At 73.4% G+C, this 55371-nt stretch carries 52 protein-coding genes (2 of these 52 only partly in view); 29 read left to right on the top strand and 23 right to left on the bottom strand.

Annotated features, from left to right (window positions below; translation table 11 throughout):
* Nucleotides 1–529: the 5' portion of an oxygen-dependent coproporphyrinogen oxidase gene (gene hemF / locus ACLBX8_RS22850; protein WP_447699983.1), read on the bottom strand. It extends 404 nt beyond the left edge of the window; 529 of the gene's 933 nt are visible here — the first part of the coding sequence; the start codon lies at nt 527–529; its stop codon lies beyond the left edge, outside the window.
* Nucleotides 530–666: 137 nt separating this feature from the next.
* A complete protein-coding gene (locus ACLBX8_RS22845; protein WP_056526422.1) occupies nt 667–1080 on the bottom strand; it encodes a PaaI family thioesterase in 414 nt (137 codons plus the stop codon).
* 484 nt (nt 1081–1564) lie between these two features.
* On the opposite strand from ACLBX8_RS22845, the gene ACLBX8_RS22840 reads away from it, so the two are divergent.
* The 4 genes from ACLBX8_RS22840 to ACLBX8_RS22825 all read left to right on the top strand — a co-directional run bounded on the left by ACLBX8_RS22840 (nt 1565) and on the right by ACLBX8_RS22825 (nt 4822).
* The gene (locus tag ACLBX8_RS22840; RefSeq protein ID WP_091675820.1) at nt 1565–2074 is read left to right on the top strand and encodes a MucR family transcriptional regulator; all 510 of its coding nucleotides are present in this window, start codon (nt 1565–1567) and stop codon (nt 2072–2074) included.
* Between the two features lie 545 nt (nt 2075–2619).
* Entirely contained in the window at nt 2620–3081 is a 462-nt protein-coding gene (locus ACLBX8_RS22835; RefSeq protein ID WP_091675813.1) for a GNAT family N-acetyltransferase, read from the top strand.
* Nucleotides 3082–3150: 69 nt separating this feature from the next.
* The gene (locus tag ACLBX8_RS22830) at nt 3151–3507 is read left to right on the top strand and encodes a hypothetical protein (RefSeq protein WP_020091135.1); all 357 of its coding nucleotides are present in this window, start codon (nt 3151–3153) and stop codon (nt 3505–3507) included.
* Between the two features lie 184 nt (nt 3508–3691).
* The gene (locus ACLBX8_RS22825; RefSeq protein ID WP_020091136.1) at nt 3692–4822 is read left to right on the top strand and encodes a DUF2336 domain-containing protein; all 1131 of its coding nucleotides are present in this window, start codon (nt 3692–3694) and stop codon (nt 4820–4822) included.
* A gap of 11 nt (nt 4823–4833) precedes the next feature.
* Here ACLBX8_RS22825 and ACLBX8_RS22820 read toward each other — a convergent pair whose 3' ends face one another.
* Nucleotides 4834–5184 (bottom strand): hypothetical protein, encoded by a 351-nt coding sequence (locus ACLBX8_RS22820; protein WP_447699982.1) that lies wholly within the window; start codon nt 5182–5184, stop codon nt 4834–4836.
* A 252-nt stretch (nt 5185–5436) separates the two neighbouring features.
* On the opposite strand from ACLBX8_RS22820, the gene ACLBX8_RS22815 reads away from it, so the two are divergent.
* Nucleotides 5437–7329 carry a sensor histidine kinase gene (locus ACLBX8_RS22815; RefSeq protein ID WP_447699981.1) on the top strand — a complete coding sequence of 631 codons (1893 nt, stop codon included), beginning with the start codon at nt 5437–5439 and terminating at the stop codon, nt 7327–7329.
* Between the two features lie 26 nt (nt 7330–7355).
* On the top strand, nt 7356–8066 hold the full coding sequence (locus ACLBX8_RS22810; protein ID WP_447699988.1) for a peptidoglycan-binding domain-containing protein: 711 nt from the start codon (nt 7356–7358) through the stop codon (nt 8064–8066).
* Nucleotides 8067–8132: 66 nt separating this feature from the next.
* Here the strand turns inward: ACLBX8_RS22810 and ACLBX8_RS22805 are convergent, their stop codons facing one another.
* A complete protein-coding gene (locus ACLBX8_RS22805) occupies nt 8133–8423 on the bottom strand; it encodes a hypothetical protein (RefSeq protein ID WP_447699980.1) in 291 nt (96 codons plus the stop codon).
* Between the two features lie 326 nt (nt 8424–8749).
* On the opposite strand from ACLBX8_RS22805, the gene ACLBX8_RS22800 reads away from it, so the two are divergent.
* The gene (locus ACLBX8_RS22800; protein ID WP_020091141.1) at nt 8750–9088 is read left to right on the top strand and encodes a DUF1491 family protein; all 339 of its coding nucleotides are present in this window, start codon (nt 8750–8752) and stop codon (nt 9086–9088) included.
* A 141-nt stretch (nt 9089–9229) separates the two neighbouring features.
* On the opposite strand, the gene ACLBX8_RS22795 is transcribed toward ACLBX8_RS22800, so the two are convergent.
* From ACLBX8_RS22795 to ACLBX8_RS22775, 5 genes are all read right to left on the bottom strand, one after another.
* Nucleotides 9230–10279: a ketopantoate reductase family protein gene (locus ACLBX8_RS22795; RefSeq protein ID WP_091675797.1), complete on the bottom strand. Its 1050-nt coding sequence runs from the start codon at nt 10277–10279 to the stop codon at nt 9230–9232.
* Between the two features lie 279 nt (nt 10280–10558).
* A complete protein-coding gene (gene dgcA, locus ACLBX8_RS22790; RefSeq protein WP_447699979.1) occupies nt 10559–11542 on the bottom strand; it encodes an N-acetyl-D-Glu racemase DgcA in 984 nt (327 codons plus the stop codon).
* A gap of 163 nt (nt 11543–11705) precedes the next feature.
* Nucleotides 11706–12719, bottom strand: coding sequence for an N-acetyltransferase DgcN (gene dgcN / locus ACLBX8_RS22785; RefSeq protein ID WP_447699978.1), 1014 nt, complete (start codon nt 12717–12719; stop codon nt 11706–11708).
* Nucleotides 12720–12977: 258 nt separating this feature from the next.
* The gene (locus ACLBX8_RS22780) at nt 12978–13529 is read right to left on the bottom strand and encodes a GNAT family N-acetyltransferase (RefSeq protein WP_091928083.1); all 552 of its coding nucleotides are present in this window, start codon (nt 13527–13529) and stop codon (nt 12978–12980) included.
* Nucleotides 13530–13782: 253 nt separating this feature from the next.
* Nucleotides 13783–14949: a type III PLP-dependent enzyme gene (locus ACLBX8_RS22775; protein WP_020091146.1), complete on the bottom strand. Its 1167-nt coding sequence runs from the start codon at nt 14947–14949 to the stop codon at nt 13783–13785.
* A gap of 762 nt (nt 14950–15711) precedes the next feature.
* On the opposite strand from ACLBX8_RS22775, the gene ACLBX8_RS22770 reads away from it, so the two are divergent.
* The 7 genes from ACLBX8_RS22770 (at nt 15712) to ACLBX8_RS22740 (ending at nt 28164) form a co-directional block, all read left to right on the top strand.
* On the top strand, nt 15712–16218 hold the full coding sequence (locus ACLBX8_RS22770) for a GNAT family N-acetyltransferase (protein WP_447699977.1): 507 nt from the start codon (nt 15712–15714) through the stop codon (nt 16216–16218).
* Nucleotides 16219–16645: 427 nt separating this feature from the next.
* On the top strand, nt 16646–18745 hold the full coding sequence (locus ACLBX8_RS22765; RefSeq protein WP_447699976.1) for a methyl-accepting chemotaxis protein: 2100 nt from the start codon (nt 16646–16648) through the stop codon (nt 18743–18745).
* Between the two features lie 126 nt (nt 18746–18871).
* Nucleotides 18872–20314 carry a lipopolysaccharide biosynthesis protein gene (locus tag ACLBX8_RS22760; protein ID WP_447699975.1) on the top strand — a complete coding sequence of 481 codons (1443 nt, stop codon included), beginning with the start codon at nt 18872–18874 and terminating at the stop codon, nt 20312–20314.
* Nucleotides 20315–20443: 129 nt separating this feature from the next.
* Entirely contained in the window at nt 20444–21631 is a 1188-nt protein-coding gene (locus ACLBX8_RS22755) for an FAD-binding protein (protein WP_447699974.1), read from the top strand.
* A gap of 58 nt (nt 21632–21689) precedes the next feature.
* On the top strand, nt 21690–23030 hold the full coding sequence (gene glcF, locus ACLBX8_RS22750) for a glycolate oxidase subunit GlcF (protein WP_447699973.1): 1341 nt from the start codon (nt 21690–21692) through the stop codon (nt 23028–23030).
* Between the two features lie 590 nt (nt 23031–23620).
* Nucleotides 23621–26749 (top strand): Rne/Rng family ribonuclease, encoded by a 3129-nt coding sequence (locus tag ACLBX8_RS22745; RefSeq protein ID WP_447699972.1) that lies wholly within the window; start codon nt 23621–23623, stop codon nt 26747–26749.
* Nucleotides 26750–26919: 170 nt separating this feature from the next.
* Nucleotides 26920–28164, top strand: a complete 1245-nt coding sequence (locus tag ACLBX8_RS22740; RefSeq protein WP_100251517.1) for a methyl-accepting chemotaxis protein — start codon at nt 26920–26922, stop codon at nt 28162–28164.
* Between the two features lie 61 nt (nt 28165–28225).
* Here the strand turns inward: ACLBX8_RS22740 and ACLBX8_RS22735 are convergent, their stop codons facing one another.
* The 3 genes from ACLBX8_RS22735 to ACLBX8_RS22725 all read right to left on the bottom strand — a co-directional run bounded on the left by ACLBX8_RS22735 (nt 28226) and on the right by ACLBX8_RS22725 (nt 29875).
* Complete coding sequence (locus tag ACLBX8_RS22735; RefSeq protein WP_020091154.1) at nt 28226–28525, bottom strand: DUF2934 domain-containing protein; 300 nt, start codon at nt 28523–28525, stop codon at nt 28226–28228.
* Nucleotides 28526–28577: 52 nt separating this feature from the next.
* Entirely contained in the window at nt 28578–28748 is a 171-nt protein-coding gene (locus tag ACLBX8_RS22730) for a DUF3606 domain-containing protein (protein ID WP_020091155.1), read from the bottom strand.
* 122 nt (nt 28749–28870) lie between these two features.
* Complete coding sequence (locus tag ACLBX8_RS22725; RefSeq protein ID WP_447715774.1) at nt 28871–29875, bottom strand: 2-keto-3-deoxygluconate permease; 1005 nt, start codon at nt 29873–29875, stop codon at nt 28871–28873.
* A 381-nt stretch (nt 29876–30256) separates the two neighbouring features.
* Here ACLBX8_RS22725 and ACLBX8_RS22720 point away from each other — a divergent pair, with 381 nt between their 5' ends.
* Together ACLBX8_RS22720 and pdxA are read left to right on the top strand one after the other, a co-directional pair.
* Nucleotides 30257–31360: a four-carbon acid sugar kinase family protein gene (locus ACLBX8_RS22720; RefSeq protein WP_447715773.1), complete on the top strand. Its 1104-nt coding sequence runs from the start codon at nt 30257–30259 to the stop codon at nt 31358–31360.
* Complete coding sequence (pdxA, locus tag ACLBX8_RS22715) at nt 31357–32385, top strand: 4-hydroxythreonine-4-phosphate dehydrogenase PdxA (RefSeq protein WP_447715772.1); 1029 nt, start codon at nt 31357–31359, stop codon at nt 32383–32385. Before ACLBX8_RS22720 ends, pdxA begins: the two co-directional genes overlap by 4 nt.
* Before the next feature lie 100 nt (nt 32386–32485).
* On the opposite strand, the gene yidD is transcribed toward pdxA, so the two are convergent.
* On the bottom strand, nt 32486–32818 hold the full coding sequence (gene yidD / locus ACLBX8_RS22710) for a membrane protein insertion efficiency factor YidD (protein ID WP_447682620.1): 333 nt from the start codon (nt 32816–32818) through the stop codon (nt 32486–32488).
* Nucleotides 32819–32822: 4 nt separating this feature from the next.
* Complete coding sequence (locus ACLBX8_RS22705) at nt 32823–33266, bottom strand: iron-sulfur cluster assembly scaffold protein (RefSeq protein ID WP_273564690.1); 444 nt, start codon at nt 33264–33266, stop codon at nt 32823–32825.
* A gap of 240 nt (nt 33267–33506) precedes the next feature.
* On the opposite strand from ACLBX8_RS22705, the gene folE reads away from it, so the two are divergent.
* The 4 genes from folE to ACLBX8_RS22685 all read left to right on the top strand — a co-directional run bounded on the left by folE (nt 33507) and on the right by ACLBX8_RS22685 (nt 37413).
* Nucleotides 33507–34325, top strand: a complete 819-nt coding sequence (gene folE, locus ACLBX8_RS22700; protein ID WP_020091161.1) for a GTP cyclohydrolase I FolE — start codon at nt 33507–33509, stop codon at nt 34323–34325.
* A gap of 20 nt (nt 34326–34345) precedes the next feature.
* Nucleotides 34346–34768, top strand: a complete 423-nt coding sequence (gene hisI / locus ACLBX8_RS22695; RefSeq protein WP_020091162.1) for a phosphoribosyl-AMP cyclohydrolase — start codon at nt 34346–34348, stop codon at nt 34766–34768.
* Nucleotides 34765–35751 carry a patatin-like phospholipase family protein gene (locus ACLBX8_RS22690; RefSeq protein WP_447715771.1) on the top strand — a complete coding sequence of 329 codons (987 nt, stop codon included), beginning with the start codon at nt 34765–34767 and terminating at the stop codon, nt 35749–35751. The genes hisI and ACLBX8_RS22690 overlap by 4 nt, the downstream gene beginning before the upstream one ends.
* 90 nt (nt 35752–35841) lie before the next feature.
* Complete coding sequence (locus ACLBX8_RS22685) at nt 35842–37413, top strand: alkaline phosphatase D family protein (RefSeq protein ID WP_447715770.1); 1572 nt, start codon at nt 35842–35844, stop codon at nt 37411–37413.
* A gap of 171 nt (nt 37414–37584) precedes the next feature.
* On the opposite strand, the gene ACLBX8_RS22680 is transcribed toward ACLBX8_RS22685, so the two are convergent.
* Nucleotides 37585–38016, bottom strand: a complete 432-nt coding sequence (locus ACLBX8_RS22680) for a CBS domain-containing protein (protein WP_020091165.1) — start codon at nt 38014–38016, stop codon at nt 37585–37587.
* 151 nt (nt 38017–38167) lie between these two features.
* Entirely contained in the window at nt 38168–38989 is an 822-nt protein-coding gene (locus tag ACLBX8_RS22675) for a rhomboid family intramembrane serine protease (protein ID WP_056526486.1), read from the bottom strand.
* Nucleotides 38990–39337: 348 nt separating this feature from the next.
* On the opposite strand from ACLBX8_RS22675, the gene ACLBX8_RS22670 reads away from it, so the two are divergent.
* Both ACLBX8_RS22670 and ACLBX8_RS22665 read left to right on the top strand, forming a co-directional pair.
* Nucleotides 39338–39937 carry a PAS domain-containing protein gene (locus ACLBX8_RS22670; protein ID WP_020091168.1) on the top strand — a complete coding sequence of 200 codons (600 nt, stop codon included), beginning with the start codon at nt 39338–39340 and terminating at the stop codon, nt 39935–39937.
* A gap of 229 nt (nt 39938–40166) precedes the next feature.
* A complete protein-coding gene (locus ACLBX8_RS22665; protein WP_020091169.1) occupies nt 40167–40808 on the top strand; it encodes a PilZ domain-containing protein in 642 nt (213 codons plus the stop codon).
* A gap of 27 nt (nt 40809–40835) precedes the next feature.
* Here ACLBX8_RS22665 and ACLBX8_RS22660 read toward each other — a convergent pair whose 3' ends face one another.
* The gene (locus tag ACLBX8_RS22660; protein WP_447699964.1) at nt 40836–41417 is read right to left on the bottom strand and encodes an SCO family protein; all 582 of its coding nucleotides are present in this window, start codon (nt 41415–41417) and stop codon (nt 40836–40838) included.
* A 119-nt stretch (nt 41418–41536) separates the two neighbouring features.
* Entirely contained in the window at nt 41537–42055 is a 519-nt protein-coding gene (locus tag ACLBX8_RS22655) for a PRC-barrel domain-containing protein (RefSeq protein ID WP_447699963.1), read from the bottom strand.
* A gap of 180 nt (nt 42056–42235) precedes the next feature.
* Here ACLBX8_RS22655 and ACLBX8_RS22650 point away from each other — a divergent pair, with 180 nt between their 5' ends.
* From ACLBX8_RS22650 to ACLBX8_RS22635, 4 genes are all read left to right on the top strand, one after another.
* Nucleotides 42236–42706 (top strand): tRNA (cytidine(34)-2'-O)-methyltransferase, encoded by a 471-nt coding sequence (locus ACLBX8_RS22650; RefSeq protein WP_020091172.1) that lies wholly within the window; start codon nt 42236–42238, stop codon nt 42704–42706.
* A 192-nt stretch (nt 42707–42898) separates the two neighbouring features.
* Nucleotides 42899–44326, top strand: a complete 1428-nt coding sequence (locus ACLBX8_RS22645; protein ID WP_447699962.1) for a protein adenylyltransferase SelO — start codon at nt 42899–42901, stop codon at nt 44324–44326.
* A gap of 364 nt (nt 44327–44690) precedes the next feature.
* The gene (locus ACLBX8_RS22640) at nt 44691–44918 is read left to right on the top strand and encodes a hypothetical protein (RefSeq protein ID WP_020091174.1); all 228 of its coding nucleotides are present in this window, start codon (nt 44691–44693) and stop codon (nt 44916–44918) included.
* Nucleotides 44919–44936: 18 nt separating this feature from the next.
* Nucleotides 44937–45293: a hypothetical protein gene (locus tag ACLBX8_RS22635; RefSeq protein WP_447715769.1), complete on the top strand. Its 357-nt coding sequence runs from the start codon at nt 44937–44939 to the stop codon at nt 45291–45293.
* Here ACLBX8_RS22635 and ACLBX8_RS22630 read toward each other — a convergent pair.
* The 4 genes from ACLBX8_RS22630 to ACLBX8_RS22615 all read right to left on the bottom strand — a co-directional run bounded on the left by ACLBX8_RS22630 (nt 45229) and on the right by ACLBX8_RS22615 (nt 50864).
* The gene (locus ACLBX8_RS22630; protein WP_447699960.1) at nt 45229–46470 is read right to left on the bottom strand and encodes a GNAT family N-acetyltransferase; all 1242 of its coding nucleotides are present in this window, start codon (nt 46468–46470) and stop codon (nt 45229–45231) included. The genes ACLBX8_RS22635 and ACLBX8_RS22630 overlap by 65 nt on opposite strands.
* Before the next feature lie 10 nt (nt 46471–46480).
* Complete coding sequence (locus ACLBX8_RS22625) at nt 46481–47896, bottom strand: lipopolysaccharide biosynthesis protein (protein WP_091675739.1); 1416 nt, start codon at nt 47894–47896, stop codon at nt 46481–46483.
* Nucleotides 47897–48028: 132 nt separating this feature from the next.
* Nucleotides 48029–49540 carry a 2,3-bisphosphoglycerate-independent phosphoglycerate mutase gene (gpmI, locus tag ACLBX8_RS22620; RefSeq protein ID WP_447715786.1) on the bottom strand — a complete coding sequence of 504 codons (1512 nt, stop codon included), beginning with the start codon at nt 49538–49540 and terminating at the stop codon, nt 48029–48031.
* A gap of 256 nt (nt 49541–49796) precedes the next feature.
* Nucleotides 49797–50864, bottom strand: coding sequence for a glycosyltransferase family 2 protein (locus ACLBX8_RS22615; RefSeq protein WP_020091179.1), 1068 nt, complete (start codon nt 50862–50864; stop codon nt 49797–49799).
* A gap of 305 nt (nt 50865–51169) precedes the next feature.
* On the opposite strand from ACLBX8_RS22615, the gene ACLBX8_RS22610 reads away from it, so the two are divergent.
* Genes ACLBX8_RS22610 through ACLBX8_RS22600 form a run of 3 tightly spaced genes read left to right on the top strand, consistent with a single transcriptional unit; the run spans nt 51170 to nt 55002 of the window.
* Nucleotides 51170–52063 (top strand): ABC transporter permease, encoded by an 894-nt coding sequence (locus ACLBX8_RS22610; protein ID WP_447682742.1) that lies wholly within the window; start codon nt 51170–51172, stop codon nt 52061–52063.
* Nucleotides 52063–53298: an ABC transporter ATP-binding protein gene (locus tag ACLBX8_RS22605; protein ID WP_447715768.1), complete on the top strand. Its 1236-nt coding sequence runs from the start codon at nt 52063–52065 to the stop codon at nt 53296–53298. The genes ACLBX8_RS22610 and ACLBX8_RS22605 overlap by 1 nt, the downstream gene beginning before the upstream one ends.
* Before the next feature lie 15 nt (nt 53299–53313).
* Nucleotides 53314–55002, top strand: a complete 1689-nt coding sequence (locus ACLBX8_RS22600) for a glycosyltransferase (RefSeq protein ID WP_447715767.1) — start codon at nt 53314–53316, stop codon at nt 55000–55002.
* Nucleotides 55003–55267: 265 nt separating this feature from the next.
* Here the strand turns inward: ACLBX8_RS22600 and ACLBX8_RS22595 are convergent, their stop codons facing one another.
* Nucleotides 55268–55371, bottom strand: partial view of a glycosyltransferase family A protein gene (locus ACLBX8_RS22595; protein ID WP_132368486.1) — the 3' end only. Its footprint extends 865 nt past the window's final position; 104 of the gene's 969 nt are visible here — the last part of the coding sequence; its start codon lies beyond the right edge, outside the window; it ends in the stop codon at nt 55268–55270.

Raw genomic sequence — 55371 nt, 5'->3', positions numbered from 1 at the left:
TGTCCGGATCGTCCTGCGTGCGGCGCCGGTCGAGCACCGGCGTCAGGTCGGCCCCGCCCCCGAACCACGCCCGCGTCGTCGCGACGAACCGGGTGTTCATGTGCACCGTCGGCACGTGCGGGTTCCACGGATGGGCGATCAGCGAGATGCCGGTGGCGAAGAAGCGCGGATCCTCGGCGGCGCCGGGCATCTGGGCGCGGAATTCCGGCGCGAACTCGCCGTGCACCGTCGAGATGTGCACGCCGGCCTTCTCGAAGACGCGGCCCCGCAGCATCGCCATGACGCCGCCGCCGCCCGGCCGCCCGGTATGGTCGGTCCGGTTCCACGGGGTCTTCTCGAACGTCCCGGGGCCCTCGGGCGCGTCGGGGTGGAACGGGCCCGCCGCCTCCGCCTCGAGGGCCTCCAGAGCGGCGACGATCCGGTCGCGCAGCGTCTCGAACCACGCCGCGGCCTCGGACTTCATGGCCGTCACGTCGGCCTCGGAGGGAGGCGCAGCCAGGGCTGCGCGCGCGTCGTCCGGCATCGTCATGACACAGGCTTTTCCACCCTGCCGGGCGCACGTCAATGCGGTCGCGGCCCCGCACGGGCGCGCAGGGCTCCCGCGCAGGGCTCCCGCGCCGGTGTCCCGACCGGCGACGACGCCCCTACGCGGCCCCTACGCGGCCCCTACGCGGGCGCCGGCCGCTCGCCGACGGGCTTGAGCAGCCCCGTGGCGGTCGCCACCAGCTCCCCGGCCTCGTCGCGGATCTCGGCCTCGCAGAAGATCACCGACCGCCCCGCCCGGGTGACCCGTCCCTCGGCGGTCAGGACGCCGCGGCCGGGGGCGAGGAAACGGGTCTGCATGTCGAGGGTCACCACGGGGCGCCCCGCCCGCAGCCGCGCCGCCGTCCCCAGGGCGACGTCGAGCAGGGTGCAGAGCGCGCCGCCATGGGCGATGCCGAGGTTGTTGGCGTGCTCCGGCCGCAGGGCGAGGCGCAGCCGCGTCCGGCCCGCGCGCACGTCGAGCGCCTCGATCCCGCAGTGATCCACGAACGGGATGATGGCGCCGAAGACGGTGCCCGTCTCCGAGCGCTGATCCACTTGCTGATCCACTTGGTGATCCCCTTGCCGGTCCACTTGCTGGTCCACGCCGATCGCCCCGGATCCTGCCCCGCCCGGATCCTTATCGCCCGGCCGCCTCCGAGGCCATGACCGGTCCGCGGCAGATCACGTGACAGTCCGGCCGAAACGTTCGTCCCGTCCCGAAGGCTCACGGGACATCGCGGCGGGCCGCCGCGTGAAGTTCTGCGCCTCTCATCAGACCGGAGACGGATCTTCGCAGAGGAAGCCCGCGGCGAGATCGCGGCGGAAGGCATAACCGGCGCCCGTCCGCGTCGCCCGGTCTCGTCCAACTTCGGCTCCGGGGTGTCGGTTTGCTCGACGGTCGATTTCAGCTCGACCCACGGTTTGAATAATATGCGTGTTCATGGCAGGGGCATTGTGTAGGGAAATGCTCGACGACGACTTGATTTTGCTGCACAGACGTTAGAACCGTCTCACGACGGTCGGATAGAGGGAATCATCGATGGACGACAACGCCACTGAGCAGCAGCAGACCTTTATCGAGCAGGCGTCCGACATCGTCTCGGCGTATGTCTCGAACAATTCCGTGCCGATCAGCGAATTGCCCGGTCTGCTCGCCGGCGTTCACGCCGCGCTGACGAAGCTGTCCGCCCCCGCGGCGACGGTCACCGAGGCGGCCGACAAGCCGACGCCGGCCCAGATCCGCAAGTCGGTGACGCCGGACGCCCTGATCTCGTTCATCGACGGCAAGCCGTACAAGACGCTCAAGCGGCACCTGTCGCGCAACGGCCTGACGATCGAGCAGTATCGCGAGCGCTTCGGGCTGCCGCGCGACTATCCGTCGACGGCCGCGAGCTACTCGGCCCAGCGCTCGGAACTCGCCCGCAGCCTCGGCCTCGGCCAGCAGCGCCGCAAGTCCGCCGCCCCGGCGCCCGAGCCCGAGCCCGTCGCGGAAGTGGCCGAGAAGCCGAAGCGCGCCAGCCGCTCCCGCAAGGCCAAGGAGACGGCCTGAGCCCGGCCTGAGCCCGGCCTGAGCCCGGCCTGAGCCCGGCAACGCCCGGGCTCGTGGTTACCGGCCGGCGCGCGACCCGCGCGCCGGTCCGTTACGCGAAATCGGCGAGGTCGTCGGCTACGTCGCCCGCGGCGATCTCCGTCTCGGCCTTGTGCCGCTCGACCGCCTCGGCCTCCACCCCGATCTCCGGCCCGACCTCTGCCTCGGTCATGCCGGACCGCGGGCCCGGCCCCTCGGGCGCCGGCGCTGTCTCCGGCCGCGCCTGGCCGGCCTCCCCTTCGGAGGCTCGATCCGTCACCCGCCCCGCCATGCTGCGCGCTCCCCGATCCGCCGACGGGAGAGCAAAGCGCGTACGGCCCGGCGCGTTCCGCGCGCGCCGCATCACGACGGCGCCGCGCGCGACGGAGCCGATCCCGCGGTGATCGCGATCTGCGGGATGGCGCCGCGTTTGAGCCTCAGGAGCGCGACGCGCCGTGTCGAGAGGCCTCGCCACGCGTTGAACCGCCGGACATGCATGCGCCGGACATGCCGATCGGGAGCGGGATTTGGGCAATCGCTACGGGCTGGAGATCCGCGCCGCCGCGGGGCCGGACGCCGCGGGTCTCGCGGCGCTGCTCAGCGAGGTCGGGGTCGCGGTCGGCACCGCGGACCTCGCGGCCCGGCTCGAGGCCCTGCAGCGGGACGGCGGCATCGCCCTCGTCGCCGTGGAATGGGGGCCGCCGAGCGGCCTCATCGCCGTCGCCCCCGTGCGGACGCTGGACGCGCCGCGGCCCTTCGGCCTGATCACCGGCCTCGCGGTCGCCGCCGAGTCGCGCCGCCGGGGCATCGGTCGGGTCCTGCTGAAGGCGGCCGGCCGGGCGGCGCGGCAGGCGGGCTGCGACCGGCTGCTCCTGGCCGCGGGGCCGGACCAGGCCGCCCTGCGCGCCTTCTGCGCCGCCGCCGGCTTCGCCGACGAAGGGACCGTGCTCGCGCGGCCGCTGCTGAAGCGGGGCACCGGAGACGGCTGAGATCCGCGACATCCTGGCCGAAGCCGGCGGGGCTCACCGGGCGTTACCCCCGGAGAGTGGAGCCCCCCGATGACGCTGCGATCCGAGACCCCGCCGCCGCCCGCGAACCTGCCCTGCGATCCGCCGCCGGATTCCGAGGCGCCGACCGCCGCGCAGCTCAAGGGCGACATCGACAGCGGCCGCACCGCCGACAAGACCCCGCACATGGATATCGGCGCGGCCCCGCTCGGGACCTGCGAGGAGGCCGGCGGGACGCCGCCGACGCCCCGGGAGGTCCGGATCGCCCGGCAGAACGAGCGGGCGCCCTCGGAGCGGGCGGCCAAGGGTTACCCGCATCAGCGGCAGCCCTGGGTCCTGCCGCTCTACGCCGGCATCATCGTCGCGGCCGCCGTGGGGCTCGGCCTCGTGCTCTGGCTGACGCGCTGACTGCCGCACTGACTGATGCGCTGACTGACGCGCTGACTGACGCGCTGACGGTCGGGCCGGGGCGGGACCGCGCCGGTGCCATCCTGGCGCAGGACGGCACGGTCGCCGCGGAGGCGGTTTAAAGGTCGATTCACGTCGATGCGGTTAGCGTGACCTTACTGCAGTCTTGCGTAACCGATCCTCCATGCCCCCTTCCGTCGATGCTCCGCCGGACCTGTCCGGGCTCCTCGAACTGTCACGCATCGAGAATCTCGATCTCAAGCCGGTGATCCTCCGGGTTCAGACGGACCTGTTCGTCCGGGCCGCGGCCCGGGACCGGACCGAGATCGAGATCTTCGAGTCCCTGGCCTGCGGCCTCATCCCGACGGTGGACGAGGAGACGGCCCGGGTCGTGGCCCGCAAGCTGGCCCCCTGCCCCGAGACGCCGCCCGCTGTGCTGGAGGCGCTCGCCCTGCGCGGCGGCGGCGCCCGCGACGCGGTGGTGGAGCTGGCCCCGACCCTGAGCCACCGCCTGATCGAGGCGGCCCTGGCCGAGGGGTCGGACATCGCCGCCCGCATCGCCGCCCGGGCCGGGCTGAGCCGGGAGGCGGTGGACGAACTCTCCCGCGAGGGCCGCCCCGAGATCGACCGCGCGCTGGCGGCCAATCTCGGCCACACCCTGCGGGGCGCGGCCCTGTCGCGGCTCGTGGACCGCGGCCGCACCGCCCCCGACCTCGCCCGGCTGCTGCTGGTCCGGCCCGACGTGTCGGCCGCCGACCTCGTGCCCCTGTACCTGCACGCCGACCCGATGCGCCGCACGGTGATCGGCCGGGCCGTCGAGGCGACCGCCGCCCTGCGCCCCTGCCCGCCGCCGCCCCGCGGCCTCGGCGAGACCCTGACCGGCCTGTCCGCCGCCCGCGACGTTCCCGCCTTCATGGCGGCGCTGGCCGACGGGCTCGGCCTGCCCCGCGATTTCCTGACCGTGGTCGCCGACGCGGGCACCCGCTACGACCTCCTGACCCTCGGCCTGCGGGCCGCCGGCCTGCACGAGGAGGAGGCGGTCTACATCTTCCTGACCCTCAACCAGGGGGTGGCGCGCTCGGCCGAGCGCGTCGCCGATCTCGTCCGGCTGTTCCGCACCGTGAGCCGTCCGGCCTCGCGGGACCTGATCGCCGCGATCCTCGACCGGCCGCTCGCCGAGCGCGGTCGGAGCGAGGCCCACCAGCCGGCACACGGCCCGGAGGCCAAGCTGCGCCAGGGCGCCGAGCGCGTCGCCGCGCAGCGGCCGCCCCTGCCGGCGCGGGCCCGAACGGCGAGCGGCGGGGAGCCGGGCTGACCGGCCGGCCGTCAGCGCGGGCCGGTCCGGGGATCGCTTTTCGGATCGTTCTGCGGATCGCTCTCCGGATCGGCGCCCCGCCACGCGGGCTGCCGGTCGGTCTCCTGCAGGGTGTCGTTCGAGGGCGCCTCCGCGGCGCGGCGGCTCAGCTCCGCCATCAGGCCGCGGGCCAGCACGGCGCGCACCGCCCGGTCCCGGGTCTCGGGCGGAACCGCCTCCAGGGCGGCCGGCACGACCGCCTGGGCGCTCGGGACCGCCCCGGCGAGCCTGCGGGCCTCCGCGGCCGGGTCCGCTCCGGTGCGAAGCATGGCGAAGTAGGAGAGCACGCCGATCACCAGCGCGGCGCGCAGCAGGACGGTCATGGAACGGTTTCTCCGCTCGAGATCGCGCGAAGCATTCGACGGATTTCGTGAACTGGGCCTCTACCAACCCGAGCTTTCCCGCACGATGGTGAATGAAGCTTGTTCGCGATCGGCTGGTTACCTTGCGGAAAGCATCCCGGCCATTCGGACAAGTCCCGCAACACTCGTTTAAGCCGGCTCTGCGACCGTCCGGTAGTCGTTCGAAGTCGAACCGGAGGCGCGACGGATGCGGGAACGCAGCCAGCGCGACGCGTGCCAACCTTGACCATCAAGACCGTCCTGACGTCGCTGATCGATGACCGGCTCGCGGGCCTCGTCCACGAATCCGTGGTCGACAATCCGGCCGCCCGCGCGCGCCACCAGCGCTTCCTGGTGTCGCGGCTGGCGACCGGCGCCGTGATGATGGCCGGGCTGCCGCCCTACCTGCTGTGGCGCGGGGTGCCGTCGGGCTTCGAGGTCCTGGCGATCGCGAGCCTGCTGCTGCCGGTCTTCGCCGCCGTCCTCCTCACGCGCACCGGATCCCTCTGGGTCGCCCACGCGGTCTCGTCGGCGGGCCTGACCGGCCTCGTCGTCGCCCTGGCGGGCGTCACCGGCGGCGTCACCTCGCCCGCCGCGGTCTGGCTCGTGGCGATCCCCCTGGAGGCGCTGGTCTCCGGCTCGCTCCGCGCGACGATCGCGGCCGCCGCGATGGCGGTCCTCGGCGTCCTGACCGTGGTGGCCCTCGGCGCCTGGGCCGGCTCCCTGCCGGTCATGGACATCTCGGCCGCGATCGCCCTGCCGGCCTTCGCCATCACGGCGATCGGCCACGTCGCCGCACAGGCCCTGGAGCACATGCGCAACGAGGGCGTCTGGCGCGAGCGGCTGCGCGACAACGAGGCGCGCGACCGGCTGCTGCTCTCGGCGATCGACGACCTCGTGACCTGGCACGACCGCAACGGCCGCGTGCTGGAGGCCTCGGTCTCGGCCGTCCGGCTCCTGGGCAGCGACCCGGCCCGGCTGCGCGGCCACGGCCTGCTGGAGCGCGTCCACGTCGCCGACCGCCCGGCCTTCCTCAAGGCGGTGAGCGACGTCGCCGCGACCGGCCGGCCCGCGACCCTGCCCCTGCGCCTGCACGTCGAGCCCGAGACCGGCCGCGCCGACGGCGCGAGCCTGATCTACGCCGAGATGCGCGCCCACCGGATCGAGCACGGCGCGCACGACGCCGCCACGGCGGTCGTGGCGGTCACCCGCGACATGACCGAGCACCACCGGCACGCCGTCGAGCTGGAGCGCGCCCGCGCCGAGGCCGAGCGGGCCGACGCGATCAAGGGCCGGTTCCTGGCCAACGTCACCCACGAGCTGCGCACGCCGCTCAACGCGATCATCGGCTTCTCCGAGGTCCTCGCCGGCGAAGGCGCCGTCAGCCTCGGACCGGTCCAGGCACGGGAATATGCCGGCATCATCGGCGCCTCCGGCCACCACCTGCTCGGCGTCGTCAACACGCTGCTCGACATGAGCCGGATCCAGAGCGGCAATTTCGACTGCGCCCCCGAGGCGTTCGACATCGCGGACCTGCTCCGGGCCTGCTGCGACATGATGCGCCTGAAGGCCGACGCCGCCGGCGTCGTCGTCACCGCCGCCCCGTCGGGACCGGTGGAGATCACGGCCGATCCCGCCGCCTGCCGGCAGGTGCTGATCAACCTCATCTCGAACGCCGTGAAGTTCACCCCGGCGGGCGGCCGCATCGACCTGTCCCTGCGGCGCGGCGCCGGCACCCTGGACATCGTCGTGGCCGATACGGGCGTCGGGATCGGCGCGGACGACCTGCCCAAGCTCGGCACCCCGTTCTTCCAGGCCGGGAGCGGCGGCTACAAGCGCCAGCACGAGGGCACCGGCCTCGGCCTGTCGGTGGTCCAGGGGCTCGTCGGCCTCCACGGCGGCTCCCTGCTGATCGAGAGCGCGCCCCAGGCCGGGACGGTGGTGACCGTCACCCTGCCCCTCGTCTGCCAGGCCCCCGCGGCCGCCCACGGCCCGGCCCCGATCCGCACGGCCGTGCGCGGCGCCCCGGTCCCCCGCCGCGTGGTGCGCCTGCCGCTCGGCCTGTTCGACGCGGAGCCGGGCCTCGCCGCGGCCCCGGCCGACCCGGTCCTGCGCCGCACCGGCTGACCCGAAGATCCCCGGAAGGAGACATGATGTCAGGCTACCGCGAGATCACCGTACCGGGCGAACCCGGCCGCGCGCGCCGCGCCGCGCCGCGCCGCCCCGCGGTCCAGGGCGACTGGCGCGCCGTGCTCGTCGGCGCGCTGAAGGCGACGGGCGCCACCTGCCGGACCAGCCCGGGCGCCGTTCTCGGCAGCCTCGTCGCCCTCGGCGCGGCGGGCTTCGTCTGCGTCAACGCCCTCGGCTACCAGACCGGGCGCCACCCGGCGCCGATCCTGCCGAAGCTCGCCCAGAAGGTGCCCGCCCCCCGCGAGGCGGCGCCGGCCGCCAGGGAGGCCCTCCGGGAACCCGCGCGGGATCCGGTGCGGGTCATCGAGGCCGACCGCGCCGCCACGCCGGTCCCCGCCAAGCCGGCGGCCCGGGACGCGATCGGCGAGCTGATCCGGTCCGAGGAGACCACCGCCTCGGTCACCCCGAAGGCGTCGCCGGTTCGGCCGGCCTCCAAGCCGGCCGCGAAGGAGACGGACGCCAAGGCGGCCAAGTCCGAGAAGGACGGCGATCCGGTGCTGCGCGCCCAGAAGGCGCTGTCGAAGCTCGGATACGCGGTGAAGCCCGACGGCGCGATGGGCCCCGGCACCCGCGCGGCGATCGAGAAGTTCGAGCGCGGCGCCAAGCTGCCGGTGACCGGAGAGGCGACGGGCCGGACCCTGCGCGAGCTGATGGCGCGGGCGGGCCACGGCTAGCGGGACGGAAGCGGCGCCCGCTCCGCGGAAGCGGTGCGGGCGCCGGTCGTCGTGAGAGCGCGTCCCTCAGTACTGCGTGCCGGTGAACCGGCAGATCGTCTTGCAGCGCGGGCCGCCATTGGCCTGCCAGGACTTCGCGTGGCCGATCGATCCGGTCATGTCCTGCGTGGGATTACCGCCGGGCCGGTGCACGACGATGTTGCAAGCATCACTCGGCGTCCGCTGGTAGCGCGGGCAGGACGCGGAGTCGCGGTGGCCCAGTAAATCCATGAGCGTCTCCGGACGGGCGTGGGCCGACGGCACAGCAAAGCACAGGCAGGCGACGATCAGCGTCGCGAGCGAGGTCATTTTCCGCATCGGATTGCTCCTCAAATCATCGTGGCATGCGAATTCGGGCGCCCTTTGCTCAGTTAGGCGGCAGAAAATACTATAGATGTGCGCTGACGCACATCGTTCAATTCTTTTTTAATCCCGAAAAATACTGGATTTTTTGGCGGATTATTCGCCGCGCTGAGCCGTTTGCTCTAGACGGGCGGCGTCGCGCATCCGCGCTTGCCCGTGCCGGCGCTTTCGCGCATGGCGGGGCTTGCGCCGCTCACAACCGGCCGGGTTTCAGGGGCCGACCGCCGCGCCGGATCGCCCGCCCGCGGCGCGGGCCGCGCGATTCACAGGGCTACAGACGCATGCGCCTGCGCTCCGATTTCTGGGTCTCGGCCCATCTGCGGCGTCTGGACGTCGCGGGCATCCCGGCGGTGCTGCGCCGGCGCGGATCCGCGGAGGCGGGCGCGATCTTCGTGAAGGTCGATCGGCTCGACGGCAGCGCCGACCTCTACGGACCGGCGCCGCAAGCGCTGTTCGAGGCCGAGGAGAGCGGCGACCGCCGCTTCGCCGCGATCGTCACCGGCGGCAGCCCGCTCGACGTGGAGGAGCGCCTGACCAAGGAGATCCGGTTCGATTCCGATCTCTGGATCGTCGAGATCGACGACCGCCAGGGGCGGCATTTTCTGGATCTGGCGGAGTGATACCGTTTCCGGTTGGAGACCTCGCCACCGTCTTTGCGAGCGCAGCGACGCAATCCAGCGGCGCCACGCCGACCGATGGCGCGCCGCCCCGGGTCACTTCGCTCCGCTCGTGATGACGGAGCGAAGCGAAGGCAGCGCCCGTCAGCCCTCGATGATGCGCTCGTCGAGCTTGCGGTCGACGGTCTCGACGGTGCGGTCGATCTCGGCGTTCGGCTCGCCGAGCTGGTGCGAGATGAGCTTCACCAGCAGGTCGACCCGCTCGATGTAGGGCGCGCCGTTCGCCACGGCCCGCGCCGCTGAGGACGGCTTCAGCAGGCTCTCGGCGGCCTTGGCGTACTTCTCGAACGGCACCTGGTCGGCCGCGTCGGCGCCGAGCTTCCGGGCGATGCCGTCGACGTGGTCGTAGATCGCCCGCGACCGCGCCAGGTCGCCGTGGACGGCGTCGTGGATGGATTGCGGCTCGCCCGGGGTGATGCAGCGGTAATTGCCGGTGAGCAGCATCGACCACTTGGCCAGCGGCACGAACAGCGAGTCGAACACCTTGAGCTTCACCGGCACGTCGTGCCCGTCGAGGCGCACGGCGTCGATGTCGGCCTCAAGCTCCCGGAGCAGCCGGTTATGGGCCTCGTCCGCGAAGGTCGCGGCCTTGAAGTTCGTCGGCAGGCCGACGTGGAGGACGTTCGCCTCCTCCTCCGGCGGCCGGAAGGCCTGCGGATCGGGGGAGCAGAGCGACACCAGACCCGGCTCGAACCGGTCCCACACGCCGGCATTGGTGTAGGCGTCCTCGAGGTCCATGGCGGCGAGCGCCGGGATCCGCTTGAGGTAGGGCAGCGGCGGCATGTTCATGATCGACAGGCACGGCAGCTTCGCCGCCGCGATCTTGATCATGAGGACGCGGATCGTGTGGTTGTTGTACTGCGGCTCCTGCATGGCCAGGCCGACGAGGTCGTAGCGCGACACGTCGACGTCCTCCGGCGGCATCGCGTCGACCTTGCCGGGCAGATCGCGCGAGTGGATCGCGCGGTGCTCCTTCTCGTCGCGCAGCTTGATGCGGACCTCGGTCCCCTCGCGGTTGATCAGGTCCGCGGTCTTCCGCCGGCACACCAGGGTCACGTTGTGACCGGCCATCAGGAGCTTGGTGCCCAGGAGCGAGCCGTAGGAGGCCCCCAGGATCAGGATGTTCTTGGCCACGTCGGTCCTCCCCAGCATTGAGACTTGCTGTGTGTTGTCTGGCTGCTGGGAACAGCGCGTCCACGCCACGGCCCCAAGCGCACGTGCGATGGATGGCAGCCGGGCGAGCGGAAGGCAAGCCTTCTGGTATACCTAATCCCAAACCCTTTGTGAGGCCCCGCCGGTGACAGGCGGGGCGATCCCTATCCTCCGCACCCGGGATCTCCACAGGGTGGCGCCTCCGGGACATCGCGCGGGACCCTCTCGGGACCGCGGACGACGACCACCCCGCCGCGGGCCCTAGCCCCAGAGGTCCGGCGTCGGCGGGTGCATCAGGCTGCCCTCGTAGCGCAGCGGCGGGTCACGGTCCCGGGCCAGCAGCAGCGGCCCGTCGAGGTCGACGAACTCCGCGTCGTTGGCGAGCAGCGCCGCCGGCGCCATGCCCAGCGAGGTCCCGAGCATGCAGCCGACCATGATCGAGAGCCCCCGGGCCCGCGCCTCGCGGGCGAGGAGCACCGCCTCGGTCAGGCCGCCGGTCTTGTCGAGCTTGATGTTGATCGCGTCGTAGCGCCCGGCCAGCGCGTCGAGGCCGGCGCGGTCGTGGAGGCTCTCGTCGGCGCAGACCGGCACCGGGTGGGGGATCTCGGCGAGCAGGGCGTCGGCGTCGGCCGGCAGCGGCTGCTCGATCAGCGCGACGCCCGCTCGCAGGCAGGCCGCGAGGTTGGCCTCCACGTTCTCGGGCCGCCACGCCTCGTTGGCGTCGACGATCAGCCGGGATTCCGGCGCGCCGGCCCGCACCGCGGCGATGCGCTCGGGATCGCCGTCCCCGCCGAGCTTGACCTTGAGCAGCGGCCTGTGGGCGGCCTTGCGGGCGGCCTCCGCCATGCTCGCCGGCGTGCCGAGGCTCAGCGTGTAGGCGGTGATGGCCGGCCGGGGCTCGGCGAGACCCGCGATCTCCCAGGCGGGACGGCCCTGCCGCTTCGCCTCGAGGTCGAACAGCGCGCAGTCGAGGGCGTTGCGCGCGGCGCCCGCCTTCATGCGGGTCATGAGCGCGTCCCGCCCGATCCCGGCCGCGATCGCCTCCGCCTGGCCCTCGATCAGGGCACTGACGCTCTCGACGCTCTCCCCGTAGCGCGGATAGGGCACGCACTCGCCGCGCCCGACCGCGTCGCCGTCCGCGATCGTCGCCACCACGACGGCGATCTCGGTGCGGCTGCCGCGGGAGATCGTGAAGGCGCCGGCGATCGGGAAGCGCTCGACGGCGAGGGTCAGGCGGCGGGCCATGTCGTACGGTCTCCGGTTCAAGCCTGCGGTCGATGCAGCCCGCTCCGTCATCACGGGCGGAGCGAAGTGACCCAGGGCAGCGAGCGGCCGGTTGGCATGCCGCTGCTGGATTGCTTCGCTCCGCTCGCAAGGACGGCGTGAGAGCCGGCACAGGGAAGCGGTATCAGATCGCCGGGAAGTCGGCGACGATCCGGTCGACCAGCCCGTCGACGCCGAAGCGCACCGGGTCGGTGGCGGGCAGGCCGTGCTCGGAGCCGAGCGCGTCGAGGAGCGCCCGGGCCTCGCCCTCTGCGAGCGCCTGGGTGTTCACCGCGATGCCGACCGGCTTGATCCCCGGATTGGTCAGGCTGCCGAGCTGCACGGTGAGGTCGATCACCTGCCGGATGGTCGGAAGCGGGTGCTTCACGCCGCGCATGTTGGTGCGGGTCGGCTCGTGGCAGACCACGAAGGCGTCGGCCTGCGCGCCGTGGAGCAGGCCGAGGCTCACGCCCGCGAAGGACGGGTGGTAGAGCGAGCCCTGGCCCTCGATCAGGTCCCAGTGGTTCGGCTCGGCCTCGGGCGAGATCGTCTCGACGGCGCCGGAGATGAAGTCGGCCACGACGGCGTCGATGGCGACGCCCCGGCCGGAGATGAACACGCCGGTCTGGCCCGTGGCGCGGAAATCGGCGTCGAGGCCGCGCTCGCGCATGCCGCGCTCCAGGGCCAGCACGGTGTACTTCTTGCCGACCGAGCAGTCGGTGCCGACGGTGAGCAGGCGCCGCCCCGTCCGCTTCGTGCCCTTGCCGGTGGGGAAGCGCTCGTCGGTGTGGCGGACGTCGTGGAGCTGGCGGCCGCGGCGGGCGGCGGCCTCCGCGATGGCCGGGACCGCGCCGAGCTTCACGTGCAGGCCGCTCGCCACGTCGAGCCCGGCCTCGATCGCCGCGACGATCTCCTTGACCCAGTGGTCCGGCAGGACGCCACCGGCGTTGACGACGCCGATCACCAGGGTCCGGCAGCCCTTCGCCAGGGCCTCGGGCAGGGTCATGTCGGGGATGCCGAGATCGGCGGCGCAGCTCGGCAGGCGCATCTGGCCGACGCACCATTCGGGGCGCCAGTCCTTGATCCCGTAGGCGGTCTTGGCCGCCAGCGTGTCGGGCACGTCGCCCAGGAACATCAGGTAGGGCGTGGCGATCTGCATCGGTCGAGCAACCTTCTCCGGGAGGCCGGCGGACCGTCTATGCGGGATCGCGGGCGGCGTGCGCAATGCATGGGGCTGGCCAAGGCGGTCGATGCGGTCGCCCCACGGAGCATACCGGCTCTGCACGCCGTCATCGCGAGCGCAGCGAAGCGACCCAGGGCAGCGCGGCGTCATTGAGCGGGGCGCGACCCTGGCTCGCTTCGCTCCGCTCGCGAAGACGGTTCGTCGCCTCAGATCGGCGGAGCGCCGAAGCCCCGTTCAGGCGGCGCGTCGTCGCGCCACCCCCGCCTCGTTGGCCACCGCGCCCACCGGCGCCGGCACGCCGGTCGCCCGGACCATCCCCTCGGCGCCCGCCAGCGCGCCCGCGCGCAGCTCGAGACCGAGGAAGCGCGCGCGCTCGAACGGCCCCGGCAGGGTCAGGCCCTCCGCGAGCGCCCGGTCGAAGCCGAAGCGCGCGTAGTAGGGCGCGTCGCCGACCAGCAGCACGGCGCCGTGTCCGAGGGATTCCGCCCGGCCGAGGGCCGCCTGCATCATCACCGAGCCGAGCCCCTGGCCCTGGATTGCCGGATCGACGGCGAGCGGGCCGAGCAGCAGCGCCGGGCGGGCGAGCCCGGCCTCGACGTGCCACAGCCGCAGGGTGCCGACGAGCCGTCCCGCCCGGGTCGCCGCGAAGGCGAGGCCGCGGGCCGGCAGGCGGCCCTCGCGCAGGCGCTCCGAGGTCTTGGCGCGCCGATTGCCGGGAAAGCACGCGTCGAGCAGGCGCTCGCGCGCCGGGACGTCGTGGAGATGCTCCGCGCGGATCTCGATCATGGCTGTGCCCTCCCCGGGCCGGCGAGCGGGAGAAGCGATTGTCTGTGACCGAGAGCCGGACGCCCTCGGTCGACGCGGTGGTGGACGTCAGCGTCCGGCCGGGTCGCCCTCCCCGTCATCACGAGCGAAGCGACGTGACCCAGGGCAGCGAAACGTCGGAAGGCGTCGCGCGTCCCTGGATCGCTTCGCTCCGCTCGCGAGGACGGAGGAGCCTGCGTCCCTCAGCCGGAACCCGTCCTGATCCTAGGAAGGATCAGATGACGATCTGCTGAAGGGGCGGGAAGCCGTTGAAGGCCACCGCCGCGTAGGTCGTGGTGTAGGCGCCCGCGCCCTCGATCAGCACCTTGTCGCCGATCGAGAGCGAGACCGGCAGCGGGTAGAGCTGCCGCTCGTAGAGCACGTCCACCGAGTCGCAGGTCGGGCCGGCGATGACGCAGGGCTCGGTCGCCTCCCCGTCCCGCGCGGTGCGGATCGGGTAGCGGATCGCCTCGTCCATGGTCTCGGCGAGCCCCCCGAACTTGCCGATGTCGAGGTAGACCCATCGGACCTCGTCGGCCTCGGCGGACTTCTTCGACACGAGCACGACCTCGGCCTCGATCAGGCCGGCATTGCCGACCATGCCGCGGCCCGGCTCGATGATCGTCTCGGGGATCTGGTTGCCGAAATGCTTGGTCAGGCCCCGGAAGATCGCCTCTCCGTAGCTCTCCACGCCCGGCACCGCCTTGAGGTACTTGGTCGGGAAGCCGCCGCCGAGATTGACCATCGAGAGGCCGATGCCGCGCTCCGCGCACTCGCGGAAGATCGCCGCCGCGGAGCCGAGCGCCCCGTCCCAGGCCTCGGTGTTGCCCTGCTGCGAGCCGACGTGGAACGAGATGCCGTAGGCCTCGAGCCCCTGGCGGTGGGCGTGCTCCAGCACGTCCGCGGCCATCTCGGGCACGCAGCCGAACTTGCGGGAGAGCGGCCAGTCGGCGCCCGCGCCGTCGCACAGGATGCGGCAGAACACCCGCACCTCGCCCGCCGGCACGCCCAGCGCGTCGGTGGCCCGGGCGATCTTCTCGACCTCGGCCTGGCAGTCGACCGCGAACAGGCGGATGCCGAGCTTCAGGGCGCGGCCGATGCAGCGCTCCTTCTTGATGGTGTTGCCGAAGGAGATCCGGTCGGCGGTGGCGCCGGCGGCCAGCACCATCTCCATCTCGGCCACCGAGGCGGTGTCGAAGCAGGAGCCCATCTCGGCGAGCAGGCGCAGCACCTCGGGGGCCGGGTTCGCCTTCACGGCGTAGAACACGCGGGTGTCCGGCAGGGAGCGCGCGAAGGCGGTGTAGTTGTCGCGCACGACGTCGAGGTCGAGGACCATCACGGGGCCCTCGTCCTGACCGAGGTCGCGGCGCACGCGCAGGAAGTCACGGATGCGGTCGGTCATGGTTGTCTCCCGGCACGGGTTCGCGAGCGCCCTACGCGGGGCGCGCTGTCGAAGATGACGGCCCGAACGGGCCGCCGGCGTCAGGGGGCGATGCGTCGCGCGGACCCACGCGCTTTGGAGACGCGTGCGTCGGAGCGGGCGCAGAGCACCCGGAAGCTGCCGTGGATTGGAAGGGAGGACCCCCACCGCACGCCGGGCAAAGAGAAACAAGCCTCTTCGGTGCCGGCCTGTGGAGGGCCGACGAGACCAAAAAAGCCCGTTCGTCGTTGCTTTAAGCTGCGTCCCCCGTGGAGAGCGGGGTTCGCCGGTTTCGCCTCCGGCTGCCGGTTGTTGTCGGGGTCCGGTGTTGCCACCTGGATGCCGGCCGTAGGGATCCACCCTTGCGACCATCGATCCTTTAAGACCCCTGGCGGCTGTCCGGCAGTTGACCGGATGCCCACCAACCGACACGCGGCCACAGGCACGTGCGAAATTGGGCACGGCGCATATACGGAGACGGGACCCGCGCGACAAGGGGAAACCGCCCCGGAACGCCCGCTTTTCCGCCCGCAATCCACACCCCGCGCGCTCCGTTGCAAAAACGACGCATCGACGACGCGCCCCGACCGCGTCGACGGGGCCGTGCGGGCTTCCCAAGCGGGGCGGAAGCGGGCATCTGACCGGACGGGGCAGAGTACTCAGGCGAGCGAGCGAGCGATGGCCGGGCCGACCAGATTCACCGCGACGGCGCGGGCGTGAGCGCCTCCCTGTGAGCGCCCGGTCATGAGCGCCCCCTTGCGCAGCCCGGTCGGCGACGGGCTCCCCGAGCCGGCGATTCGCACCGCCACGCTCGCCGATCTCGACGCCCTCGTCGCCCTGGAGCACGCCGCCTTCGCCACCGACCGGGCCGAGCGCCGGGCGATCCGCCACGCGATCCGCTCGCCCTCCATGGACGTGCTGGCGGCCCTGATCGACCCGCCGGACCGGGATCCCGTTCCGGTGCTCGTCGGCGCCGCGGTGCTGGAGCGGCGGCGCGGCAGCCGGATCGCCCGGCTGGCCTCGATCGCGGTGGCGCCGAATCGCGGCGGCCTCGGCCTCGGCAGTCGTCTCCTCGACGCCGCGGAGGCCCGCGCCCGCGCGGAGGGCTGCGACCGGCTCCGGCTGGAGGTGCGCGCCGACAACGGCGCCGGCATCCGCCTCTACGAGCGCCGGGGCTACACCCGCTTCGCCGTGCGGCCGGACTATTACGAGGACGGGATGGAGGCGTGGCGCTACGAGCGCGCGCTGTAGGCGCCGCGCGGACTGCCGCGCGGACCACCGCCCAGCCGCCGGCTGGCCCGCACACCGTCCCGGCGATAGCGAGATCCGGCCAGGCGCGTCCTCGCGCCACACTCCGTCATCGCGGGGGCACCGGCAGGCCGACAGCGCTGAACCTGCGGCTCTTCGGGAGTGCGCCCGCAGGATACCTGGTCCCTCGCGCCGCGCCACGGACCGGCACAAACCCGCCGCGCGGCCGGCGACCGCGCCGAGATCGTCACGCGAGAATGCGGTCCAATTCCCGACAATCCTCGCCAATTCTGGTCTTTGTCCCATATTACTTCACAATTAGGTCGATCATCGACCTATAAATCCGTACTTCTGTCGAATAATTTCGGTCGATTGCCTGACAAAACCTTACGTTCTAAGACAGAGCATCGCGGGACATGAGATCTCACCGATGACTCGCTGGCTGGGACGCTTCTCGATCCGGACTTTGCTGTGCCTGGTGATCGTCATCATGGCCTGCATGGCGCTGGGCAACGCGGTGCGGACACTCGTCGACGCGCGGGCGCGGGCGGCGGGCGCCGCCAGAGCCCTGACCCTGACGCAGGCGAGCCAGGGCCTCCTCCGGACGATCCTGCCGCTGCGGCTCGAGCGCGGATCGACGCTCGCCCTCGGGGGTGAGGCGCCGGCGGACGCGAAGACCCTGTCGACCATCGCGGGGAGCCGGCAGGCGCTGACCGAGCATTACGGCCGGGCCCGGCGCAGCCTGGGCGATCTGGCAGAGCCGGCGGTCAGCGCGACGCTCGAGCGCCTGAGCACCGCGCAGGCGGCGATGGCGGACCTGCGCCCCCGCATCGACGCGGCCCTCGGGCTGCCGCTGGCCCGGCGTGACCCGGCGCTGCGGGACGCCGCGATGGCCGCCTTCCAGGACCTGCTCGAGGCGCTGACGGCCACGCTGAAGGCGGTCGACGCGGCCATTCCCCGGTCCGATCCGGTGCTGCAGCGCTATCTCGCCCTCAAGCAGGCGGCCTGGGAGACGCGCGTCGCCAGCGGCAACGTCGCGGTCCGGGTACAGGCCTCGCTGGTCGCCGGCGCGGCGTGGTCCCTGCCCGAGACGGTCGCGGCGGCGGCGGAGCGGACCGAGCTTCTGTCCGCGTGGCGCCGCACCACCGAGGCCGCGGTCGACGTCTCGGAGACGGTGCGGGCCGCGTACGAGCGGGCGAAGGCCGCCAATTTCGAGGGCGACACCGAGGCCATCGCGCGGGCGGTCTTCGACGCGCTCAGCACCCACGCGCCCCCGCGCCACACCTTCGCGGAGCTGCGCGACCGCAACACGGTGAACCAGCGCTCCCTCGTGGCCCTCTGCGACGCGGCCCTCGACGCGATGGTGGCGCGCGCCGAAGCCCTCGCCGAGGACGCGCGGGGCGACGTCGCGCGCAGCGGGGCGGCGCTGCTGGCGGTGATCCTGCTGGTGGCCCTCGGCCTGTGGACCCTGTTCGGCGGCGTGCTGCGCCCGCTCCGGGTGCTGACCGCCACGATGGGGGCGCTGGCCGACGGGGACGCCTCCGTCACGGTCCCGGCGCGCACCTACCGCAACGAGATCGGCGCCATGGCGCGGGCCGTCCAGGTGTTCAAGGACAACCTCATCCGCGGCCGCCAGCTCGAATCCGAGGCCGCCGAGGCGCGTCAGGCGGCGGAGGCACGGCGCCGGTCCGACCTGCGGGCGATGGCCGAGCGCTTCGAGCGGACGGTCGGCGGCGTCATCGCCCAGGTCTCGGACGCGGCCACCGCGCTGCAGGGCACGGCGCAGACCATGACGGCCACCGCGACCGAGACCGCCAGCCAGTCCAGCACCGTGGCGGCCGCCGCCGAGGAGGCCGCCACCAACGTCGGCACCGTGGCGGCCGCGGCCGAGGAGCTCGGCGCCTCCGTGGAGGAGATCGGCCGGCAGGTCGAGGGATCGACCCGGCTCGCCCAGGGGGCCGTCGCGGAAGCGGGGCAGACCGGCGCGATGGTCCGGGACCTGAGCGACGCGGTCGCGCGGATCGGCGACGTGGTCGGGCTGATCGCGGCGATCGCCGGGCAGACCAACCTGCTGGCGCTCAACGCCACGATCGAGGCCGCCAGGGCCGGCGAGGCGGGTCATGGCTTCGCGGTCGTCGCCGGCGAGGTGAAGGCCCTGGCCGCGCAGACCGCCCGGGCGACCGAGGAGATCGCGGGCCAGATCGCCGGCATCCAGGGCGCGACCGGCGGGGCCGTGGCGGCGATCGGCGCGATCGCGGAGCGGATCCGGGAGATCAGCGGCGTGGTGAGCGCGATCGCGGCGGCGGTGGAGGAGCAGGGATCGGCCACCCGGGAGATCGTCCGCAACGTCGGGGAGGCGGCCGTCGGCACCGGCGCGGTGACCCGCACGATCCTCGGCGTCGCGGGGGCCGCCGAGGAGACCGGCCGGGCGGCCAACGCGGTGCTCGCGGCGGCGTCCGCGCTGTCGCGCCAGTCCGAGACGCTCGCGGCCGAGGTCGCGCGCTTCCTCGACACCGTCCGGGCCGCGTGACCGGACGGTTCCGGGAGCCGCGCGGGTCTCCGCCCCGATCTCGCCCGTTTAGGGGAGTCTTACGGCTCGCGCGCTACAGCGTACGCAACGGGCGGGGGCAATCCCGCCGCGCATGAGTCGCCGTCCATGGCCGTGATCGTCGCCTTCGTCATCAATGCGGGGCTCAACTTCGTCCTCGGCCTGCTGATCGCCAAGCTGCTGGGCCCGGCGGATTTCGGCCGGTTCGCCCTCGCGACCACCGGCGCCATCGTGCTGAACACGGTGCTGTTCGAGTGGCTGCGCCTGTCGGCGACGCGGTTCTACTCGGGGCGCGTGCGCGTCGACGAGCCGTGGATCCGCCACGGGCTCGACCGGGCCTACCTGCGCATCGGCGCGCTGCTCCTGGCCGCCGCGGCCCTGTGCGGGGCCTTCGGCTTCGCCGGCGGCGCCGACGGGCGCGAGGCGGTCCTGTGCGGCACCGGACTCGCGGCCCTGGGCATCGGCGTGTTCGACTACCACGCGGCCCTCGCCCGGGCGCGGTTCGACGGCAAGCTCTATCTCGGCCTCGTGGCGGTGAAGAACGTCCTGTCCTTCGCCATGATGGCCGCGGCGGCGTGGTGGCTGCCCCAGCCGGCCTGGGTGCTGGCGGCGGCGGGGCTCAGCCAGCTCCTCGCGGTGGCGGTGCTGCGCCACCCCCTGCGCGACCCGCGCACGCCCCTCGAGCGGCCGCGCCTGTCGACGACCTGGCGGGTCTTCGCGCGCTACGGCCTGCCGCTGATCGCCGCCAACACCGCCTACCAGTGCCTGGCCTTCGTCAATCGCGGCGCCATCGCGGGCCATGCCGGCTTCGCCGAGGCCGGCTACTTCGCCCTGGCGGCCGACGTCACCTCGCGCTCGCTGATGACGCTGGGCACCGCCCTCGACCTGCTGCTGTTCCAGTTCGCCGTGCAGGCCGAGGAGCAGAGCGGCCGCGCCGCCGCAGAGGCGCAGGTCGCCGCCAATGCCGGCACCGTGTTCGCCCTGCTGGCACCCTGCGCGGTCGGCTTCTGGGCGGTGCTGCCGGCCCTCCAGGGCCTGGTGGTGCCGGACGCATATCGCGGACCGTTCGAGACCTACAGCACCGTGCTGATGCCGGGCCTGTTCTGCCTCGCGATGATGTTCTACGCCCTCAACCCGGTCTTCCAGATCCGCCGCAAGACCCTGCCGGTGGTCGCCGCCGCCCTGGTCGGCCTCGCGGTGAACGGCGCCGGCCTGCTGGTCCTCCCGGACCGGATGGGCGGGCTCGGCGTCGCGGTGGCGCAGACCGCGGGCCTCGCCGCCGCCGGAACGTGGCTCGGCTGGCGCGCCCTCACCGGCCCGGGGCGCATCGTACTGCCCTGGGGCGAGATCGGCGTCGCCGCGCTCGCCTGCGCGGCGATGGGGCTCGCCCTCGCCCCCTTCCGGCAGCTGCCGCCCGCCACCGCCCTGGCCGTGCTGGTCCCGTCCGGGATGGTTCTCTACGGCGCCCTGGTCTGGATCTTCGACATCGCCGGCCTGCGCCGTCAGGTCCTGGCGCGCCTGCGCCCGGCGCGGACCGTGGCGGCGGAGTAGGCTCACGCGAAGGCGGCGCAGTGGAAATCCCGCCGCTGAAACCCCGCGACTCCGCCTGCGCTTGAATCCGCCGCCGGATCCGGCGACACCCGTCCTGGAATGGATACAAACAGGACCGGGACGGGAACGATGGGCGTCTACGAGCCCGGCACCGAGGCGGAGGCCGGGGAGATCGTGCGGGCGGCCGCCGGGCGCGGCGAGGGCCTGCGCCTCGCCGGCGGCGGCACCGCCGCGGGGCTCGGCCGGCCCGCACAGGATAGCGCGACGCTCTCCGCGCAGGCGCTCACCGGCGTCACGCTCTACGAGCCCGCCGAGATGGTGGTGGCGGCCCGGGCCGGGACGCCGCTCGCCGAGGTCGAGGCGCTGCTCGCCTCCCGCGGCCAGATGCTGCCCTTCGAGCCGATGGATCTGCGCGGCCTGTACGGCACCGCCGGCGAGCCGACCCTCGGGGCCGTGGCGGCGATCAACAATGCCGGCCCCCGGCGGATCAATGCCGGCGCCGCCCGGGACAGCCTGATCGGCGTGCGCTTCGTCAACGGGCGCGGCGAGGCGATCAAGTCGGGCGGCCGGGTGATGAAGAACGTCACCGGCCTCGATCTCGTGAAGCTGATGGCCGGCGCCCACGGCACGCTGGGCCTCCTCACCGAGGTCACCTTCAAGGTGCTGCCCGCCTGCGAGCGGGTGGCGACCCTGGTCTTCTCCGGCCTGGACGACACGCGGGCGGTGACCGCCCTGTCGGAGGCGCTGGGCTCGCCCTTCGAGCTCACGGGCGCCGCGCACCTGCCGGCCGGGATCGGCGCCCCGGAGGCGCGGACCCTGATGCGCCTCGAGGGTTTCTCCGACTCCATCGACTACCGCACGGGCGAGCTGCGGCGCCTGCTGAAGCGCTACGGCCAGCCCGAGATCATCGACGGCGAGACCGGCGCCGCCCTGTGGCGGACGGTGCGCGACGCGGCGCCGCTCGCCGAGCCGCGGGAGGCCGCCCTGTGGCGGATCTCCACCGCGCCGACCCGCGGGCCGGCCCTGGCGGCGGCGGTCGCGGCCGAGCGCGACGCGCGCTGGTTCTTCGACTGGGGCGGCGGCCTGATCTGGCTCGCCACCGGCGCGGCGGGCGATGCCGGCGCCGCGACGGTGCGCCGGGCGGTGCGGGCGCAGGGCGGCCACGCCACGCTGGTGCGGGCCCCCGACGCCGTGCGCGCCGCCGTGCCGGTGTTCGAGCCGCTGGCCGAGCCGCTGATGCGGCTCACCGCCGGCATCAAGGCGGCGCACGACCCCGCCGGGGTGCTCAACCCCGGCCGGATGTACGCCGGACTCTGAAGCTTCAGATCCCGCCCCTCCCCGAGCGTGGGGAGCCGTGGCGCCGAGGACGCGACCCGTGCAGACCAACTTCGCCCCCGCCCAGCTCGCCGATCCCGCCATGGCGGCCTCGGAGAAGATCCTGCGGACCTGCGTGCATTGCGGCTTCTGCACGGCGACCTGCCCGACCTACCTGCTGCTCGGCGACGAGCTCGATTCCCCGCGCGGGCGGATCTACCTGATCAAGGACATGCTGGAGGGCGGCAAGCCGGCCTCGCAGGAGGTGGTCAAGCACGTCGACCGCTGCCTCTCGTGCCTGTCCTGCATGACCACCTGCCCGTCGGGGGTGCACTACATGCACCTCGTCGACCACGCCCGGGCCCATATCGAGGAGACCTACGCGCGCCCCGCCGGCGACCGGTTCCTGCGGGCGCTCCTCGCCCAGGTCCTCCCCTATCCGGGGCGCTTCCGCCTCGCGCTCACCGCCGCCAAGCTCGGCGCGCCGTTCCGGGGGCTGGTGGCCCGGCTGCCGCGGGTCGGCAACCGCCTCGCGGCCATGCTCGACCTCGCGCCGGCCGGGGCGCCGCCCCGCGAGCCGACGAACCGGCCCGGCCGGTTCCCGCCGGCGGGCGGTCAGGCGGCCGGGACGCCCGCCCGGCGCGTCGCCCTCCTGCGCGGCTGCGCCCAGAGCGTCCTGCGGCCGGACTTCAACGCCGCCGCGATCCGGCTGCTCAACCGGCACGGGATCGAGGTGGTGCACGCGAACGAGGGCTGCTGCGGGGCGCTGACCCACCACATGGGCAAGGAGGACTCGGCCCACGCCCATGCTAGGCAGGCGATCGACGCCTGGGACGCCGAGATCGCCGAGGGCCTCGACGCGATCCTGGTCACGGCCTCGGGCTGCGGCACGACCATCAAGGATTACGGCTTCATGTTCCGCGACGACCCGGCCTACGCCGAGAAGGCGCGGCGGGTCTCGAGCCTGGCCAAGGACGTGACCGAGTACCTCGCGCTGCTCGACCTGGCCCCCGTGGCCGAGACCAACCTCGTCGTGGCCTACCACTCGGCCTGCTCGATGCAGCACGGCCAGGGCATCCGCCTCGAGCCCAAGACGCTGCTGAAGCGCGCGGGCTTCACCGTGAAGGACGTGCCCGAGGGCCACATCTGCTGCGGCTCGGCGGGGACCTACAACATCCTGCAGCCGGAGCTCGCCGCGAAGCTGCGCGCCCGGAAGGTCGCCAACATCGAGCGCGTGCGCCCCGACGTGATCGCCACCGGCAACATCGGCTGCGCCACGCAGATCGGGAAGGGCACCGGCATCCCGATCGTCCACACGGTCGAGTTGCTCGACTGGGCGACCGGCGGCCCGAAACCCGCGGCGCTCGCCGGGGTGACGCCGCGGCTCGAAGCGGCGGAGTAGGCACACGCCTGTCGCGTAGCGCCGCGCGCGCCGTGACAGGCCCGTGACATCTATTCACGTTGACCCTTGCCAAATCCGCGCAGCGGTCTGTAATGATGTCGACCCCTCTCCGGTCCCGCCGGTCGCCGCAACGGCCCGCGGACGTGACCGAATTCCTCGCGAAAGCGGTCGCGGTGTCGCGGCGGGCCCTGTCGGTCCGCTTGGCGGCGGCATGTGCCGCCCGCGATCGGGCAGGTGTCGCACGACGCGGCGGAGATCCTCCGCCGCACCCAGGAATTCACGGCCGGTCCCCCGCCGGCCGAGATTGTTTCGCGAGGTCGGGACCACGATGGACGGACGCACGGCCCAGCATAAGGCTGCGCGTGCCCCGGAGGCGCAAACGGTGCGTCACGCCGGTCCGTCCGTCCGCCCGGCCTGTTTCAACCCCAGGCGCCCAGGGCGCCGAACGGCGGTTGACGGCAATTTCCCCTCGAACCCATCCGCCTCGGCGACGAGGCCGGCATCCCGCCCGACAGCATTGACGTCGGGCGAGGCGCCGCCGGGACCACGGGCACGGAGAACGACGTCGGCCGCCATGCCGAGAGTCCGACATGGCCAACAAAATGCTGATCGACGCGATGCACCCGGAGGAGACCCGGGTCGTCACGGTCCACGGGTCTAGGGTCGAGGAGTTCGACTTCGAAGCCGCCAACCGGCGCCAGCTGCGCGGCAACATCTACCTCGCCAAGGTCACCCGGGTGGAGCCGTCGCTCCAGGCGGCGTTCGTCGAGTACGGCGGGAACCGCCACGGCTTCCTGGCCTTCAACGAGATCCATCCCGACTACTACCAGATCCCGCTGGCCGACCGGCAGGCACTCCTCGAAGAGGAGGCCCGCGACGCCGAGGAGCACCGCGAGCGCGAGGAGCGCCGTCGCCGGTCGTCGTCGCGCCGGTCCCGCGGCCGCCGTGCCGAGGCCCGCGCCCGCGGCGCCGACGAGACCGTGAGCGCCGAGGACACGCACGCGGCGCCCGAGAGCGAGGACCAGGCCGAGATCCGGAACGAGTCGGGGATCGACCCGGCCGTCCAGCCCGACACGCTGTCCGAGAACCCCGAGGCCGTGCAGGAGGCCCTCGCCTCCGAGGCCGCCGCCGGCGACCTCCCGGAGGGTGAGCCGGCGCAGGCCGCCGAGCCCGAGACCGCGCCGGTCGAGGCGCAGGCAGCCCCCGCCGCGTCGGAGCCGGTCGCCGCCGACTCCGCCCCGTCCGAGGACGCCCCCTCCGAGCCGGAGGCCCGCATCGCCGTGGCGGAGGCGCTGACCGTGTCCGACGCGCCGGACGAGACCGCCGCGCACGCGATCGTGACGGAGGAGAGCGAGGCCGGGGCGAGCGAGGCCGAGGAGACCGCGCCGACCGCCGCCGGCCCGTCGGCCGAAGCGTCGGACGAGGCCTCGGAGGAGGACGACGAGGAATCCGACGACGACGAGGATGAGGACGAGTCGGAGGACGACGAGGACGAGTCCGACGAGGATGACGACTCGGACGAGGAGTCCGACGATCCCGACGCCGAGCCCAAGATCGCCCAGGTCGGCGGCAACGGCGACGCGCTGGCCGAGATCCCCGAGCGTCCGCGCCACTACCGCCGCCAGTACAAGATCCAGGAGGTGATCAAGCGCCGCCAGATCATCCTGGTGCAGGTGGTCAAGGAGGAGCGTGGCACGAAGGGCGCGGCGCTCACCACCTACCTGTCGCTCGCCGGCCGCTACTCGGTGCTGATGCCCAACACCGGCCGGGGCGGCGGCATCTCCCGCAAGATTACCTCGGCGGCCGACCGCAAGCGCCTGAAGGAGGTCGTGCAGGACCTGGAGGTGCCCGAGGGGATGGGCGTCATCCTGCGCACCGCCGGCGCCTCGCGGTCCAAGCCCGAGATCGCCCGCGACTTCGAGTACCTGATGCGCCTGTGGGAGTCGGTCCGCGAGCTGACGCTGACCTCGATGGCGCCGGCCCTCGTCTACGAGGAGGGCTCGCTGATCAAGCGCGCCATCCGCGACCTCTACAACAAGGATCTGGACGAGGTTCTGGTCGCCGGCGAGGACGCCTACCGCGAGGCCAAGGACTTCATGCGGATGCTGATGCCCGGCCAGTCCAAGGTCGTGAAGCCCTACCGCGACTCGACGCCGATCTTTGCCCGCTTCGGCGTCGAGCAGCAGCTCGACGCGATGTTCTCCACGCACGTCTCGCTGAAGTCCGGCGGCTACCTCGTGATCAACCCGACCGAGGCCCTGGTCTCGATCGACGTGAACTCCGGCCGCGCCACCCGCGAGCACGACATCGAGGACACCGCCCTCAAGACGAACCTGGAGGCCGCCGAGGAGGTCGCCCGCCAGCTCCGGCTGCGCGACCTCGCGGGCCTGATCGTCATCGACTTCATCGACATGGAGGAGAAGCGGAACAACCGCGCCGTCGAGAAGAAGCTCAACGAGTGCCTGAAGAACGACCGCGCCCGCATCCAGGTCGGCCGGATCTCGCCCTTCGGCCTCCTGGAGATGAGCCGCCAGCGGATCCGCACCGGCGTGCTCGAATCCTCCTCGATCCCCTGCGCCCATTGCGGCGGCTCGGGCTTCGTGCGCGCCACCGCGTCGGTGGCGCTGCACATCCTGCGCTCGATCGAGGAGGTGCTGCTCAAGTCGGCCTCCCACAACCTCGTCCTGCGCACCCGCACCGAGATCGCGCTCTACATCCTCAACCAGAAGCGCGGACACCTGCGCGAGCTCGAGGTGCGCTTCGGCGTGACGATCACGATCGCGGCCGACGAGCGGCTGGCGGCGACCACACCGTTCCAGCTCGACCGCGGTGAGCCGGCCCAGCGGGCGGAGGGCCCAGTCACGGGCGTGCGCGCCCAGGCGATCTCGCCCGCGATGGAGTTCGACGACGAGGACGAGGAGGCCGACGAGGCCGAGACCGAGATTGAGACCGACGCCGAGGGCGAGGCCGACGAGGGCCGCGCCGAGGCCCGCGAGGACGGGTCGCGCGAGGAGGGCGAGGGCCGCCGCCGCCGCCGTCGCCGCCGCCGGCGCGGCGGTCGCCAGGAGGGCCGCGGCGAGGACGGGCGCGCCGAGGACGATCGCGGCGACGACGATCAGGACGACCAGCAGGACGACGGCCGCGACGACGCCCGTTCGGACGCGGAACGGAGCGATGGGGACTGGGACGGCGCGCGGCCGGCCGGGACCGAGGCTCCCGCTGCGGCCGTCGCCGCGGAGGCCGGCGAGGCCGACGAGGCCGTCGCGGGTTCGGACGAGGCGGCGCGGTCCGAGGACGAGGGCGGCCGTCGCCGCCGCCGCGGGCGCCGGGGCGGCCGCGGTCGCAGCGAGGGCCGCACCCGCGAGGCGTCCGAGACGGACGACGCGCCGGAAGCCGCGGGCGATGTCGTCGCCCTGTCGGCGGAGGAGCCGGTGAGCGCCCAGGCTGTGGCCGAGGCGATCGAGGCGGCGCCAGCCGCGGCCGCCGAGGACCGGACCGAGACCGCGGTGGACCTGCCGGTGGCCCCGGTCGAGTCCGCGGCGCCGGCGGCCGATCGGGCGACCGTCGGCGCGCAGGCCGAGGCCGGCTCGCCCGAGGCCGCTCCCGCCGAGCCGGCGCCCGAGCCCGTGGCGATCGTGCTGACGCCGCCGTCCGATCCGGACCGGCCGAAGCGCGCCGGCTGGTGGTCGCGCACCAAGGCGGCCCTGACCGGCGAATGAAGCATTGCGCCCCCTGATAGAGCGCTATCTGGGGGCGCAACTTCTCGAAGTAGACGTGTTGCGCTGCACCGATGCCCCGCAACGCTTGTCGAGAGACTGGTCTATCCTTCACCATTGGTTGAAGGTTCTGTGTGACCATGCGCCCCGATTAGAGTGTCGGAGAGGCCCGCATGTTCAGTTTGCGCCGGCAGCGTCAGATCCCTGACGCGCTAGCAACCCCGGTGACGGCGACCGCCCCGGTCGAGACGGCGGCGGTCTTGCCAGTCGAGACGGCCCCGACGCCCGTCGCGGAGCCGGCTGTCGATCGGGAATGGCTGACTCTCCTGGCGCGCCTGTCCGCCTCCGCGTCCGACGCCGGCACCTCGATCGGCTGGATGACCCACGACGCCTCCGGCACCGCCGAGCAGGCCCGACTCATCGCGGCCGCCAGCGAGGAGCTCGCCGCGACCACGGGTGAGATCGCCGCCCGCTCCTCGTCGGCGGCCGAGATGGCCGAGACGGCCCGGGCCGGCATCGCCACCTGCGTGGGCGACCTGCATCGCGCCACCGACGGCATGCGCGGGATCGAGGAAGGCACCGAGGAGATCGGCAGCCGGCTCGACAGCTTCTCCACCGCGGCGCTGCGGATCGAGGAGATGGCCGGCACGATCGCGGCGATCTCGGCCCAGACCAACCTGCTGGCGCTCAACGCCACGATCGAGGCGGCGCGGGCCGGCGAGGCCGGCCGCGGCTTCGCGGTGGTCGCCGCCGAAGTGAAGACGCTCTCGGCGCAGACCGCGAAGGCGACGGACGAGATCCGGGCGCGGGTCAGCGGCCTGCGCGAGGAGATGGCGGCGATGCAGGCCGCCGTGACGCGCAGCCGCAACGCCGTCGAGGCCGGCGCGTCCGCGATGGTGCGGGCCAATGCCCGCGTCGAGGCCGAGAGCGGCGCCGTCGCGAACGTCGCGGCGCAGATGCGTGAGGCCTCCGAGATCCTCGGCCAGCAGATGCAGGCCACCGGCGACATCGCCCAGAACGTCGGCCGCATCGCGGAAGGGACCGACAAGGCCCGCCGCGAGATCGGCGACGCCCTCGCGCAACTCGGACGGATCGAGGATCTCGGCCGCACCCTGCTCGACCGGCAGACCGGCACCGCCGCGGATCAGCGGGTGATCCGCCTGTCGGCGGACTGCGCCGCGTGGCGGCGCGCCATCGCGGCGACCCTGGTCGGCATGCGCTCGACCGACACGCCGCCGGAGGGCATCCCCGCGGACGCGACGCGGTCGGCCGCCATCGAGAAGCCCCTGGCGCAGGCCCGCGAGCAGGCGGCCGCCCTGGTCCGCCACGTGCGCAGCCAGACCTGGGACTCGGCGACCACGGCGTTCGTCGCCTTCGAGGCGGCGGTGAAGGAAGCCCGGGCGGCGATCGAGGCCTGAAGGTAATCCGACCCCGGGTCCGCCGTGACCCGGGACCGTCTCGGATGAAGGTCGGAGACCGTCAGGCCGGCGGCGGATCGGAGCGCGGCGCTGCCGGCGCCGCGTCGGCCTTCCGGCGATCGCGCTCCTTGCGCAATTCCCGCTCGGCCAGCAGCCAGAACTCGATCTCGAATCCCTCGGGCCTGTGGTTGCGCTCCCAGAGCTCGTAGGCCCGCTCGCGGATCTGCTCGAACGTGATCGTGTCGGACGACCGCGCCGAAGGCTGCGGTGCCGCCGCGTCGGTCCCGGACGCGGGTCCCGGCGCGGGCTCGGACCCAGACTCGGACCCGAGTGCGGATCCGTGCGCCGGTGTCCCCGCCATCGGATGATCCGGAGGCGGACGGAAATCGGGGGGCACTTCCATGGCGCCGGTCTCAGGCGGCCGGCTTGTCGAGATAGGCGGCGACGCTGGTGATCCGGCTGCCGACCATGGTCACCGCCTTGCGAAGCCTCTCCTCGCTGACGCCGAAACGCTGCGCCCACTCCTCGCGTGTGGCGCGGTCGTAGATGTCGATATGCGTCTTGCCTCTGGATTCGGTCGACATGCGGTGCCCGCTCCGGTTCGCCGTGAGACGCGGCCGTGCCGCGCTTCCTGGAGGGACAACCGGACTCGGAGACTTCGGTTGCCGCCGGTCGCGCGGGACGCGCAGCTAGACCGCGCGAGACGTCAGGGTGCGGTCGGAGCGGGGCTGGGGACCGGCGCCGGATCGGCCTCGGCCGCGTCCGGGCGGACCTGCCCGGCCACGAACGCGGTCAGCAGCGGCACGAGCAGCGCCGTGACCACCACGCTCGCCGCCACCAGCACGGTGGCGGGGCCGGCGGCATCCTTGTAGGCCGGATTGGCGGCGGCGATGATCGCCGGCACGGCGGCGGCGTTGCCGGCCGTCGAGGCGGCGGCGACGCCCGCCACGCCGTTGCCGCCGGTGAGGCGGTCGGCGACGAACAGGGCGGCCCCGGTGATCGCCACCACCGCCACGCCGAGGCCGATGCCGAGGAGACCCGCCTGCCAGATCTTGGCGAGGTCGAGCCCGAAGCCGAGGGCGAAGGCGAAGAACGGGATCATCACCGGCGCCGCCCCCGATAGGAAAGCGCGCATGTCGCGGTCGAGGTTGCCGAGGATCATCCCGATCAGCAGCGGCAGGATGCTGCCCACCAGGGTCGGCCACGGGAAGGCCGACAGGCCCGCCAGCCCGAGCGTCACCATGGTGAGGAACGGCCCGGATTCGAGGCTCATGATCGCGTAGGCGCCCGCATCCTTCGGGCGGCCGAACTGGCCCATCAGGGCGAGGTAGAGCCCGCCGTTGGTGTCGTTCATGGCGGCGACGATCGCCAGCGTCGACAGCCCCGCGAAGGCGCCCCCGACCACCGGCGCCTCGCCGAGGATCTGCCCGAACACCACGCCCATGATCGCCGCGACGCCGACCTTGGCGGCCAGCAGGACGCCGCCCTTGCGGGCGATCGCCGGGGCGGCGCGGAAGTCGATGCCCGCGCCCATGCAGACGAAGAACACCGCCAGGATCGGCAGGGCGCCGTTGAACAGCGCGCCGGTGAACGAGCCGAAGAACGTCGCGGTGTCCGGGAAGAGCGTGTGGAGGATCGCGCCGAGGAACAGCGGCACCACCATCAGGCCGCCGGGCACGCGCTCCAGGGAGCGCTTGATGGGAATCTGCATGGGTCGCCCTTCCGGTACCGGCCCGTTCCGAGCCCCGGCACCCGCTTGCCCCCCGGGCGGGCTGCTACAACCTTTCGACGAGTCGGCGCAACGCGCGGCCGGACCGGCGCATATGGTGACAACTGCGCGGGCCCATCCCTGCCTGGGCGCGGCCCGGCACGATCTGCGGCGGCCCGGATGTCGTCAGCGACGTCCCCGTCCCTCTCCGGCTCCCTGGACCCGGCGGCCTCGCCCGGGCGGCGGTCGATCCGAGGCGCGGGGCTGCCCGCTTGACCGCCGCGCCGGCCGGTCGGTATGCCGCGCGACAACCTGACAACGAGCACGCGAGCCGCGCTCGGCCGGGGGCGCGGCCGGCGCGGCTCCCGCCATGATCCGCCCGACATGACCCGCCTGCGCCTCATCGCCGACGATCTCACCGGCACCCTCGACACGGCCGCGGGCTTCACCGGCCTGTGCGGGTCGATCCCGGTGGCGTGGCCGGAGATCCTGGCGGGGGATGGACCCGGCTGCCTCGCGATCGATTCCGGCACCCGGGAAGGCTCGGCCGCGGACGCCGACCGGATCGTCGGCGCCCTCGCGCCCCGGCTGGACGGGGCCGACATCGCCTTCAAGAAGGTCGACAGCCTGCTGCGCGGCCCCTGGGCGGCCGAACTCGCGGCCGTGCTTCGCACAGGGACCTGGGGGCGCTGCGTGGTGGCGCCGGCCTTCCCGTATCAGGGACGCCGCACGGAGGGCGGGCGGCAGCTCGCCCGGCGCGGCGCGGGCTTCGAGCCGGTCTCGGGCGACATCGCCGAGGCCCTGCGCGCCGTCGGGCTGCCGGCGCGCCGGGCCGACGTGTCCGACGGGCCGGTGACGGGCGTCGCCGTCTACGACGCGGCGAGCGACGCCGACCTTGTCCGGGTCGCGGATCTCGGCGGCGACGGACCGGTGCTCTGGTGCGGCAGCGGCGGCCTCGCGGCGGCCCTGGCGCGCGGCGTTGCGGCGCCGGGCGACGACCGGCTCGCCGGCCCGGTCCTCGGGCTGTTCGGCTCGGACCGGCCCGAGACCGCGGCGCAGCTCGCGGCCTGCGGCGCCCACCACCTCGTCCTGTCGGCGCGCCATCCGGACCATGCCGGCGCGGTGGCCGCGCGCCTCGACCGGGACGGCGTCGTCCTGGCGAGCCTCGCGCTGCCCGAGGGCACCGCCCGGGAGGAGGCCGCCGCGCGGATCGCCGGGACCTTCGCGGGGGTGATCGACCGCATCCCGCGGCCCGGCACGCTGCTGGTGGCCGGCGGCGAGACCCTGAAGGCGCTGTGCCTCGCGCTCTCCGCCGCGCGCCTCGACGTCACCGGGCAGATCACCCCGGGCCTGCCCCGCTCGACCCTGCGGGGCGGACGCTGGGACGGGCTCGCGGTCGTGTCCAAATCCGGCGCCTTCGGAACAGAGGGCGTCTGGCGCGATCTACTTCACGGCAACGGCTTTCCGCGCAGCAGGAGCGACGCGTGACCTCACATCTCGCCATCACCATGGGCGATCCGGCCGGCATCGGCCCGGAGATCATCGTCAAGGCGGCCGCCCGGCTGAAGGACCGGATCGACGCGGGCGACCTCAAGCTCGTCGTCATCGGCAGCGCCCCTTCCCTGCGCCGCGCGGAACGGGCGCTCGGACTCCTGCCCGACGCCGTTCCCGAGGTCGCCGAGGCCGGCGACTGGCCGGCGCTGTGCTGCCTCCAGGCCGACGCGGAGGGTGCGCCGATCGAGCCCGGCCGGCTCTCGGCCGACGGCGGCCGCTTCGCCTACAAGGCGATCGAGGCCGGCGTTCGCCTCGCCCTGGCCGGCCGGATCGGCGGCATCGTCACCGCGCCCCTCAACAAGGAGGCGCTCAACAAGGCCGGCTACCACTATGCCGGCCACACCGAGATGCTGGCGGAGCTGACCGGCGTGCGCGGCTCGGTGATGATGCTGGCCCACGGCAACATGCGGGTCTCCCACGTCACGACCCACGTCGCCCTGGAGGACGTGCCCAAGCGCCTGACCCCGGAGCGCCTGCGCCTCGTCATCGACCTCACCGACAAGGCGCTGAAGGGACTGGGTCTCGCCCGGCCGAAGATCGCGGTCGCCGCGCTCAACCCCCATGCCGGCGAGGGCGGCCTGTTCGGGCGCCAGGACATCGACGTCAGCGCGCCGGTGATCGAGACGGCCAACGCCGACGGGCTCGACGTGCACGGCCCGGTGCCGGGCGACACGGTGTTCGTGAAGCTGCGGGCGGGCCAGTACGACGCGGTGGTGGCGATGTACCACGACCAGGGACACATCCCGGTCAAGCTCCTGGGCTTCGAGATCGACCCGGCCACGGGGAAGTGGATGGACCTGTCGGGGGTGAACATCACCCTGGGGCTGCCGATCATCCGCACCTCGGTCGATCACGGCACCGCCTTCGACATCGCCGGCACCGGCGTCGCCAACGAGCGCAGCCTCATCGAGGCGATCGAGTTCGCCGAGAAGCTGGCGGCGAACCGTCAGGCCGGTTGAGCGCGGGGCAGGCGCACGGGATCTCCGAAAAGCGATCTCCGATCCGCCAGCCCGACCGCCCGGCACCCGTGTTTCACGTGAAACAAAGCAGGAACGAAATCTACCGCGCCTCGGTCTCCTGCCCCACGGCCTCGCAGGCGAACGGCGACGGCGGCGCCTCGACGCCGCGCCAGCGGCCGTAGGCCCAGGGGCGGTACCACGCCGCCCGCGCCGGCACGCGCTCGGGGACGAGGTCGATGCCGTGGGTGCCGAACGGCCCGCAGCGGCAGATCCGGGCGAAGCCCATCCAGCCGCCGGGCCAGAGCCCGTGCCGGGCGATGGCCGTGTCGGTGTACTCGGAGCAGCTCGGCCAGTGGCGGCACTGGCGGCCGATCAGGCCCGACAGCGTGAGCTGGTAGCCGCGGATCGCCCAGTGGGCGGCGCGCCGGACCATCCCGTCAGGCGGCCTGCCGCTTGGCGGCGATCTGGTCGAGGGCGTCCACCACCGCGTCGAAGGTCAGGAGCGTCGAGGCGTGGCGCGCCTTGAAGTCCCGCACCGGCTCGAGCACCGCGAGGTCCGACCACGCGCCGTCGGGCGCCGGGCCGTTCTCCTTGAGCATCGACCGCATGGCCGCGCGGACGCCGCGCAGCTCGTCCGCGCTGGCGCCGACCACGTGCCGGCCCATCAGCGACGAGGAGGCCTGTCCCAGGGCGCAGGCCCGGACCTCCTGGGCGAAATCCGCGACCCGGCCGTCCTCGCCCAGGACGAGGTCGACCGTCACGGTCGAGCCGCACAGGCGCGAATGGGCCGTGGCACTCGCGTCCGGGTTCTCGAGCCGGCCGAGCCGGGGGATGTCGGCGGCGAGTTCCAGGATACGGCGGTTGTAGATGTCGTCGAGCATCGGGTCCTCGGCCGGAGGCACACTTCCCATCGGGACTCTGCCGCGTGCATCGCGCATTGCGCGTTACCCCGCGAACGATGATATAGGCGCCATACGGCCGCTTCGCGAGGAGGCGGGCCGTCGACCAGGGTCGCGCCAACGGCCACGGTGGTTCCCACGGCCTTTCGTCCATCCCGGGGCGCCGGCTTGAAACCTTTTCGAGCCCGGGATCTTCCCTCGAACGCCCGACGCGATCCGACGATGTACGCCAAGCCCGATAGCACCCCGATGAAATCCCGCATCGCGCGGGCCGGAGATGCCATGGATGCCGCGCTCAAATCCTTGTCCTACCAGGGTGACGGCCAGGGTTTCGACCGGAACGGGGGCGACGGGCAAGGGCTGAACGGCATGCGCAATGACAATCGGCCGGTGGATGAGGGCCGTCCCGTCGAGGTGGCGCCCGAGCCGGCCTCCGCGACCCGCGTCCCGGACGGGATCGAGACCGGCCGCCCGAGCCGCGCCGAGGCCGAGGCCGCCGTGCGCACCCTCCTGCGCTGGGCCGGCGACGACCCGACCCGCGAGGGCCTGCTCGACACCCCGGCCCGGGTCACCAAGGCCTACGAGCAGCTGTTCGGCGGCTACGCGGTCGACGCCGAGAAGCTGCTGGAGCGCGTGTTCGAGGAGGTCGAGGGCTACTCGGACATCGTGCTGGTGCGCGACATCCCGTTCCACTCCCACTGCGAGCACCACATGGTGCCGTTCATGGGCCTTGCCCACATCGCCTATTACCCGACCCGGGGCGTGGTCGGCCTGTCGAAGCTCGCCCGCGTGGTCGACACCTTCGCCCGCCGCCTGCAGACGCAGGAGACCATGACCGCCCAGATCGCCGACGTGATCGAGAGCATCCTCAAGCCCCGCGGCGTCGCCGTGATGGTCGAGGCCGAGCATCTCTGCATGGCGATGCGCGGCGTCCAGAAGGCCGGCGTCTCGACCATCACCAGCCAGTTCCGCGGCGTCTTCAAGGACAACGCCAACGAGCAGGTCCGCTTCCTGACCCTGGTGCGCGGCGGCGCCAAGTAGCCCCGGGCGACGCCTCGACCATGACCGCGCGCGACACCGCCTTCGCTCCCCCCGGCACCCGGGCCGAGATCGAGGAGGGCACGGCCCTCACGCCCCGGTTCGACCGCGACGGCCTCGTCGCCTGCATCGCGGTGGACGCGCGGGACGGGCAGGTGCTGATGCTCGCCCACATGAACGCCGAGTCGCTGGCCCGCACCCTCGAGACCGGCGAGGCGTGGTACTGGTCGCGCTCGCGCCGGGAGCTCTGGCACAAGGGCGCGACCAGCGGCCAGATCCAGCGCGTCGTCGAGATGCGGGTCGACTGCGACCAGGACGCCCTGCTGATCCGCGTCGAGGTCGGCGGCGACGGCGGCTGCTGCCACACCGGCCGGCGCGACTGCTTCTACCGCAGCGTCGTCCGGGAGGCGGACGGCCGGGTCGTCCTGAAAGCCGCCGGGCGATGAACCGCCCTCTTGCCACGCGGTGGCAAGACGAGTCCGCCGACCCGCATTTCCCGCCCGGAACCGTCGAGCCGGTCCGCCCGCCGCCGAGCCCCGGCCCGCAGGTCGGGCTCGCCCTCGGGGGCGGCTCGGCCCGGGGCTGGGCGCATATCGGGGTGATCCGCGCCCTGGAGGAAGGCGGCATCACGCCGACCGTGGTGGCGGGCTGCTCCATCGGCGCCGTGGTCGGCGCCTGCTACGCGGCCGGGCGCCTCGACCGGCTCGAGGCCTTCGCCCGCGCGCTGACCCGGCGTCGGGTGGTGGGGCTCATCGACCCCCGCCTGCCGGGCTCAGGCCTGATCGCCGGCAATCGCCTGCGCCAGCGCCTCGCCGCGGATCTCGGCGAGCGCCGCATCGAGACGCTGCCGATCCGCTTCGGCTGCGTCGCCACCGAGTACGGGACCGGCCACGAGGTCAGCCTGACCGAGGGCCCGGCGGTGGACGCGGTGCGCGCCTCCTACGCGATCCCCGGCCTGTTCCCGCCGGTGGCCCATGACGGCCGCGTGCTGATGGACGGGACCCTGGTCAACCCGGTGCCGGTGGCGCTCGCCCGGGCGCTTGGGGCCGATCTCGTCATCTGCGTCAACCTCAACGGCGACACCGGCGGACCGGTGGTGCGCGAGGCGCCGCACCCGGCCCCGCCGCGCCGGGGCTTCCTGCAGGTCGTGCGCGGGCGCCTGCCGGGCTTCGACCGACCCGAGCCCGAGATCGCCGTGCCGGGCATCGCGCGAGTGGTGCTCGACGCGTTCAACACCACCCAGGACCGGATCTCGCGGGCGCGGCTGGAGCGCGACCCGCCGGACGTGGCCATCGGCCCGGATCTCGGAGCCTTCGGGCTGTTCGACTTCCACCGGGCCGCGGAGGGCATCGCCCTCGGGCACCGCGCCGCCCGCGCCGCCCTGCCCCGGATCCGGGCCGTGCTGGAGGGTGCGGCCGCGCGGGCCTGAGGGACCCGGGTGCGCTCCGTCCGGAGGGGGCCGTCATCCGGCTGTCGTGGCCGCCTGCGATGGGCGCCCGTGCATGCTGGAGGACCTCCAATGTATACGAGTCGCCGTCAGATCCTGCTGTCCGGAGGCGCCGGCCTCGTCGGGCTGGCCACGGGCCTCGGACGGCCCGGCCTGAGCCGCGCCGCCGACCGGCCGCTCCTGACCCACGGCCTCCAGTCGGGCGACGTCGGCACCGACTCGGCGGTGGTCTGGGCCCGGTCCGACCGGCCGGCCCGGGCGATCGTCGAGTGGGCGACCACCGAGAGCTTCGCCGACATCCGCGGCGGCGTCTTCGCCGACGCCCTGCCGGAGACCGACGGCACCGTGAAGGTGGCTCTGACCGGGCTGCCGGCCGGCCAGGACGTGTTCTACCGGGTCCGCCTGGAGGACGTCGCCGCGCCGACCATCGTCGGGCCGGCCCAGGTCGGGCGGTTCCGGACCGCGCCGGCTGACCGGCGCTCGGTGTCGTTCTGCTGGTCGGGCGACACGGCGGGCCAGGGCTGGGGCATTGACGAGGCCCGCGGCGGCATGACGATCTATTCCGCCATCCTGAAGAACCGGCCGGACTTCTTCATCCATTCCGGCGACACGATCTACGCCGACGGGCCGATCCAGTCCGAGGTGAAGCTCTCCGACGGCAGCCTGTGGCGCAACCGGGTGACCGAGGAGGTGGCCAAGCCGGCCGAGACGCTCGCGGAGTTCCGGGGCCGGCACAAGTACAACCTCACCGACCGGAACGTGCTGGCGATGAACGCCGCCGTGCCGATCCTGGCCCAGTGGGACGACCACGAGGTCACCAACAACTGGTGGCCGGGGGAGCCGCTGACCCGGGCCGAGCACCTGAAGAAGAAGTACGCCGACCCGAACGTGCTGGCGCTGCAGCTGCGGGCGGCCAAGGCCTTCCACGAGTACATGCCGATGCGCTTCGAGCCGTCGGAGCCCGGCCGGGTCTACCGCAAGATCGGCTACGGCCCGCTGGTCGACGTGTTCATGCTCGACATGCGCTCCTACCGGGGCCCGAACGGCGAGAACCGGCAGACGGCGTACGGGCCCGAGTCCTACTTCCTCGGGCCGCAGCAGATCGCGTGGCTGAAGCGGGCGCTGCTCGAGTCCCGCGCGACCTGGAAGGTGATCGCCGCCGACATGCCACTCGGCCTCGTAGTGACCTACGACACCGACCGCAATTTCGGCTCGGAGGCGGTGGCGCAGGGCGACGGACCGCCGCTGGGGCGCGAGCTGGAGGTCGCCGACCTGCTGCGCTTCATCAAGAGCGCGGGGATCCGCAACACGGTCTGGCTCACGGCCGACGTGCACTACACGGCCGCCCACTACTACGACCCCGACAAGGCGCAGTTCCAGGATTTCGAGCCGTTCTGGGAGTTCGTCTCCGGGCCGCTCCACGCCGGCACCTTCGGGCCGAACGCGCTGGACAACACGTTCGGGCCGCAGCTGCGCTACGTGAAGGCGCCCGACAAGGGCCAGGTGAACCTGTCGCCGGCCGCCGGCTACCAGTTCTTCGGCCACGTGGCGGTGGACGGCGCCACCGAGCAGATGACGGTGACCCTCAAGGACGCGGCCGACACCGACCTCTGGCACGTCACGCTCGATCCCGTGAAGGCGTGAGGCGGACCGCGGGCGGTACGGGCTCGCGATGTCGGCCTGCTCGCCCGTCGACGAAGGGGCGCGGGTCCCCTCTCCCGCACGGGAGAGGGAGCGCGTCGCGCCCCGGCGGCCTGCCCTGAACCGGCGAGGCCCGGGGGCGGAGGGCGAGAGAAACGCGCGGTGCCGGCGCCCCTACGCCATCGTGATGTAGTCGCGCAGGGCCTGGTGCTCGGCCTCGACGGTGGCGATCTTGCGCGCCACCACGTCGCCGATCGAGACCAGGCCGATCAGCCGCCCGTCCTCGCAGACCGGCACGTGGCGGAAGCGCCCGTCGGTCATGAGGGTCATGACCTCCTCGATCGTGGTGGTCCGGCCGCAGGTGGTGACCGCGGTGGTCATGTGGGCCGAGACCGGCGCGTCGAAGGCCGAGCCCCCGTGCCGGGCGAGCGCCCGCATGATGTCCCGCTCGGAGATGATGCCCGCCACCGTCCCGTCGGCCTGGGCGACCACGAGGGCGCCGATCCGCTTGTCGGCGAGGATCTGGATCACCTCATCGAGGGTCTTGTCGGGGCCCACGGTGACGACGGAGCTGCCCTTCTCGGCGAGGATGCGTGCGACGGTCATGGCTCTCTCCCTGTGTGACGCGGCCGGTGCGCCGTCAGCCCGCGGCGCCCTGATGGCGTTCTCGGCCGGGTTGGCCCGGCTCGTTCACATTGTGGCGAGTGTGTGATCGATCCGGCCGGATGGCAAGGTGCCGGGCGTCGATGGCAGGGACTCAGTGCCGGCGCGGCTCCCGGGGATCCACCAGGGGGAACAGGAAGAAGCCCGCGATGAAGCCGCCGAGATGGGCGTCCCAGGCGATGGCGGCGTTCTCGCCGACGAGCGGCACGCTGACGAGGCCGAAGAGCAGGTTGGTCAGCAGCCAGATCACCAGGAACGACACCGCGGTGCGGTTGCGCAGCAGCTCCGGGATCGTCTCGGCGGGACGGGGCGGCGGCACCTGCCAGGCCGGCGCGCCGTAGCCCGAGACCGGCGGCTGGAACACGAACCGGGCGGCGGCGGCCATCAGGGCCGAGATCCCCGCCGAGGCGCCGACCAGCGGCCCCGCACTGAGCGGATCGATCAGGATGTGGAGAAGTCCGCCGGCCGCCGTGCCGGCCAGCGCGAGCACGCACCAGCGCAGGGCGCCGCAGCGGCGCGCCACCGGGGCGCCGAAGGCCGCGAGCCAGACGCTGTTGAAGATCACGTGCATCCACGAGCCGTGCAGCAGCCCGTAGGTGACGAGCGTCCAGGGCTGGAGGGCGTGCTCGCCCACGATGTAGCGGGCGAAGGCCTCGCGGGCCGCCTCCAGGCCGGGATCGCCCGGATCTGCGGCGGCGCGGATCACCTCGGAGGCCCGGCCGGGATCGAACCAGAGGGTCCAGCGCGCCGGGACCAGCGCGAGGTCGAGGACGAGGCGGATGTCCCAGGTGTCCGGCAGCAGGAACTCGCGCACCGCCTGGATCGCCAGGAGCAGCCCGATCGACGCGGTGACGATGCCCGGCATGTTGAACACGGGCACGCGGCTCTGCCGCGGGAAATCGGGGGAGGCGTCCATCGCCGCACCATGTCGGGGCGCGGCGCGATCGGGCAAGCCCCGGCGACGTATTGAAGCTCGCAAATACCGGTCGGATCGCGGTCCGTATCGCGCACCGCACCGTCTTCACTCCGGATCCGTCCCGGACGGCCGCGACGCGCCCGGCGGGGTGCGACGATTGTGTCGCCGGCCACGACGCGCTACCCCCCGCCCCGCGCGGCGCCGGCGGGACCGGCGGCGCGCGGGTGCGGGAGCCGGCACGGCCCGTGCGCCCGGACGCGGTGAACGCCCGGATCGGCCGGTCACACCCCCGCGGATGTGCCAGAATGATCCGGGGATGAACCACAGGCGTTGAGAATCGGGACACCGATGAAGCATCCCACCAGCCGCATGCTCCACGCCTACTGGGAGCGCCTGCGCGGAGAACGGGCCGCGCCGGAACGCGCCGAGATCGAGCCGGGCGAGATCCGGCACCTCCTCGCCGACAGCCTGATCCTGGAACTCGACATGCCGAGCCGCTCCGCGAGCATCCGGCTCGCGGGGACCCGGGTCTGCGCCCTGTACGGCCGCGAGCTGAAGGGCGAGCCCTTCGCCAAGCTGTGGGGCTCCCGGGCGACGGATCCCTGGCGGATCGTCGAGATCGTGGCCAGCGACACGCTGGGCGTCGTCGCGGGCCTGCGCGGCACCAACGCGGCCGGCGAGGCGGCGGATCTCGAACTCCTGCTCCTGCCCCTGCGCCACCGCGGCCGGACGCAGGTCCGCGCCCTCGGCACCCTCAGCCTCGACGGCGCGCCGCACTGGCTCGGCCTGCGCCCGCTGGTGGAGGCGGAGACCACCTCCCTGCGCATCCTGCCCAGCCGCCGGACCGAGCCGGTCCCGCCCGCCCGCACCGCCGTGCGCACGAGCGCGGGCTACCCCGGGCCGGTGCGCCACGGCCACCTCCTCGTCCACGCCGGCGGGCGCGCCTGAGAACCGTATTCGTCCAAGGTTACGCCCGGTCCGGGACGGCCAGTTCGATCGAATCGGCGCGTGCACCCGAGGAAAGCTTCGGCGCACAAGTCGATCGCGCACGACGCGGCAGGGCTCGACAATGGATGTTTCTACAAGGCCGATCGATCCCGAAGCAGGAAAAAAGGGTTTCGTAACTGTCCGTGCCTAGTCTGCACCGGCCATTCTCCGGCGCAGGACCAATCTCGGAATGATCGCGGTCGAGGCCACCGCTGGAACTGATCTGCGCGGCCTCGCCGCCGAGCCGGCGCGCGGTGCCGCCGACCAGCGCCGCCACCAGCGCGTGCGGGTCGCCGTGCTCGGCCGCTACATGCTGGCCGACCGCCGGGAATATCCCTGCCAGACCGTGGACATGTCGCCGGGCGGCGTGCGGCTGACCTGCGCGGTCAAGGGCGCGGTCGGCGAGCGCGTGGTGCTCTACCTGGAGCATATCGGCCGCATCGAGGGCGTCGTCGCGCGCACCTGCCCGGACGGGTTCGCGGTCCAGCTCAACGCCACGTCGCGCAAGCGGGACAAGCTCGCCTCCCAGCTCACCTGGCTGGCGAACCGGGAGATGCTGGGGCTGCCGGAGGGACGCTCGCACGAGCGCCTCGTGCCGACCAACACGGCGGTGGTCCTGCGCGTCGAGGGCGGCCGGGAGATCCGGGCGCGCCTCATCGACATCTCGATGTCGGGCGTGGCGATCTCCTGCCCGGTGCCGCTGCCCCTCGGCGCCGCCGTCACGGTGGGCAGCACGCCGGGCCGGCTGGTGCGCTACTTCGAGGGCGGCTTCGGCGTGCAGTTCCTGCTGCCGCTCTCGCCCGACCGCTTCCACGCCGGGATGACGCTCTGACGCGCGTGCGGCCGGACCGGCCGGCGGTCAGATCTTCTTGGCGAGCTGCGCCGCGACCTCGTCGGCCGGCCGGGTCAGGTCGAGGGCGCCGAGGAAGCGGTTCTGCGCGTCCATGATGTACACCAGGGCGGTGTGCTCCATCGTGTAGTCGCCGTCCTTGGCGGGCACCTTGCGGGCATAGGCCCGGTACGCCTTCTCGGTGGCGGTGACCTGCTCGGGCGTGCCGGTGAGGCCGGTGATGCGCGGGTCGAAGCTCGACAGGTAGGTCCTGAGGCTCGCCGGATCGTCGCGCTCGGGATCCACCGTGACGAAGGCGACCCGCATCGTCTTGCCCTTCGGCCCCAGGGCGGCGAGCACGTCGGAGATCTGCTGCAGGGTGGTCGGGCAGACGTCCGGGCAGTGGGTGAAGCCGAAGAACACGAGGTGCGTCGCGCCGGCGAAGTCGCGCTCGGTGACGGTGCGCCCGTCCTGGTTCACCAGCGTGAACGGGCCGCCGACGCTCGGCACGCCCACCGGTGCCTTGTCGGGCAGGAACGCGAACACCGCCGCCCCGGTCAGGCCGATGAGGCCGAGGCAGAAGGCGAGGAGCGGGACGAGGGCGCGGCGCATGGGACGGGTTCCGACCTCCGGGGAGGCCGGCACAGCACACAACGGCTCGCGGAGGCAAGCCGGCGCGGTGCCGCCGGCCGGCCGATCGGCGCCGCGCCGGCGCCGCTCCGGCGCGACCGCTACGGCTTCGAGGCCGGATCACCCGCGGGGCTCGCCGGGGCGGCGCCCTTCGGCGGCTCCTTGCCGAGATAGACGTATTCCGGCGCCGCCCGGAGCTGGTCCTTGGTCGTGTCGATCCGCGCCTGGAGGGTCTTGCCGTCGGTGCGGTCGAGCTTGAGCACGGACGGGTCGACCGCGACGTATTTCGAGCCGATCCCCAGGAAGCCGCCGACCCCGATGATCCAGGCCTTCACGGCCCCCTTCTGGTCGAGGACGAAGTCGGCGATCTGCCCGATCGTCTCGTTGGCGCCGTTGACGACGCTGGAGCCGATCAGCTTGCTGGCGACCATGTCGTCGGGGGCCTGGGCCACAAAGGTCGGGCGCAGGCTGTCGGCCATGGTGGCGGGCTGGCCGGGGACCGGGGTCGCGGCGGCGCCGCCGTCCGGCTTGGCGCCGTCCGATCTGGCGCCGTCGGTCTGCGCCGAGGCGTTGGCGAGGCCGGCCAGCAGGAGGGCCGAGGCGAGGAGCGGGGTGCGCATCGGAGCAGGTCTTTCAGACGGGGGCCGCACAGGGGGGTCGCGCCGCCTCAAGGTTCTGGCGGGGCTTAAGTTCCGCGCGGTCTCGGCCCCGGCGGGGGCCGGCCCGGCGGTTTGCCGGCTGAGCGTCGGCGCCGGGGGCCTTTGACGGCGGGGCCTTCCGCCCCGCACAAGGCCGGCGCCATGCTCCGCCTCGCCCTCTACCAGCCCGATATCCCGCAGAACACCGGCACGATGCTGCGTATGGCCGCCTGCCTCGGGCTGGCGGTGGAGATCGTGGAGCCCGCGGGCTTCGACGTCTCGGACCGCCACCTGCGCCGCTCGGGCCTGGACTACCTCGACCACGTGGCGATCACCCGGCACCGCTCCTTCGCGGCCTTCGCGGCGTGGCGGGCCGAGGCCGGGATCCGGCTCGTCCTCGCCACCACGGCGGGCGCCGTGCCCTACACGGACTTCGCCTTCCGCCCGGACGATTGCCTGATGGTCGGGCGCGAATCCGCCGGCGTGCCCGAGGCGGTGCACGCGGCCGCCGACGCCCGGATCGTGGTGCCGATCCGGGCGGGCCTGCGCTCGCTCAATGTCGCGGTCGCGGCCGCGATGATCGCCGGCGAGGCCCTGCGGCAGGTGTCCGGGACGGCCCGACCAGATCTCTAGGATCGTGACGCCTCTCGGGTCGGCCGCCGTCTTCGCGAGCGGAGCGAAGCGATCCAGGCGGCGCCACGCTCGGCCGATGTCCCGCTGCACTGGGTTGCTTCGCCGCGCCCGCGAGGACGGGATCGGCAACGGATCGCGTCCCGCTCGCTTGGTAAACGGGACTCATCCTCACCCCGCGAGATGCGCCGCCGCATGGACGACACCGCCTTCACGCCCTCCCGGCGCCACGCCGATCTCGGCCCCGCCTTCTTCGATCCGGTGACGCCGGCCCAGTTCCCGCGGACGATCCTGCGCTACCGCAACCAGACTTGGGCGAAGCGGGTCGGACTGGGCGGCCTGTCCGAGGCGGCGTGGATCGCCCATTTCGGCCGGTTCGAGCCCCTGCCGGGCAGCTTCGAGACGCCGCTGGCCCTGCGCTACCACGGCCATCAGTTCCGCGCCTACAATCCGGACCTCGGCGACGGGCGCGGCTTCCTCTTCGCGCAGCTGCACGACCGCCTGGACGGGCGCCTCCTCGACCTCGGCACCAAGGGGAGCGGCACGACGCCCTGGTCGCGCGGCGCCGACGGGCGGCTCACCCTCAAGGGCGGCGTGCGCGAGGTGCTGGCCACCGCCCTCCTGGAGGCGCAGGGCGTCTACACCTCGAAGAGCTTCAGCCTGATCGAGACCGGCGAGGACCTCGTGCGCGGCGACGAGCCCTCGCCGGCACGCGCCTCGGTGCTGGTGCGCCTGTCCCACGGCCATATCCGCATCGGCAGCTTCCAGCGCTTCCTGGCGCTCGGCGAGCCGGACAACATCGCCCGGCTCCTCGACCACACGATCGCGACCCACCGGCCGGACCTCTGGCGCGACGGCGTGGAGGATCGCGCCGTCGCCTTCCTGGAGGACGTGGTCGCCCGGGTCGCCCGGATGGGCGCGCAGTGGGCGGCGGCCGGCTTCGTCCACGGGGTCCTCAACAGCGACAACATCAACGTCACCGGCGAGAGCTTCGATTACGGGCCCTGGCGCTTCCTGCCGCATTACGATCCGGACTTCACGGCCGCCTACTTCGATGAGACCGGGCTCTACAGCTTCGGCCGCCAGCCGGAGGCCCTGTTCTGGAACCTCGCCCGGCTCGCCGACTGCCTGCTGGTGCTGGCCCCCCAGGCGCGCCTGGAAGCGGCGCTCTCCGGATTCGGGCCGGCCCTGCAGGAGGCGTTCGCCGAGGCCCTGTTCCGCCGGCTCGGCCTCGCCCCGGCGCCGCGGCCGGAGACCGACCGGCTGGTCTCGGCGGTCTGGCGGTTCCTCGCGGAGACGCGGGCGCCCTTCGAGCGGTTCTTCTTCGACTGGTACGGCGGCCTCGCGAGCGCGACCCGCGCGCAGGCCGGGCCGTCCGCCGGCCACTACGCGCACGAGGCCTTCGCGCCGGTGCGGGCCGCGCTGGAGCCGCTCGCGCCCGCCCCGGGCGCGCGGCTCGACCATCCCTACTTCGCGGAGGCGCCCTGCACGCTCCTGATCGACGAGGTGGAGGCGTTGTGGGCGCCGATCGCCGCGGCGGATGACTGGTCCCTGTTCGAGGCCAAGCTCGCGGGAGTGGCCCGGATGGCCGAGGCCTGCGGGACGGCGCCCGCCTCGGCCTGAGCGGCCTCCTCCTCGGCGAGCCGACGGCGCTCCTCGGCGTAGCCCCCCGCGATGGCGAGATCGACTAGGCGCCGGGTCAGCCGGAAGGCCAGCCAGAACAGGGCGAGGCAGAGAAGCGTCGCGGCGGCGGCCTTGAGCGGGTCCACGGGGTTCCTCCGGTGATGTCTCCTCGGGCGGAGCGGCCCTCTTAGTGCCGAGGCGGGCCGCGGGGCAATTGGACTTCGTGCCGAGATCGAGCCCGCGGCGCGTCGTCCCGGGCTCGCCGCGCGGCGCCGGACCCGAGACCCGGCCGGAACATGCTATGGCGGCCGGCGGCCGGATCCCGATATCCGGCGCTGAAGATCCCTCGATCAGGCGGATACCCGTGCGCGAGACCTTCCACATCGAAGTCCTCGGACCGGAGCCGGACGAGATCCAGACGCGGATCTCCGTGCGGGTCGGCAGCCTGGAGAGCGCGCAGGAGCGGGCCCTGCGGCTGTTCGCCCGCGCCCGGGTGCCGCAGCGCTCGGGCGAGCCGGCCGAGGCGGTCCGGGTGATCGACGGCGCCGGCCGCGAGGTGTTCTATCGGACGCGCTTCGACGCGGGGGATTGAGGCGCGAGGACACCGCCGATGCGCACAGCCCTGATCCTGCCGGTCCTCGTCCTCGCGGCCGGCGCGCTGTTCCTGCGCAGCTACACCCTGCCGCCGGCCCCGGACCGCCGGGGCGGGACCACGCTCCTGCTGACCTGGCCGAACCGCCCGGCCTTCGGCAGCCCCCGGGCCGACTGCCTCGCCGGGCCGCCCGACGAGCCGGTCCTGCCCTGCCTCATCGCCTCCGTCACCCGGGCGCGGGACGACGGGTACACGCTGCTGCAGCTGCCGTTCTGCGCGACCTGCTACGACCTGTCCGGGCGGATCGCCGTCACGGGCCGCGACGCGGCGGCGACGCGGGCGCGGCTGGAGCAGATCGCCCGCTTCGGATGGTGACACGCGCCCGGGCAACGCGCTCCCGAGCCCGCTCCAGGGTCCGGGCCACCGGGAACAGCGGATCGCGGCCCGCCTCCACCAGCAGATGGGCGATCGGCCGGCGCGCGGTCCAGAAGGTGGTGCCGAGGGCGAAGTCCGGCGGCGCGCAGGAATCGATCCGGTCGATCGGCCAGTCGCCCCCGGCCACCGCCTCGGTCAGCCGGTGGACGAGCTGGACCCCCGGCGCGGTCTCGGGCCGCGTCTCGTCGTTGGCGATCTTCAGCACCCAGGCCTCCCGGCCGGTGACCGGCAGGATCAGGGAGGCCAGGAGCCGGTCGCCCCGGCGCAGGCGCGCGATCCGCACGCCGTCCTCGGCCCCGAGATCGGCACTGAGATCGGCACTGAGATCGGCCAGGGCGGCGCGCAGGAAGGCGATCTCCGCCGGCCGCTGCGCCAGGCTCGTGCCGGCCTGACCCTTCCAGCCGGCGGCCTCCAGGGCGACGTGGGCGTCGAGGGCGGGGCCGAGGGATTCGGGCGCGGCGAGGATCTCGAAGGTCACGGGCCCCCCCGCCTCGAGGCGCGCGCGGGCGCGGCGGAGCTTGCGGCGGCGCTGCCCGGAGAGGTGCCCGAGATAGGAGGCCCGCGCCTCCGGCCCGAGGCCGGTCAGGTCGAGCAGGCCGCGGTCGTGCGGCCAGTACGCGGCGCGGCGCCCGCCACACGCCGTCAGGAGTTCAGGCAGGGGGCCGTCGGTCGGAGCGTTCGGCAGGAGGAGACGCGGCGGCAGGCCGAGGGCGCCCGGCGCGGCGAGCAGCCCCGCCAGGGCGGCCTCCGGGGCGGCGCCGTCGAGGAGCGGCGCCCCGAACGGGGCGTAGCCGTTGGTCCAGCCCACGAGCAGCGGCAGCGGCACGCCCCAGCGGCGGCGCGACGGCCGGAACGGCCAGGCGGCGAGGAGACGGGCCCCGGGCGCCTCGGGGGGCCGGTCGGCGACGAGGAGGAGCCGGACGCCCGCCCCGAAGGCGTCGCGGGCCGCCAGGGCGTAGCCCGCCTCGTAGAACGGGTTGCGCACCAGGCTCGCCCGACCCAGGGCCCGCCAGGCCGGGACCCAGGGCGCCGCCCCGTCGAGGAGCCGGACCGCCGCCACGAGCCCCCCGGGAAGCGCGGCCGTGTCCGATGGGGTGTCCGACGCGGGGCCTGCCATCGCGGGACCGTCAGGCCGCGAGACGGTGACGGATCGCGCCGGCGAAGCCGAGCACGTCGTAGCGCCACGCCGTCACCCCGGCGGCGGCGGTGAGCAGGACGAGGCGCAGGGCCTGTCCCGGCGGCAACAGGCCGCCGGGGACCAGGGCGATGCCGGCATTCACCGCGCCGCAGGCCAGCGCGATCCCGGCGATGCCGGCCATGTCGGCGAGCGGCAGCGGCATCGTCGTGCCGGTCCGGCGGGCGCCGAGCACCAGCACGAGGCAGGCCGCGCTCTGGCCGCCCGCGAAGGCGAGGGCCGCCCCGGCGGCGCCGAAGCGCGGGATCAGCAGGAGCGACAGCGCGGCGACGGTGGCGAGAGTCGCGAAGGCGGCGGCCGCCTCCAGGCCGCTGGAGCGGGCGAAGTAGATCACCTGCCCGAAATAGTAGGCGCGGAACATCATCAGGATGCTCGCCAGGATCAGCACCGGGGCGAGCTCCCGCGCCTCGGCCCGGTAGTCGGGCCCGAGCAGCACCGCCACGACCAGATCGTCGAAGCACAGGAAGAACACGGCCCCGAAGGCCGCGATCAGCGTCATGGCCCGGGCGGCGTCGCGCAGCACCCCGGAGGCCGCCGCCATCCCGCCCACCCGCGCCTCGCGCTTGGCGATCGAGATCAGCGACAGGGCGATCGCCTCGCCGAACACGATGAAGCTCTGCTTCAGGAAGTCGGCCAGGGCCCCGTAGGCGCCGAGCCCCGCCGGCCCCACCGTCTTGGCGATGATCAGCCGGTCGAGGCTCTGGGCGAGCGCCGCCGTCCCGAAGGACAGCACCAGCGGCCAGCCGTAGGCGAACAGGCGCAGCGCCTCTGCGCGGCTGCCGCGGCCGGGCATCATCGGGGCGATCGTGGCCGCGGCCGGCAGGGAGGCCAGGGCGTTCGCGGCCGCCACCGCGAAGGCGAGGTGCAGGGGATCCTGCGAGAGGTGCAGCGCCAGGCTGCCGAGGGCCAGGATCAGGACGGCGCGGCTCATCACCGAGGCCGCCACCGCCCCGGCCCGCAGGCGGGTGCGGGCGATCTCGGTGGAGCCCTCGAACAGGGTGGTCCCGAAGGCCAGCGCCAGGATCGCGGCCGCCATCCGCGCCGGCATCAGGCCGAGGGCGGCGGCGAGCGCGCTGCCGAGCCCGGCGAGGAGCAGCGTGCCGCCCAGGATCCGCACCACGGTGCCGACCTGCGCGGGCTCGCGCGCCTCGTCGTAGAGGGCGAAGAACGCGAATTTCGGCCACTGGCAGGTCGCCCCGTAGAGCACCAGCGCCCAGGACAGGACGTACAGGTAGGTGCCGTAGCTCTCCACCGGCGCGAGCCGCGTGAACACCGCCACGGAGGCCATGTTCAGGGCGGCCGCGAAGCCCCGCGAGCCGACATAGATCAGGCTGTGCCGGGCGATCATGTCCTAGAACCGGTCAGACGCACCACGACCTCGCACCACGCTGGGACAGACCGGCCCGTGGCGGGAGGTAACGCAGGGACGGCGCGCATGACAGCCCGGGCTTCGCAGGCGGCGTGCCGCCGGCCCCGGCCCTCAGCCCTCGCCCCGCGGGCGGATCAGCGACGTGCCGGTCATCTCGGCCGGCTGGTCCAGTCCCATCAGGTCGAGGAGCGTCGGCGCCACGTCGGCCAGCCGCCCGTCGGCCAGGGTCACGCCGTCGACGCCGACGAGCGCGGCGGGCACCGGGTTGAGGGTGTGGGCGGTGTGCGGCTCGCCGGTCTCGGGATCGCGCATCATCTCGCAATTGCCGTGGTCGGCGGTCACCAGCAGCGCCCCGCCCTGGGCCGTCACCGCCTCGACGACGCGGCCGAGGCAGGTGTCGACGGTCTCCACCGCCTTCACGGCGGCCGCGAGGCTGCCGGTGTGGCCGACCATGTCGGGGTTGGCGAAGTTCAGGATGATGAGGTCGTAGCGCCCGGAGCCGATCGCCTCCACGGCGCGGTCGGTGAGTTCGGGCGCCGACATCTCCGGCTGCAGATCGTAGGTCGCGACCTTCGGCGAGGGCACGAGGATCGCGTCCTGCCCCGCGAAGGGCTCCTCGCGGCCGCCGTTCATGAAGTAGGTGACGTGCGGGTACTTCTCGGTCTCGGCCATGCGCAGCTGCGCGCGCCCGGCCCGGGCCACGGTCTCGCCGAGGCCGTTGGGCAGGTCGAGGGCCCCGAACAGGGTCTCGGCGAAGGCGTCGATCTCGACGCTGTACTGGACGATCCCCAGGGCGGCGGCGAAGCGGACCGTGCGCGCGCGCTCGAAGCCCGCGAAGGCCGGGTCGAGCAGCGCCTCCAGGATCTGCCGGGTCCGGTCGGCGCGGAAGTTGAAGCTCAGGATGCCGTCGCCGTCCCGCATGCCGGCGTAGTCGCCGATGATCGCGGGCCGCATGAACTCGTCGGACACGTCCTGCGCGTAGGACGCGGCGACCGCCTGCCCGGCCCGCTCGAACCGGGTCCCGCGCGCCTCCGTGAGGGCGTCGTAGGCCGTCTGGACCCGCTCCCAGCGCCGGTCGCGGTCCATGCCGAAGTAGCGGCCGCACAGCGTCGCGATGCGGGCGCCCTTCGGGAGGGCGGCCGCGACGTCGGCGATGCAGGTGGCGGCCGAGCGGGGCGGCATGTCGCGCCCGTCGGTGAAGCCGTGGAGCCGGACCGGGATGCCGGCCGTCGTCAGCGCGCGCGCCAGCGCGACGGCGTGGTCCTGGTGCGCGTGCACGCCGCCGGGCGACAGCAGGCCCACGAGGTGGCAGGTCCCTCCCGACGCGCGCAGCGCCTCGATGAACCGGACCAGGGCCGGGTTCCGGGCGAGGGAGCCGTCGGCGACCGCCGCGTCGATCCGCGGCAGGTCCTGCAGGACGACGCGGCCCGCGCCGATGTTGAGGTGGCCGACCTCGGAATTGCCCATCTGCCCCTTGGGCAGGCCGACATCGGCGCCGAAGGTCGTCAGCCGCGCCCGGGGGCGCTCCCGCATCAGACCGTCGAAGACCGGCGTCCTGGCCTGGTGGACGGCGTTGTCGGCCACCGCGTCCCGCAGACCCCAGCCGTCGAGGATCACGAGCATCACGGGACGCGGGGTACTGTCGGGCACGGTCACAACTCTCCTGGGCTGCCGCGCGCGGCGCGCGGCCGGTCTCCGGGCCCTGACGCGGCCGGATCGTTGCGCGTGTCGATAATCGCCTTGGTCGCGCGAGACCACCGCCCCGAAGGGCCAATGGGCGACGGATGCGAGAGAGCGTCGGGCTTCTGACATGCCCCGGCCGCGCTCCGCACATGGCGGGGCGCGGCCGTCGGGGCGCGGCCGACGGGGACTCAGGCGGTCAGTTGACGCGCGCCGCGTCGGATCCCGGCGGGAGGCCGAGCAGGCGGCGCTTCCTTCGCAGGGCGGCCCGGAGCAGCGTCCGCCGGTAGCCTGGATAGGACAGGAACCCCGCCGCCCAGGACAGGTGCATGGTCACGGCCGCCGGGCCGCTCATGACCAGGACGGGTTCCCGCGCCTTCAGCGCCAGGGCGAGGCCGCTCAGGACACAGCCCCCGGCATAGAGCAGCAGCGGGATCAGCAGGGCGGGCATCAGGGCCGCCAGCGGCAGGGCCGCGACGGCGTAGAGCAGGACCAGGGCCGGAAGGATCTGGCGGGCGCGCGGCAGGCTGGCGTGCTTCTCGAGGGTCCGCGCGCAGCCGCGCCCGTAGTGGAGGTACTGCCGGGCGAGGCTGCGGAGGCAGGCGCGCGGGAAGTACGTGATGGCGAGCTCGGCGGCGAGGTAGATCCGCCCGCCCGCCGCGCAGAGCCGCCGGTCGAGTTCGGCATCCTCGTTGTGGGTGAAGGTCTCGTCGTAGCCGCCGACCCGCAGGAACTCGCGCCGGTCGAAGGCCGCGTGGTGGCCGTGGGCGACGTAGCCCGAGATGCCGCCCTGCCGGTGGGCCGAGCCGCCGTTGCCGAGGCGGCTGTTCTGCGCCGCCGCGATCGCCCTCTGCAGCGGCGTGACCCCGACGGTCCGCAGCGGCACGACCACAGAGACGGCCTGGCGCAGGCGCATCGTGCCGACGAGGTTCTGCACGAATCCCTTCGGATAGACGGCGTGGCAATCGGCGCGGACGAGGTAGGCGGAGGCGGGATGCGCCAGTCGCGCGGCGAGGTTGATCGCCGCCGCCTGGATGCGGCGCTCGTTGTGGACGAGCCGGATGCGGGGGTCGCGGGCGCTCAGGGCGGCGACGATCGCGCAGGTGTCGTCGCGACTGCCGCCGTCCAGCACCAGCAGCTCGCAGGCGATGGCGTCCCGGTCGGGCAGCACCGACGCGATGGCGTCGGCGATGTGCGCGGCCTCGTTCAGGGCCGGCATGGCGATCGTCACGAGCGGAGCGCCGGCGGCGCTCACGGGGTCCTGCATGGCGGTTCTCCCGAAACCTGGTCCCGGTCGCCGGCCGATGAGGGCCGGTCGTCCCGGACGGGGACCGACGCCGCGTGCGGCGCGCCCCCGAGGTCTCATTTGTCGTGATTGGCTACGATTACGGTCGTTGATCACAACCACCACTTCAGTCGGCCGGACCGATACGACGAAAGGTGTAATTCGGACCGCCGCACCGCGATGATAGCCCGTTCCGGCGGGACGACCGGGCGGCACAACTTCCGATTCGCACCGGGTCCCCGAGCTCGACCACGGGCTCAGAGCGTCATGCGGGACCGCCTCGAATGATGAAATCTTTGGATGCGCTTGCCCTCGGCACGTCGGGACGCGGGCCGACCGAACAGCGGACCGACCCGTCGACGCTGCGGGTGACCGAGATCGCGCCCGACGACCGGATCGTCGCCTTCGACGCGGTCGGCCTCTGGCAGTATCGCGACCTGCTGCGCGTCCTGATCCTGCGGGACCTGAAGGTGCTCTACCGGCAGACCGCCATGGGCGCCTCCTGGGCGATCGCGCAGCCGCTCTTCACCGTCCTGATCTTCACGGTGATCTTCGGCCACTTCGCCAAGATCCCCACCGACGGCGCCCCCTACGCACTCTTCGCCGGCAGCGCGGTCGTCCTGTGGACGTACTTCTCCGAGGCGGTGCGGCGCAGCGCCAACGGCCTCGTGGCGGAGGCCGAGCTGATCCGGAAGATCTACTTCCCGCGGCTGGTCATCCCGCTGGCGACGGTAATCTCGCCGATGGTCGACTTCGCCATCGCGCTCGGCGTGCTGCTGGCCCTGATGGCCTGGTACGGGGCGGTGCCGGACTGGCACCTCGTGCTGGCCGTCCCGACCCTGATCGTGACGGCGATGCTCGCCCTCGGCGTGAGCCTCTGGCTCGGGCCGATCAACGTCCGCTTCCGGGACATCAAGCACACGCTGCCGTTCGTGATCCAGATCTGGATGTACGCCTCGCCGATCGTCTACGCGTCGAGCATCGTGCCCGCCTCGGTGCGCTGGATCTACGCGCTCAACCCGATGGTCGGCCTGATCGAGGCGTTCCGGTTCGCCATCCTGGGCGGCACGCCGCCCGACGCCTTCGCGGTCGCCGTCTCGGTCACGGCCGCCTTCGCCCTGCTCATCAGCGGACTGATCTTCTTCCAGCGCATGGAGCGCTCCTTCGCGGATGTAATCTGATGTCGATGGCAATCAGCGTTCAGGATATCGGCAAGCAGTACTGGCGCGCCCCCCGGGCCGCGCACCAGAACTCGCTGCGCGACGCGCTCAGCGAGGGCGTCCGCGGCCTGGTGACCCGCCGCGCGGCGGCGCGCCCGTCGCAGCAGAGCTTCTGGGCGCTGAAGGAGGTCAGCTTCGGCATCCGGCACGGCGAGAATGTCGGCATCATCGGCCTCAACGGCGCCGGCAAGAGCACGCTCCTCAAGCTCCTGTCGCGGATCGCCGCGCCGACCACCGGCCGGATCCGCCTCGAGGGCCGGGTCGGGGCCCTGCTCGAGGTCGGCACCGGCTTCCACCGGGAGCTGACCGGCCGCGAGAACATCTTCCTCTACGGCTCGATCCTCGGGATGGACCGTCGGGAGATCGCCGCGAAGTTCGACGCGATCGTCGCCTTCTCGGAGATCGGCGACTTCATCGACATGCCGGTGAAGCGCTACTCCAGCGGCATGTATGTCCGGCTGGCCTTCTCGGTCGCCGCGCATCTCGAGCCCGACATCCTGCTCCTCGACGAGGTGCTGGCGGTGGGCGACTACACCTTCCAGCGCAAGTGCATGGACTTCGCCCGGCGCCTCCAGGGCAAGGGTTCGACGATCCTGCTGGTCTCGCACAACATGTTCAGCATCAAGACCATGTGCGAGCGCGTGATCTACATCAAGGGCGGCCGCGTCGCCTATGACGGCCCGACCGACGAGGGCCTGACCCACTACGAGCGGGACAGCTACCTCGCCGACACCGCGTGGTTCCGCCCCGACACCGGCGACCTGCCGGTCCGGATCAGCGACGTGACGATCGCCGACGAATCCGGCGCGCCGCGGACGCTGTTCCGCCACGGCGAGCGGATGCGGATCCGGGCCCGCTACAGCGCCGCCGAGCCGATCGCCGACCCGCACGTCCTGTTCTCGATCACCCGGTCCGACGAGCTGCTCTGCTGCAATTTCAGCACCCAGGCGGACGGCGCCGGCCTGACCGCCCTCGCGGGCGAGGGCGAGGTGGAGCTGCTGACGCCGCCGCTGACCCTGACCGCCGACACCTACACGGTCTCGATGGTGGTCCGGCAGCGCGGCTTCGAGCGGCTCCTCGCGGCCAAGATCGGCGGCCGCTTCCACATCGAGCACCCCGTCTTCGCGCCGGACGTCTTCGGCGTCTTCCACGAGGCGGGGACCTGGACAACGAACGGCGCCGCGTCGCAGCGCTGAGGCCCGGAGGGCGTGATGGTCAAAGGCGCGTTTGAACCCGTCCGTGACGGCGACGGGGAACCCGCGGGCGGGACGGCGTCCCGCGCCGGGCGGATCCGGTCGAACTTCGCGGCCTTCGATGCCCGGGTGCGGCACGCGGAGCGTCTCGCGGCGGCCGGCGACCACGCCGGCGCGGCCGTCGAGACCGCCATCGCGGCGACCCTGGCGGCGCACCGGCACTGCGGCGTGTTCGCGAGCCCGCGCCTCGAACGGTTGATGACCGGGATCGGCCGGACCCTCGACGGCGGCGGCCCGGACGGCGCGCGGGCCGACGGGGCTCCGTACCGGCGGGTCCTCCACGTCTGCACGCAGCTCGCCCCGGTGGGCGGCCTCACCAAGATGCTCGCGCTCTGGATCGGCGCCGACCGCAACCGGGTCAACGGCGTCGCCCTGACCCAGCATCGCGGCCCGGTCGACGGGCGGATCACCGCCGCGGTGCGCGAGAGCGGCGGCGGGATCCACCACCTGAACCACCACAAGGGCGACAAGCTCGCCTGGGCGCGGGAGCTGCGCCAGATCGCGCGCGGCTACGACGTCGTCGTCCTGCACATCCACTGCGAGGACGTGGTCCCGCTGATCGCCTTCGCGGATCCGGCGAAGAGCCCGCCGGTCCTGCTCCTCAACCACGCCGACCACCTGTTCTGGATCGGGACGCGGATCAGCCACGCGGTGATCAACCTGCGCGAGGCTGCGCGCCGGCTCGCCGTCACGCGGCGCGGTGTCGATCCGGCCCGCAGCCTCCTGCTGCCGACCCTGATCACCCTGCCCGAGCGCCAGCGCGCCCGCAGCGCGGCCAAGCAGGCCCTGGGCGTCCCGGAGGACAGCGTCCTCCTGGTCTCGGTGGCCCGGGGGGCCAAGTACCGCAACGTCGGGCCGGTCACCTACGCGGATCGCCACGTCGACCTCCTCGCGGCGCATCCGCGGGCCCGGCTCATCGTGGTCGGCCCCGGCGAGCGGGCCGACTGGGAACGGGCCCGGGCCGCCACCGGCGGGCGCATCACGGCCCATCCCGAGCTGTCGGACCCGCGGGTCTTCTTCGAGGCGGCCGACATCTACGTCGATTCCTACCCGTTCGTGTCGTCGACCTCGATGCTGGAGGCCGCCGCCTACGGGCTGCCGCTGGTGACACGGTTCGAGGCGCCTGCGGCGGCGGAGATCGTGGCGATCAACCATCCGGGGCTCGACGTCACGGCCCGGGTCGCCCACGACCAAGCCGCCTACGAGGCCCACCTCACGGCGCTCATCACCGACGCCGCGGCGCGGGACGCCGCGGGCGCCGAGAGCGCCGCCGCGGTCGCGGGCCTCTACGCGCCGGCGGCCTGGCTGGCGGGACTCGACGCGATCTACGCGCAGGCGCTGGCCCTGCCCCGCCTGCCCCCGGAGGCCGGCGCACCCGGCCCGGCCGAGGCGCCCCATCTCGGCGAGCCCGACCTGCGCCACCAGGACATGTTCGGCTCGGACTTCCCCGTGTCGGAGATGACCAAGAACTACATCGGCATGCTGCCGCTGCGCCAGCGCGTCGCCTCCTGGCTGGCCCTGCGCCGCGCCGGCGACTTCTCCGGCCTCTGGGAGCCGGTGCGGCTTCTCCTCCCGGAATGGCTGGTCCGCAACGTGAAGGATCGGTTCGGCCCGCTGCGGCTCCGGGCGCAGATCCCCGGCGCCTGAGGCCGCCCCCGGGCCCGGGTGGCCGCGGATCGGTCACGCCGGACGGCGCGCGCGTCGCGGGAGGCCGGGTCGCCCGCCCGCGCCTCCACACAGCCCTCACCGGTCTGCGTAACGCAGGTCCGCGCGCCGCCGCGGTGGCGGCGGAGCCTGGCAGGACGGCGCGGAACCCTGGGCGGCCCACCGAACACCACAGGGACAGCGCGAGCGCGCTCCGCGGCGCGGGCCCCGGGAGGGTCCGCGCCGCGGAGCGACAGCCTTGTCGGGCTCAGCGCGTCTTCGGCTCGGCGGTCAGCGGCCGGGCGGCCGGCCCGGTGGCCAGGGCCAGCAGGGCCGCGCGCACGCGCGTCGGCCGGAAGGCCTGCCGGATCG

The organism is Methylobacterium sp. D48H (assembly GCF_053345715.1).
Note: the sequence above shows the minus strand (reverse complement) of the source record. Positions and strands in the feature narration are given on the sequence as shown.

What these genes read in the sequence shown, in the direction of transcription:
- ACLBX8_RS22840 (WP_091675820.1), top strand. Translation starts at nt 1,565, where the DNA reads ATGGACGACAACGCCACTGAGCAGCAGCAGACCTTTATCGAGCAGGCG.
- ACLBX8_RS22830 (WP_020091135.1), top strand. Translation starts at nt 3,151, where the DNA reads ATGACGCTGCGATCCGAGACCCCGCCGCCGCCCGCGAACCTGCCCTGC.
- ACLBX8_RS22825 (WP_020091136.1), top strand. Translation starts at nt 3,692, where the DNA reads ATGCCCCCTTCCGTCGATGCTCCGCCGGACCTGTCCGGGCTCCTCGAA.
- ACLBX8_RS22820 (WP_447699982.1), bottom strand. Translation starts at nt 5,184, where the DNA reads ATGACCGTCCTGCTGCGCGCCGCGCTGGTGATCGGCGTGCTCTCCTAC.
- ACLBX8_RS22810 (WP_447699988.1), top strand. Translation starts at nt 7,356, where the DNA reads ATGTCAGGCTACCGCGAGATCACCGTACCGGGCGAACCCGGCCGCGCG.
- ACLBX8_RS22805 (WP_447699980.1), bottom strand. Translation starts at nt 8,423, where the DNA reads ATGCGGAAAATGACCTCGCTCGCGACGCTGATCGTCGCCTGCCTGTGC.
- ACLBX8_RS22800 (WP_020091141.1), top strand. Translation starts at nt 8,750, where the DNA reads ATGCGCCTGCGCTCCGATTTCTGGGTCTCGGCCCATCTGCGGCGTCTG.
- dgcA (WP_447699979.1), bottom strand. Translation starts at nt 11,542, where the DNA reads ATGGCCCGCCGCCTGACCCTCGCCGTCGAGCGCTTCCCGATCGCCGGC.
- dgcN (WP_447699978.1), bottom strand. Translation starts at nt 12,719, where the DNA reads ATGCAGATCGCCACGCCCTACCTGATGTTCCTGGGCGACGTGCCCGAC.
- ACLBX8_RS22780 (WP_091928083.1), bottom strand. Translation starts at nt 13,529, where the DNA reads ATGATCGAGATCCGCGCGGAGCATCTCCACGACGTCCCGGCGCGCGAG.
- ACLBX8_RS22775 (WP_020091146.1), bottom strand. Translation starts at nt 14,949, where the DNA reads ATGACCGACCGCATCCGTGACTTCCTGCGCGTGCGCCGCGACCTCGGT.
- ACLBX8_RS22770 (WP_447699977.1), top strand. Translation starts at nt 15,712, where the DNA reads ATGAGCGCCCCCTTGCGCAGCCCGGTCGGCGACGGGCTCCCCGAGCCG.
- ACLBX8_RS22765 (WP_447699976.1), top strand. Translation starts at nt 16,646, where the DNA reads ATGACTCGCTGGCTGGGACGCTTCTCGATCCGGACTTTGCTGTGCCTG.
- ACLBX8_RS22760 (WP_447699975.1), top strand. Translation starts at nt 18,872, where the DNA reads ATGGCCGTGATCGTCGCCTTCGTCATCAATGCGGGGCTCAACTTCGTC.
- ACLBX8_RS22755 (WP_447699974.1), top strand. Translation starts at nt 20,444, where the DNA reads ATGGGCGTCTACGAGCCCGGCACCGAGGCGGAGGCCGGGGAGATCGTG.
- ACLBX8_RS22745 (WP_447699972.1), top strand. Translation starts at nt 23,621, where the DNA reads ATGGCCAACAAAATGCTGATCGACGCGATGCACCCGGAGGAGACCCGG.
- ACLBX8_RS22740 (WP_100251517.1), top strand. Translation starts at nt 26,920, where the DNA reads ATGTTCAGTTTGCGCCGGCAGCGTCAGATCCCTGACGCGCTAGCAACC.
- ACLBX8_RS22735 (WP_020091154.1), bottom strand. Translation starts at nt 28,525, where the DNA reads ATGGCGGGGACACCGGCGCACGGATCCGCACTCGGGTCCGAGTCTGGG.
- ACLBX8_RS22730 (WP_020091155.1), bottom strand. Translation starts at nt 28,748, where the DNA reads ATGTCGACCGAATCCAGAGGCAAGACGCATATCGACATCTACGACCGC.
- ACLBX8_RS22725 (WP_447715774.1), bottom strand. Translation starts at nt 29,875, where the DNA reads ATGCAGATTCCCATCAAGCGCTCCCTGGAGCGCGTGCCCGGCGGCCTG.
- ACLBX8_RS22720 (WP_447715773.1), top strand. Translation starts at nt 30,257, where the DNA reads ATGACCCGCCTGCGCCTCATCGCCGACGATCTCACCGGCACCCTCGAC.
- yidD (WP_447682620.1), bottom strand. Translation starts at nt 32,818, where the DNA reads ATGGTCCGGCGCGCCGCCCACTGGGCGATCCGCGGCTACCAGCTCACG.
- ACLBX8_RS22705 (WP_273564690.1), bottom strand. Translation starts at nt 33,266, where the DNA reads ATGCTCGACGACATCTACAACCGCCGTATCCTGGAACTCGCCGCCGAC.
- folE (WP_020091161.1), top strand. Translation starts at nt 33,507, where the DNA reads ATGTACGCCAAGCCCGATAGCACCCCGATGAAATCCCGCATCGCGCGG.
- hisI (WP_020091162.1), top strand. Translation starts at nt 34,346, where the DNA reads ATGACCGCGCGCGACACCGCCTTCGCTCCCCCCGGCACCCGGGCCGAG.
- ACLBX8_RS22690 (WP_447715771.1), top strand. Translation starts at nt 34,765, where the DNA reads ATGAACCGCCCTCTTGCCACGCGGTGGCAAGACGAGTCCGCCGACCCG.
- ACLBX8_RS22685 (WP_447715770.1), top strand. Translation starts at nt 35,842, where the DNA reads ATGTATACGAGTCGCCGTCAGATCCTGCTGTCCGGAGGCGCCGGCCTC.
- ACLBX8_RS22680 (WP_020091165.1), bottom strand. Translation starts at nt 38,016, where the DNA reads ATGACCGTCGCACGCATCCTCGCCGAGAAGGGCAGCTCCGTCGTCACC.
- ACLBX8_RS22675 (WP_056526486.1), bottom strand. Translation starts at nt 38,989, where the DNA reads ATGGACGCCTCCCCCGATTTCCCGCGGCAGAGCCGCGTGCCCGTGTTC.
- ACLBX8_RS22670 (WP_020091168.1), top strand. Translation starts at nt 39,338, where the DNA reads ATGAAGCATCCCACCAGCCGCATGCTCCACGCCTACTGGGAGCGCCTG.
- ACLBX8_RS22665 (WP_020091169.1), top strand. Translation starts at nt 40,167, where the DNA reads ATGATCGCGGTCGAGGCCACCGCTGGAACTGATCTGCGCGGCCTCGCC.
- ACLBX8_RS22660 (WP_447699964.1), bottom strand. Translation starts at nt 41,417, where the DNA reads ATGCGCCGCGCCCTCGTCCCGCTCCTCGCCTTCTGCCTCGGCCTCATC.
- ACLBX8_RS22655 (WP_447699963.1), bottom strand. Translation starts at nt 42,055, where the DNA reads ATGCGCACCCCGCTCCTCGCCTCGGCCCTCCTGCTGGCCGGCCTCGCC.
- ACLBX8_RS22650 (WP_020091172.1), top strand. Translation starts at nt 42,236, where the DNA reads ATGCTCCGCCTCGCCCTCTACCAGCCCGATATCCCGCAGAACACCGGC.
- ACLBX8_RS22645 (WP_447699962.1), top strand. Translation starts at nt 42,899, where the DNA reads ATGGACGACACCGCCTTCACGCCCTCCCGGCGCCACGCCGATCTCGGC.
- ACLBX8_RS22635 (WP_447715769.1), top strand. Translation starts at nt 44,937, where the DNA reads ATGCGCACAGCCCTGATCCTGCCGGTCCTCGTCCTCGCGGCCGGCGCG.
- ACLBX8_RS22630 (WP_447699960.1), bottom strand. Translation starts at nt 46,470, where the DNA reads ATGGCAGGCCCCGCGTCGGACACCCCATCGGACACGGCCGCGCTTCCC.
- ACLBX8_RS22625 (WP_091675739.1), bottom strand. Translation starts at nt 47,896, where the DNA reads ATGATCGCCCGGCACAGCCTGATCTATGTCGGCTCGCGGGGCTTCGCG.
- gpmI (WP_447715786.1), bottom strand. Translation starts at nt 49,540, where the DNA reads ATGCTCGTGATCCTCGACGGCTGGGGTCTGCGGGACGCGGTGGCCGAC.
- ACLBX8_RS22615 (WP_020091179.1), bottom strand. Translation starts at nt 50,864, where the DNA reads ATGCAGGACCCCGTGAGCGCCGCCGGCGCTCCGCTCGTGACGATCGCC.
- ACLBX8_RS22610 (WP_447682742.1), top strand. Translation starts at nt 51,170, where the DNA reads ATGAAATCTTTGGATGCGCTTGCCCTCGGCACGTCGGGACGCGGGCCG.
- ACLBX8_RS22605 (WP_447715768.1), top strand. Translation starts at nt 52,063, where the DNA reads ATGTCGATGGCAATCAGCGTTCAGGATATCGGCAAGCAGTACTGGCGC.
- ACLBX8_RS22600 (WP_447715767.1), top strand. Translation starts at nt 53,314, where the DNA reads ATGGTCAAAGGCGCGTTTGAACCCGTCCGTGACGGCGACGGGGAACCC.